Source organism: Micromonospora sp. NPDC005291 (assembly GCF_040607415.1).
In the GTDB taxonomy this organism is placed as follows: Bacteria; Actinomycetota; Actinomycetes; order Mycobacteriales; family Micromonosporaceae; genus Micromonospora.
Genome location: NZ_JBEXGR010000001.1, coordinates 1 through 57,671 on the forward strand (window position 1 = coordinate 1; position 57,671 = coordinate 57,671).

The following is a 57,671-nucleotide window of genomic DNA, read 5'->3' on the forward strand; positions in this document are numbered from 1 at the left end:
ACGTACTGTCGGAAAGCTTGTTCGTCGCGACAGCAGCGCCGAAGTAACGACCCTTCTCGGCCGCCGACGCTCTCAGGGTCGTCCCGGCACTGGCCATGGGGGCCAGCGCCATCGTCATACCCGCGGTGAGGGCGACGGCGAGAGTCACCGTCGCTAGTAGAGCTCTTCTGGGTTTCATGTCGTCCTTCTCAGTGGTTGCATCGGTGGTGGTGATGTGCCACTTCGCTCAGGACAAACCGTCCGGGACGGCGCGCAGTCCGACAGGCTGTCGCCAGCAACTGCCGAGAGTCCTGAGGTGACGTCCGCATGCCCTGGGGGACGTCGTGATCCGAGGTACGACGACCTGCGGGGCTCGCCCGGTGAGCCGTCTGCCGTCGTCCTGCACATCGAGAGTGAGCGATAACATGCCGTTCGTCAAGACGTAACGAACCGTTCACGCCAGTCCCCCGGAACACGTCGTTTCACCCGAGGCGGACCTCGCCCACCACATGCCTCCACCCCGCCGCGCTACCAGCGGGCAAGCCCAGCGACTCGACAGCCGGGGGTGCACATGACGGTGGTCCTGTTATCGCTCACAGCCGGTGGGCGAGGACAGTCGTACCGGCGAGCGGGAGCGCGCGGCCGTCAACCTGCCGACCTGCCCTCAGCGGGGTTCGCCCGACTCGCGTTGGCGCTCACCCCCGCGATGATCTCGGCCGTGGTGTGGGCCTGGATGCCGGGCTCCGCGCCGTCGGTGAAACGCGCGACGACCGCCCGGACGTGTCGTTCGGCGGGTGCGCCGAGGCCGTCGTAGACGGCCTCGAACAACTCCCGTGCCGGCCGCCTGAGCCATCCTTCCGGGAGGAGTTCCACGGGTAACTGAGGATCGAGGACGGGAAAGCGCCGGAAGGTATCCATGATCTCGGTACGAGCCCGCACCGCGGCTGCACCGTCGACCTGTCCGGACACCACCCGGGGCAACAACGGTGTCCAACGCCGGAGGAATGCCTCGTAGCTGCGGCTGATCGCCTCGATGTCCCAGGCCTCGATCGGGGCACGGTGGCTGGTCGAGTCGAGCGCGCTCTGCTGTCCGCGAAACACCGTGACGGCACCGAGGGTGAGCTGGTCGAGCTGCGCCCGAGCCGGAGGGGTCAGCTCGTGCGGCGAGATCCACAGCCCGTCGTACAACGGCGCGTATCCGAGCCACCGGAGCTGAGCGCGCAGGGCCCGTCGCTGCGTGCTCCGGTCCTGGGGCAGCGAGAAGGCGACGATCGTCCAGCACCCGTCCCACCGCGCCGTCGAGGTGGTGGAGACGAGGATCCAGTTGCCCCCGGCGGAGAGGTTGGCGGCGGCGGCGCGGCTGAGCCGGTAGGAACTGCGCCGTCCCAGTCGGCTGCCCTCCAGTACGCCACGGCGGGCCAGCCGGCTGATCGCGGTACGCGCGCCGGCCGTCGTCACCCCGGTCTCCGCCAGCAGGGCGACGATGGCGGCGGACGGGAGGGCGGCACGGGTCCGCAGGGTGTAGTCCGCCAGCAGGGTCACGGCGACGCCCTGGGGCGAGTTGCCGATCTGCCGCCGGGGCAGCCGGAGTGGGTGGTCTCCGTCGTCCGGATATATCTCGTCGATGTCGAACGGGCTTGCCACAAGCGCTCCGTGCTCTTCAGGGACGGTGTGACGACTGTAGACGGACCGCCGACGAGCCGGTCTCGTCGCGGCAGACGACATCGACGGCCAATAGAGTGACATCGATTGACACTTGTCTGGACGGAGGGAACACTAACTGCTACGTGATGCCATCCGGAGCCGGTCAGGGCGAGCCACAGGCAGCGGGCATGGCGCGGTCACAGCGGGAGTCGGGCGCACCCGCGGACGGATCGCGCGGCCAATCCCACCTGCACAGGTAATCGAAGGAGTCGTCCGTTGAGAATCAGAAGGAAACTGCTGCTCGCCCTGGCCGCGTCGCTGGTGGCGGCCGGCCTGGTGGTCCCCGCGTTCCAGCCCGCGTACGCGGCGTCGCTGACCGAGGTGACCAGCTTCGGCGACAACCCGGGCCGGATGCGGATGCACGTCTACGTGCCGGACAACCGCCCGGCCAAGCCGGCGACTGTGGTGGCCATGCACGGTTGCGGCGGGTCGGGCCCCGGCTTCTACTCCGGTAGCGAGTTCGCCAGCCTGGCCGACCGGTATGGATTCATCGTGATCTACCCGTCCGCGACCCAGCAGGCCGGGTTCGGCAACTGCTTCGACGTCTGGTCGGACGCCGCCAAGCGCCGTGGCGGCGGCAGCGACCCCGTGTCGATCGTCTCCATGGTCCAACACGTTCAGCGGCAGTACGCCGCCGACCCCGACCGGGTCTACGCCACCGGCAGTTCCTCCGGCGGCATGATGACCAATCACATGCTCGCGCTCTATCCCGACCTGTTCAAGGCCGGTGCGGCATTCATGGGGGTGCCCTACAACTGCTTCGCAGGCGCGGCGGACTTCCCACCCACCAGCAGCCAGTGCACCGGTGGCAACATGAACCGCACCCCACAGCAGTGGGGCGACGCGGTGCGCCAGGTCAATCCCGGTTACTCCGGCCCCCGTCCACGCGTGCAGTTGTGGCACGGCACCAACGACACGCTCGTGCCGTACTCGTTGTTGCAGGAGTCGATCGAGCAGTGGACCAACGTGTTCGGGCTGAGCCAGACACCCACCTCCACCGACACTCCCCAGGCAAACTGGAACCGGCGCAGGTACGCCGACACCAACGGCACTGTTCAGGTCGAGGCGTACAGCATCCAGGGCGCCGGGCACAGCCTGCCCGGCAGCGGCATGGCCGCGGCCGCCATCCAGTTCTTCGGCCTGTCCAACCCGACGACGCCGCCGCCCAACCCGACCACCCCGCCGCCCAACCCGACCACCCCGCCGCCGAACCCGACGACGCCGCCGCCCAACCCGACCACTCCGCCGCCAAGCACCGGCACCTGCGGCGTGACCATCGCCGTCAACGCCTGGAACACCGGTCTGACCGAGAACATCACCGTCACCAACAACGGCACCGCTGCCATCAACGGCTGGTCCCTGGTCTTCACCCTGCCCTCGGGCCAGACCATCACCTCGGGCTGGAACGCCTCCTACTCTCCGAACTCCGGGCAGGTGACGGCCAGGAACGTCGCCTACAACGCCGGTATCCCCGCCAGAGGATCGGTGACCATCGGCTTCCAGGCCACGCATTCCGGTAACACGGCCAAGCCGAGCTCGTTCGCCCTCAACGGCGTGTCCTGCTCGGTGGCCTGACACCGAGCGGTACTCCGGGGATGGCCACGCCGCACGTACATCCTCGGAGTGCCGGCGCCTGTTGGCCTCGACGAGAGCGTGCGCCGGCCACCACAGGATGGTGGCCGGCGCACGAGGTGTTCAGCCACCGGCCCGGGTCAGCGGTAGCCGGCGGTCACCACGTTGGCCTGCACCGCGTTCTCGACCGCGTCGGACGGATAGCCGGTGACCATGGCCCCCTCGTAGAAGGTGCCGGCGCTCAGGTTCGCGCCACCGTCGGGCTTGCAGCAGTCACCGCCACTGCCCAGGATGATCGCGCCCTGCTTCTTCATCGGGCTGTATCCCGGCGGGAGCGAGCCGTCCCACAGTGTGTAGAGGCTGCCGGACTGGGCGTTGCTGCCCTTGATGGCGAAGCGGCTCGTGCCGTTGTTCTTCAGCGTCGCGGTGACGAACTTGCTGGTGAAGGAGCGCTGGTTCGGGTTCCAGGTCTGGCTGCCGCCGGGGAAGAGGCCCCACTCAAGGTCCGCCTGCACCCAGGGGCCGGAGCCGGAGCAGCCGCCGAACCAGCACTGCGTACCGAAGTTGATGGCGTCCATCGCTCCGGCGGCGTCGGCCTTCCTCGTCGTCTCGCTGTTGCCATAGTCGAAGCAGCAGCCGTTGTTGACGTGGGTGCCGCTGGTGACCATGTACATGCCCTCGGGAGCGGCACCGGTCGGCACTCCGGTGAGGTGCCCGTCCCGCCAGTAGCTGTTACCAGGGTTGATGTAGAGCGAGTACGCCTTCGCGCCTCCCACGGTCAGAGACTCCGACGTCGCTACCGAGGGCCTGCTCTGCGGGCTGCCCGGAACCACGCTCGACCCCTGGTACCAGAGGTCGTTCCCACGCCCGGACTGGTCGAAGACGACCGTGATCACGCAGGTCGTACCGGAGCAGAACGAGTCCTGTGTCGCCGCGTTGGCGGTGCCGCCCGCGCCGGACAGCCCGATGGTGCGGGTCGTGTTGTCCGACGAGCGTCGGACCTGGTAAAGGTTGCCGGCGTACGCCGCATAGAGTGCCCGCGTCGTGCTGTGCGCCGCTATGCACGGAGTGCCGCCGGAGGCGTAGATGTCGCACGGGCGCGTACCGGTCGGCGGCGGGGTGGTCGGCGAGGTCCACTGCTGGTTCGTGCCGCCGTGGCAGGCCCACAGATGGATCTTGGTGCCGTTCGCGGTGCCGTAGGCGCTGGCGTCGAGGCACAGCCCGGAGTGCACACCGGTGATGGTGCCGTTGCTGTTGACGTTCCACTGCTGGTTGGTCTGGCCGTTGCAGTCCCAGATGATCGCCAGCGTGCCGTTGGCGGAGCCCTGGCCGGAGGCGTCCAGGCACTTGTTGCCGTACACCGTGAGCTGCTTGCCCGAGGTCCAGGTCCAGGTCTGGCCGGCGCCACCGTTGCAGTCCCACAGTTGCGTCTGGGTGCCGTTGACGGTGCTGGAGTTGGGGACCTCGAGGCAGCGACCGGATGGCGTACCGACGATCGGGGCGCTCTGCCCCGGCACGATGGCGGCCGCCGACAACGGTGCCGCAGCGGCGGCGGCCTCGGCGGCGGGAGGCGGGGTAGCGGATGCGGCGCCGACGCCGACGAGTACGCCGACCAGCGCGCCAGCCAGGAGGGTCAGACGTCGGACGCGATGGCGTCTCGGGATGAGTTCGCGGGCCATTCCTGGCCCAGTGCGGGACGGAGTTCGCACGAGGTGGCTCCTCGAAGGTGATGTCGATAGATGGGATTGCGGTGGGGAACCTGGTGCGGGCGGTCGGGCGAACGGCCAGCGCCAGGTTCCCTGGTGACGACTAACGCCCCAGGACCCGCCACGTCTGGTTCAACGGGCTGCCCTGGCTGGTCGCGTTGCACGTCCACTGGTGGATCGGGGCACCGGCGGCTGTGGAGATCGTGCTGACGTCGACACACTTGCCGCTGTGCCGGGCGACGAGCTGGTAGTCGTGCGAGTCGTTGCCCCCGTAGGTCACCTTGCGGAGGGTGAACTGCTGGTTGAGGCCGTTGAGGCAGGTCCACTGGTGCACGGCCGCGCCGTCCGCGGTGGACACGCCGTTGACGTCGAGGCACTTGCCGCTCTGCTGGTTGACCACCGTGTACGTGTTGGCCACGCCAGCGACCGGGCGGAAGTTCCAGAGCTGCTGGTCACCGCCGTCGCAGTAGTTCTGCTGTTGGACGTTGCCGTCGGCGGTGCTCAGACCGGCGTTGTTCAGGCACTGCTGGGAGTGCTGGGCCACCGCCACCGACTGGAAGCTGCCGTCCGACGGGGGCAGCAGGGTGACGGTGTAGGTGTCGGTCTGGTTGGTGTACGGCAGGGTCACGGTGACGTTGTTGTTGGACACGTTCACCACGCTGTTCGAGACCGTGATCGGCCCCTGCACGGCGCCGCCGTTGTTGTGCGGGATGCGTTGGGTGAGGACACGGACCTGGTTGTTCTGCACGATGCCGCTGGTCGTGTCCAGGCGTTGCAGGTTGACGGTCAGGTTCCCGGTGGTACGGCCACCACCGACCAGGACCTTCGCCGTGCCGGTCGTCTTCGTGGCGTATGCGTCGTACGACTGGCTGGCGGTCACCGCGGCGATCTGCCCGGTCTGGGAGGCGTAGTAGCGGTAGTTCCACCACTCACCCTTGGGCTGGTGCTGTCCGGCCGAGTTGCGGATCAGCAGATTGCCGAGGTCGTTGTGCAGGCTGCCGCCGCTGGCCCAGTTCGCCCGTAGGCCGTCCGCCCGAGCCCGCTCCAGACGCGCGATGTACCAGGCGCCGTCGGCCGGGTTCTGCTCCTCGGGTGAGCCGTACTCATTGATCTGGTACGGACGCGGGTGGGCGATGCCGCGCGGGTCGAGGGTGGCGTTGGCGGCGGCGACGTTCGCGACCGGGTCACCCGGCAGCGAGTGCCAGCTGATGATGTCCGGCACCGTGTTGGTCGAGCGGACGAAGTCCAGGTACTGGTTCCAGAAGGTGTGCGTGGTCGACGGTACGCAGGCACAGCTCGGGCCGACGATGAGCTGGTTGGGGAACTCCGCCCGGATGCGCTGGTGGGTCCGGCGCCACAGTTCGAGGTACTGGGAGATCGGGCGGTTCCAGAAGATGGTGATGTTGGGTTCGTTCCAGATGTCCCACTGCACCGACAGTCCGGACGCCCGGACGTCGTTGATGAGGCGGGTCAGGAAGTTGTCGTAGTCGGTCCAGTTGCCGTTGTCGCCGGGGAAGCGGGAGATGCCGGCACCGTCCGCGCCCCACAGGTCGTGCGGCAGCAGGATGAACTGACCGCCGAGAGCGGTGGTCCGTCGCGCCTGGGCAAGGGTGGAGTTCCAGCGGCGGTCGTAGCTTCCGCCGACCCAGCCACTCCCCGGGAGCTGCGCCCCGCCGGCGCGCATGTACTGGAACTTGACGTCTCGATAGAAGTGGTCAGCGGGACCGTTGGCGTTCTCGGTCATGCCGTAGATCCAGCCGGAAGCGCGGTAGGTCGGCGTACCGCTGGTCGTGGAGAAGTTGACACTGATCGACTCGTCGGCGGCCTGGGCCGGGGGCGGAACGACGGTTACGGCAGCAGCGGCGGCGAGCAGGCCGACCACGAGTCGGGCGACGAACGCACCGGCTCGTCCTGACCTGCCGCGGGACGGGGTTTTCACGGGCGGCTCCTTGGTGGGGCGTGGGGGACGCTCTCCGGAGGGCTGCGCTTGCGAATCGATTCGCACGGATCTTAGGACCGGACACTGAACCATGTCAATGAAGTGAAGACGCGATGAAGGCGGTGTTTCCCGGCGCCGCTCTCCGCGCATCCGACCATCCCTTGACCCTCGGCCATGGACCGACCTATCTTCGTGCGAACCGGTTCGTCGAATCGATTCGCCTCATGATCGGACTGCTTCCGACCCGCGACGGTCACCCGCACCTCCCACCTGACGATCGACTTGAAGTGAGGCACCACATGACAGGACTCAGCCGTCGGCGGCGCCTGGCCGCCGTCGTCGTGATAGCGCTCGCCGCAGCGGCAGGCAGCGCCTGCTCGTCGTCCGCCGACAGCCCCACCGGTGGCGGCGCCTACCTCGTCTGGGACCCGTATCCCCAGTTCGCCGACGACTCCGAGTGGGTCGCTCTGCTCAAGAAGTGCGGCACCTCCGCAGGGGTGACGGTCGAGCGGACCGGCTACGACACCACCGACCTGACCAACAAGGCGCTGCTCGCCGCCCAGCAGAGCAACTCGCCGGACGTGCTGATCGTCGACAACCCGGTCATCTCGACACTGGCCGAGGCCGGCGCCCTCACCACCACCGACGACAACAAGCTGGACGTCTCGGCCATGGCGCCGAACCTGCTCGGCGCTGGCCAGAGCGAGGGAAAGACGTACGGGGTGCCGATCGGGGCGAACACCCTCGCGCTCTACTACAACAAGGATCTGCTGACCGCCGCCGGCGTCGATCCCGCCGCCGTCAAGGACTGGACGTCACTGACCGCGGCGCTGACCAAGGTCAAGGCCAAGGGAAAGAAGGGCATCACCTTCTCCGCGATCGGCACCGAGGAGGGCAGCTTCCAGTTCCTGCCCTGGTTCTGGGGATCGGGCGCCCAACTGACCAGTCTGGACTCACCGCAGGCGGTGTCCGCGCTGACGCTCTGGACGGACTGGCTCAAGCAGGGCCACGCCCCGAACTCGGTCATCAACAACACCCAGACCACGAGTTGGCAGGAGTTCGCCACCGGCGACTACGCGTTCGCCGAGAACGGCACCTGGCAGCTGGCCAACGCGGAGAAGCTCGGCTTCTCGTACGGCACCATCGCGATCCCGGCCAGCGCGGGCGGTCCGGCCCCGGCACCCACCGGCGGTGAGTTCGTCTCCATTCCGGTGCAGAAGAACACCGGCCGGTACGAAACGTCGCAGAAACTCGTCGCCTGTCTGACCAGTGCCGACAACCTCCTCACCACCGACACCACACTCTCCTACGTCGCACCCGTCGCCGCCGTCCAGGATCGGCAGGCGGCTGCGGACCCCAAGCTTGCGGTCTGGGTCGAGGCGGTCCGGGCAGCGAAGGGCCGCACCGGTGACAACCTCGGCACGAAGTACCCGAAGATTTCCGAATCCCTGTGGACCGCGGTGCAGGCAGCCCTCAGCGGTGGGAAGTCGCCGCGCGAGGCGCTGACCGCCGCGCAGGCCGCGGCCACGACCAGGTAAGGGCGCCGAACCCACACCATGCCCCCCACGAGACAGACCTCCACCGTCGCACAAGACCAGGGTGGGGTGGCCGTCGCCGCCCCACCCGGGCCTCCCCCGTCCCGCGTCCGCCAGCCCAGCCGATGGGTGGCGTGGGGCTTCCTGGCACCGGTGACCGTCTACCTGGCGGCCTTCTACGCCTACCCGCTCTACCGCAATGTCGAGTTGAGCCTGCGCGAGTACACCGTCCGCTCGTTCGTGCAGGGCGGCGCGCCCTTCGCTGGCCTCGACAACTACCGGACGGTCCTGACCGACCCGGCCTTCGGGCCGACGCTGGCGCACACCCTGGTCTTCACCGCCGCGTCACTCGCCTTCCAGTTCACCATCGGCATGGGCCTGGCGCTCTTCTTCCACCAGCACTTCCCGCTGTCGCGCACGCTGCGGGCGTTGATCCTCGTACCGTGGCTGCTGCCACTGATCGTCTCGGCGTCGACCTGGTCGTGGCTGCTCAACAGCGACTCCGGGCTGGTCAACGCCGCGCTCGGCGTCATCGGCATCGGCCAGGTCAACTGGCTCACCTCGCCGGGCTGGTCACTCACCTCGGTGATCATCGCGAACGTCTGGATCGGCATCCCGTTCAACCTGGTGGTGCTGTACAGCGGCCTGCAGGCGATCCCGACCGAGATGTACGAGGCGTCCGCGCTCGACGGCGCGTCGAGCTGGCAACGGTTCTGGTCGATAACGTTTCCGCTGCTGCGCCCCGTCTCGGCGATCACGCTGCTGCTGGGGTTGATCTACACGCTGAAGGTCTTCGACATCATCTGGATCATGACCAGGGGTGGCCCGACCGGCTCCTCTGCCACGCTCGCCACCTGGTCGTACCGCCTCGGCTTCGGCAACCTGCTGCCCGAGTTCGGGCCGGGAGCGGCCGTCGGCAACCTGCTCATCGTGCTGGCCCTGATCGCCGGGCTCGTCTACATCCGGCTCGAACGGAGGCGGCACCTACGATGACCACTCCAACGCCTCGGGCCTGGTGGAAGACCGGTATCGGCCTGGTGCTGACCGGGCTGATGCTCTTCCCCGTCTACTGGATGATCAACGTGTCGTTCACCCGGGACCAGGACATGCGGGCCAGTCCCCCGCACCTGATCCCGACCAACGGCACGTTGGACGGCTACCGGGCGGTGCTCGACCAGCAACTGCCCTACCTCGGCACCAGCTTCCTGGTCGGCCTCGGCACGGTGGCGCTGACCGTGGCGCTGGCCGCCCCCGCCGGATACGCGTTGGCGAAGCTCCGACCGCCCGGCGGCCGGGCGCTCAGCTTCGTGCTGCTGATCGCGCAGATGATCCCGGGGATCATCATGGCGATGGGCTTCTACGCCATCTATCTCCACCTCGGCGTCCTGAACACGCTGCCCGGCCTGATCCTGGCCGACACGACACTGGCGGTGCCGTTCGGCGTGTTGATCTTCACGGCCTTCATGTCGGGAATTCCCGACGAGCTGATCCAGGCTGCCGTGGTCGACGGCGCCGGTCGGCTGCGGACCTTCTGGTCGGTCGTGCTGCCGGTCAGCCGCAACTCGATCGTCACGGTGTCGCTGTTCGCGTTCCTCTGGTCCTGGTCGGACTTCATCTTCGCCTCGACCCTCGCCGGCGGGGGCGACCACCAGCCGATCACCATCGGCATCTACCACTACATCGGCAACAACAACCAGCAGTGGAACGCCATCATGGCCACCGCTGTCGTCGCCTCCATCCCTGCCGCCGTGCTGCTGGTCCTGGCCCAGCGGTACGTCTCGATGGGCGTGACCGCCGGCGCCGTCAAGGACTGACCACCCGCACCGCAGAAAGGCACCCGCCACCCATGACCGTCGCCCCGTCCGGTCCGGAGTTCCCCATCCAGGACATCCCGTTCAGCTACCGCGGATCCTGGTTCAACATCTCCCCGGTGGTAGCCGAGAAGACCTACGCCGACGATCTGCACCTGGTCTCACACCAGACCGGGCTGCACCCCGTACTGCGCCTCGCCCCCGCGGTCGCCGGCACCACGGTCGTCGCCACGCCCGCGCTGCTGACCTGGCGGAGTGGCAACGACCGGATCGAGGCCGTCTACGACGGGCCGGACACTCTGCGGATCCGCGGTCGGCGGCTCGGCCTGCGGGTAGCCGCAGCCGAGAACACCCTCACCCCGTTCAGTGGCACCTACCTGTATCTCGACCCGGCCGACGGGTCACATGTGTTCACCTCGTACGAGACCGGTCGCCGCTACCGGATCACGGTGCTCTCCGGTGCTCTCCAACGGACCGACGGCGTGGAGGCGCTCGGCACCGCTGACCGGTCACTGGACCTCGCCAGCGACCAACCCTGGGAAATCGCGATCGAGGAGTACGCCACCGCCCGCCGCCCGTACCCCGGATCCGCCACCTTCGACCAGTTGTGCCGCGACCGGACCGCCGAGTTCACCGCGTTCGTCGACGCGGTCGCGCCGTGGCGCGGTGCGGACACTCCGGCCGCCGAACTGGCCGCGTACGTCCTGTGGTCAGCCACCGTAGCCCCGGCGGGCTTCGTCACCCGGCCAGCCGTCCTCATGTCCAAGCACTGGATGGACAAGGTGTGGAGCTGGGACCACTGCTTCAACGCGATCGCCCTGGCAGCCGGCGAGCCGGAGCTGGCCTGGCATCAGTTCCAACTCCCCTTCGACCACCAGGACGAGGCCGGTGCCCTACCCGACTCGATCGCGCACTCCGAGGTCCTGCACAACTACGTCAAGCCCCCCATTCACGGCTGGGCCCTCCGGCACCTGCGCCGACGCCTCTCCCAGCCGCCGGACCGGACGGCGCTGGCGCAGACGTACGACCGGCTGGCCCGCTGGACCCGTTTCTGGCTCGACGCGCGCCGAGCGCCCGGCCACGATCTGCCCCATTACCAGCACGGCAACGACAGCGGCTGGGACAACGCGACCACCTTCGACGACGACCGGGTCCTCCAGACGGCCGACCTCGCCGCGTTCCTGGTCTCGCAGCTTCGTTGCCTGGCCGACCTCGCCGGCGAGCTGGGCGAGCCCGCCGACCAGTGGTCCCGGGAGGCCGACCGGATCTGCGGGGCCATGCTCCGGGACCTGTGGGACGGTGAACGTTTCACCGCTCGCAGCCCCCACACCGGGCAGCGGCGGGCGAGCCGAAGCCTGCTCGACCTGATGCCCGTCGCGCTCGGTGCCGACCTGCCCGCCCCGGTCGCCGCCGCACTGGCTCGGGGCGTCGAAACCCACCTGACCACGCACGGGCTGGCCACTGAGCCAACAGACTCGGCCCACTACGTAGCCGACGGCTACTGGCGTGGCCCGATCTGGGCACCCTCGACCGTCCTGGTCGAGGACGGCCTGCGGCGGGCCGGGCAGACCAGGATCGCCGACGACATCAGCCGCCGATTCCTCGCGCTGTGCGAGAAGTCCGGGTTCGCGGAGAACTTCGACGCCGAAACCGGCGCCGGGCTCAGGGATCGCGCGTACACCTGGACTGCCAGCAGCTACCTCATCCTCGCCGCCGCCCAGGAGGAACGGCGAGTCATAAGTGGGTAGACCGGCCTGGGCGGCCCGGCCCGGGTCTCGTTCCGGGCCCTCGCCCGGGTCAGCGGGACCAGACCGGACCGGTGCTGGAGCGCAACGAGATGGGCGGGTTGTACAGCCGGTGGCGGGGCACAGCGCCGGGCTCGGCGATGACCTCCAGCAGCAATGACACCGCCTCGGCGCCCATGTCGACCATCGGAACATCGGCCGCGGTCAACGGCGGGCGGAAATCCTCTGCCCAGTGCTGGGCGGCGACGCCGGTGACGGAGAAGTCGCGGGGCACGGCCAGCCCGGCGCCGGTCAAGGCGCGCTGCATTCCGGGCAGCGCGGCCTCGTTGATGGTGGCCACCGCCGTGACGTCCGGATGTGTCGCGAGCAGCTGTTCCACGCACGCCTCGCCGGAGGCCGTGTCGTCGCCGCAGCAGACCTCCACGCCCGTCAGGCCGCGCTCGGCCGCCGCCGCTCGGAAGCCCGCCAGCGCGCGGTGGCTGGGGCCGTAGCCCGCGGCCACCAACTCCGCGGAGCGGTTCACGAGAGCCACGTGCCGGTGCCCCAGGTCGGCCAGGTGGTGGACGCACCGGGCGATCAGCCCGGCGTAGTCGATGTCGATCCAGCTCATGCCGTGCGGTTCGGCGGTCCGCCCGATGGTGACGAACGGCAGACCGGCCTTGGTCAGCCGAGTCACCCGGTCGTCCTCCAACCGGATCTCCATCAGGACCACACCGTCCACCCGACGGCCGGTGACGATCCGCTCGAACGATCGGTCATGGTCGCCACCGGACGGCGACAGCAGCACATCGAGGTCATGGCGAGCGGCCGCCTCGACGACGCTGGCGACGAAGCCCAACTGCATGTCGGTCAACCGCTGACTCGCGGGAGGGATCACCAGCCCGAGGGTGCGGGTGCGCCCCTCCTTGAGAGCACGGGCGCTGGCATTCGGTCGGTAGTCCAGCTCGTCGATGACCGCCTGGATCCGCTGCCGGGTCGCCTCCGACACGGTCCGCTTACCGCTCAGCACGTAGGACACGGTGCTGCGGGACACCCCCGCCCGGCGGGCGATCTCCCCGATGTTCATGCACCGCCCCCGAATCGATCCTTGCCCCGACAGGGGGACGCGCCATGCTCGTTCACGAGCATAACCGGCCGGAATCTCGTGTCCGGGTCAGCGACGACCCCGCGGCCGTCACTTCCGATCAGGAATCGAGAAGCGCTCCGCGCGCCGCCGGGCCTAGCCTTTTCCCAGGTAGCCGGCAGCACGCCGGGCCTTTGAACGGCGAATAGGAGCCCAAGAATGTCCGCGAAGACCTCCACGACCGTGTCCGACGGCTTCAGTGCCGAGGAGCGCGCCGCGATGAAGGAGCGCACCGCCGAACTGCGCGCCGAGGGCAAGAAGGGCGCCAAGAAGGCCGACGGGTTGCAGGCGCTCCTCGACCGGATCGCGCAGATGGAGCCGGACGATCGCGCGCTCGCCGAGCGGGTGCACGTGACGGTCACCGCCGCCGCCCCAGAGCTGTTGCCGAAGACCTGGTACGGGATGCCCGCGTACACGAACGCCGACGGCAAGATCGTCGTCTTCTTCCAGGACTCCGGCAAGTTCAACTACCGGTACTCGACCCTGGGTTTCCAGGACACGGCCAACCTCGACGACGGAGACCTGTGGCCCGTGGCGTACGCGCTACAGCAGTGGAGCCCCACCGTGGAGAAGAAGGTCGTCGAGTTGGTGAAGGCCGCAATTTCCTGACTGTTGCGGTGACCGACGCGGAATGGCTCCGGTGGCGCAGGCTGGACCAGAGCCTGTCACCCGCAACGGCACTCGGCCGGGCAGCACGGATCGACCCTGAGGGCTACTGTGTGCCGCACCGTGACAGAGGGGGTGGGCCGCGGTGGGTCTCCGGCTGCGGCGCGTCGCGATGATGTTGCTCGGCGCGATACTGCTGGGCACGGTTGGCCTGAGCGTCGGGTCCTGGTACGGCGGACGCGGTGTCACACCACTCGGCGTGAAGCAGGCGCGGAACGTGGCGGCGGAACTGCTCCCGGATGCGGAGCCGTACGACTCGAACCAGATCGTGCATGGTATCCGCTGGGGCGTCGGCGTCGCGGCCGACGACCTTGGCTCGGGTCAGGTCAACTTCTCGTACCTCGACCGTGACGACTGCGCGCTCTCCGAGCGACTACAGCGCAACGCCGCGGCGCAACGGTGGCAGGGCCTCCGCCGCGAGCCGGGCTACCGGTGCGACGGATGGCGGGCCGAGCGGGATGGGCTGACGGTCACGCTCGACAACTTCCCGAGCGGGTCGAGGCTGACCGTCGCACCGGCCCCGCCCGACAGGTTCCTCGCCGTCACGATCGGTGCCACTGTTATGGGCGCCGCTGCCGGGGCGGTGTTGTTCTGGCTGCTGGCACGGCGACGTCCACCCGTACCCCTGTTGGTCGGCACCCTCGTGACGGTCGGCCTGCTTCCCGGCGTCGCCCTGACCTGGTGGGGCCTGGACATCAACCGCCTCACCGAGCCGGTGTGGCCCGTCTGGCCGGCGCTCGCTCCCCTGCTGCTGCCGCTCTGGCTCGTGCTCCTGGCGGTGGGCGTGTTCGCCGTCCCGAGACGACAGCACCGGCCCGAGGCCGGCACCGGCGCTGCCGACGCGAGTGCTGAGGCGGCACCAACGGCGCTGCCGCCTGCTCGCGGCGACACCCGAACCGTCGTGGTCGTCACTGTCGCGTGCGTCCTGATTCCGCTGGTGCTTGTTGTCGCCCTGGTCTTCCTGTTCCTTCGCGCCCAGCCCGATCGTGCGGCACTGCAAGCTCCTGCCTCGGCCCTCATCGTCATGGTCCGCTGACCGTCAGGCGCTGCGGAAGGCACGGCGGTAGGCCTGCGGGCTGGTGCCCGTGACGAGTTTGAAGCGGTCCCGGAAGGCGGTGGTGGAGCCGAACCCGACCTGGGCCGCGACGCGGTCGATGGGATGAGCGGTGGCTTCCAGGAGGCGCTGCGCCTGGTGGACGCGCACGCGGTGCAGCCACTGCAAAGGGGTGGAGCCGATCTGGTCGCGAAAGCGGCGGTTCAGGGTGCGGATGCTCATGCCGGCGTGACGAGCGATGTCGGTGAGGGTCAGCTCGCGGTGGGCGTTGTCACGCATCCACGCCACGAGGGGCTCCAGCGTGGTCCCGTCGGGGGTGGGCGGCTCGTGCACGATGAACTGCGCCTGCCCGCCAGCGCGTTCCAACGGCATGACCGACAGGCGGGCCGCGTCGGCTGCCACCGTGGCGCCGTAGTCGCGTCGGATCATGTGCAGACACAGGTCGAGCCCGGCGGCGGCGCCGGCGGAGGTCAGAAGCTGGCCGTTGTCGACGTAGAGGACGTTCGGGTCGACCTGAATCTGTGGGTACTGGGCGGCGAACTGGTCGGTGGCGATCCAGTGGGTGGTGGCGCGCAGTCCGTCGAGGAGGCCGGCGGCGGCGAGGGTGAACGCGCCGCCGCAGATGGAGGCGATGCGGGTGCCGTTGGCCGCGGCGGTCCGCAGCGCGTCGAGAACCTCGGCGGGGGCTGCCGCGTCGGGGTCGGCGACACCCGGCACGATGATCGTGTCGGCGTCGTCGAGGATGTCCAGTCCCCACGGCACTGCGATGCTGAACGCGCCGGTGGTGACGTTCGGCGTCGCCGCGCAGATCCGGACCCGGTAACCGGCCTGGCCATCGGGCAGACGGGTGCGCTGGAACACCTCCATCGGCGTGGCGAGATCGAACGGGACGACGCTGTCGAGGGCGAGCACGGCCACGGTGTGCATCGCTGAAATCTAGCCAGTTATGCCTCTACGGTGACGGGTGGCGTGGGTCTGCCCGCCTCGGTCGTACGGCGGCGGGTGAGCCGGCGGTACACGTCGCTGATCGACAGCCCGCCCGCGAAGCACCACAGGGCGATGACGGGATCGCAGATGGCGCAGCCGAACGACGAGTCGTGCACCGACGGAATGAGCGGGGTGCCGCGGCGGTGGTGCAGGACGTCCCAGGCGGTGTGCAGCAGCCATCCGATGCCGATGAAGGTGTAGGAGCTGAGCCCGGCGTAACCGACCACCACCAGCACGGCACAGAAGGCCAGCTCCCACAGACCGAATCCGCCGCCGCTGATGTAGGCGGCGCCAGCGCCGGTAACGATGAGCGCGTTCAGACGACGACGGTGCGGCTCGGGAACAAAGGAGTTGAGCCCGACGTAGACCAACCCAATGACGACTGGCATGACATAACGAAGCACGATTTCAGCCCTGTCACCTCTGCGGAAGTGCGGTTTCGAAAGGCAGCCTAAGCAGGGGAAACCCCGGGAGCGAGAGGCGAAAGTGCCACACCCCAACGGATTCCGGCCACGGCAGGCGGAGTCAGGCGATGGGCCGCAGGCGCTGCGCCCATTCCTCGAAGGTCGTGAGCGGGATACCGAGGGCCCGCGCGTACTCCGGGCGGGCGGGTTGCCCGGCGACGTGCATGAATTCGTGGGAGGTGACCGCCCACACCGGCATACCGGCGGCGACGGCCTCCTCCTCGGTCATGTCAGGCGCGGTGAGCGTGGTGCCCAGGGCACGCGAGAGGACTGCGGCGATGTCCGTCATCGTCAGGTAGTCGCTGGCCAGTTCCAGTTCGACTCTGTGGAACCGCCCCGGTGCGGCGATGGCCGCGGCGGCAGCGGTGCCGATGTCGTCGACCGCGACGAGGGAGATCCGGGTCTCGGGCTTCAGCACAGTGGCCAGGCCACCCTCGACGCCACGGGGAAGCAGGTAGGCCATGGAGGGCAGGAAGTTCTCCATGAAGGTGCCCGGCTTGATGATCGTCCAGTGCGTGAAGCCGGCCTCGCGTACCCGGTTCTGGATGCCGGCCTTGGCCCGGTAGTAGGGCTCCAAGGACGCCCAGCGACCTTCGGACCAGCCGGGAGCCTCGCTGTGCTGGCCCGCACCGGAGACGGACGTGTGCACGTACTGGGGCACACCGGCGGCCAGCGCGGCTTCGATCAGGTTGACGGCGTGGGTCAACTCGCCGTCGAAGTTGATTGCATCTTCGCTCATCGCGGGCATCTGCACCGAGAAGACGGCTCGGGCTCCTTCCGCTGCCCTACTCAGGGAGTCACGATCGTTCAGGTCGCCGGTGACCAGTTCGGCGCCGAGCGCCTCGACCGCCTTCGCCCGGTCGCTGCTGGGGTGGCGGACCAACGCCCGGACGGAGACGCCGGTCGCGAGCAGGGCCCGAGCGGTCGCACCGCCCTGCTTCCCGGTGGCGCCGGTGACCAGGACGGGTGCGGAATCGGTCGACATGAGCAGTCTCCTGTGGTGTGCGAGCACTAAACGGCGGGGTCCGCCGTTTTCCTTGAGCTAAGATACGGCGGACCCCGCCACTTAGCAAACTCCGAGGTGACGCCATGCCGGCCCTGCGTGCTGACGCCCAACGCAACTACGCGCGTCTGCTCACGGTCGCCGTGGCGGAGATCGCCGCGCACGGTGCGGACGCATCCCTGGAGCAGATCGCCCGCGCTGCGGGAGTGGGATCGGCAACCGCGCGCCGGCACTTTCCCAGCCGCCGCGCGTTGCTGGAGGCGGTCTTCCGGGAACGAGTCGAGACCCTGTGCGCTCTCGCCCGCGAGCTGACCGGCAGGGCCGACACCCGGGCCGCGCTTCTGGAGTGGCTGAGCGCCGTCACCACGTCCGCGTCGACGATCCGAGGACTGGCTGTCGCACTGAACCGCGACCTGGCGGCCGACGCCGACGCGGCGCAGGGAAGCTGTGCCTCGGCGCAGCTCACCGAGGCGGGCGACCCCCTGGTGCGCCGCGCCGTGCAGGATGGCGCAGTGGCACCGGGCGTGGCCATCACCGACCTGCTCACGCTGATCACCGGCATTGCCCTGGCAACGGAGCACCACCCGAACCCCGCCGCCGAAGCAGATCGACTGCTCGGCCTGACCGTGGCGGGGGTCAGTCCTCGACACGGTTGAGACAGCAGAACGGGCAGGCGGTTCGCATATATAGAATCCGTCTCACCTTCGGGCCGCCCCGGTCCGACTTCTCAGGAGGGTGCGCTGTGTCCGTACCCACCGTCACCGGCCCCCCGACGCTCTCCCCCGCCCGCGACGGCGAGCGGCTCGGCAGACGGGCCTGGACCTCGCTGGTGCTGCTCGGCTTCGTCGGCCAACTGGCCTGGACGGTCGAGAACATGTACCTCAACGTGTTCGTCTACGACACCATCACCGACGATCCCAACGCCATCGCCACCATGGTCGCGGCGAGCGCCCTGGCCGCCACCGTGGCCACGCTGCTCATCGGTGCGATCTCCGACCGGTCCGGCCGCCGCCGGGTCTTCATAGCCGTGGGCTACCTCGTGTGGGGTGTCAGCACCGCGGCGTTCGGCCTGCTCACCGTGGATGGCGTCGCTGCACTGGCACCAGCGGCCGACGCGGTGCTGTTGGCCGTGATCGCCGTGATCGCGCTGGACTGCCTGATGTCGTTTCTCGGCTCCGGCGCCAACGACGCAGGGTTCCAGGCCTGGGTGACGGACGTGACCAGGCCGGCGAACCGGGGCCGGGTGGAGTCGGTGCTGGCCGTGATGCCGCTGCTGGCCATGCTCGCCGTCTTCGGCGGCTTCGACGGTCTCACCCGGGCCGGCCAGTGGCGGACGTTCTTCCTGATCGTCGGCGTGATCATCGCTGCGGTCGGGGTGCTGGCCTGGTTCCTGGTACGCGACGAGCCCGTACCCGTCCGTCGTGGTGAGCGTCTGCTCAGCTCGGTGCTGCACGGACTGCGCCCTGCGGCCGTACGCGCCAACCCGGGGCTGTACCTGGCGCTGACCGCGTGGTCGATCTGGGGTGTGTCGACCCAGGTCTTCCTGCCATACCTGATCATCTACATCCAGCGCTACCTCGACATCGACGGCTATGCCCTCGTGCTCGGCGTGGTGCTGCTCGGCGCCTCCCTGGTGAGCGTCATCGTGGGCAGGTTCATCGACCGGGTGGGCCGGGTCAGCTTCCTCCTGCCCGCCGTCGGCGTGTACGCGGCCGGCCTGCTCGCGATGTACCTGGCGCGCGGCACGGGCCAGGTGATCGCCGCCGGGCTGCTCATGATGTCCGGGTTCATGTTGGTGCTGGCCCCGATCGGGGCGCTGGTACGGGACTTCTCACCACCGGAGCGCGCCGGCCACGTGCAGGGCCTGCGCATGATCTTCGCGATCCTGGTGCCGATGGTCGTCGGGCCCTACCTCGGCGCGGCGGTCATCACCGGCGCCGGTGAGACCTACACCGACCTGGGCGTTGTCAAGCAGGTGCCGACGCCGGGCATCTTCCTGGCCGCGCTGGCGGTGCTCGTCCTCATCCTCGTACCAGTCTTCACGCTGCGCCGCAGGCGGTACGGCTCGGCGGCGCGGACATGACCCGGCCGCTGCTGACCCCGTGGGGCGAGGCGCTCGACCCCGACCGCCCGTTGCCGGAGTATCCACGCCCGCAGATGGTCCGCGACAGCTACCTCAACCTCAACGGCCGCTGGCAGTACGCGATCACCGACAGCGGCCGGCAGCCGGACGGGTACGACGGCGAGATCATCGTGCCGTTCTCGCCGGAGACGCCGCTGTCGGGCGTCGGCCGGCAACTCCAACCAGGCCAGACGCTGTGGTACCAGCGGATGTTGCGACTGCCCGACGGGTTCCGGCCCGATCCGGCGGCGCGGGTGCTGCTGCACTTCGGAGCCGTCGACCAGACCTGCGAGGTTCTTGTCAACGGCATGCTGGTGGGCGGGCACACCGGCGGCTACCTGCCGTTCCACTGCGACATCACCGATGCGCTGCGCGACGGCGACAACATTCTGGTCGTCGCCGTACGGGACGACAGCGACACCGGCCACCACTCGCGCGGCAAACAGCGGCTCCGGCGCGGCGGGATCTGGTACAGCCCGCAGTCCGGGATCTGGCAGACCGTGTGGGTCGAGTGCGTGCCCGCGCTGCACGTACGACGACTCACCCTGACCCCACTGCTCGGCGAGGGTTGCGTCGACGTGACGGTCCACGCCGGCCCCGACGCACCCGACGCGACGGTGACGATCCTGGCCGGCGACGACGTCGTGGGCGTGGCGCAGGCACCTGCCGGACGGCCGGTACGCGTTCCGATCCCCGAAGCGCGGCGGTGGAGCCCCGAGGACCCGTACCTCTACGGTGTGACCGTGGACCTGGGCGGCGACCGGGTCCGCAGCTACGTCGGTATGCGCTCGTTCGGCGTCGGCCCCGGCCCGGACGGCACACCACGGCTGCTGCTCAACGGCGCGCCGTACTTCCACGCCGGCATCCTCGACCAGGGTTACTGGTCCGACGGCTGGTACACGGCTCCCTCCGACGAGGCGATGGTCCACGACATCGCGACCATGAAGCGGCTCGGCTTCACCATGCTCCGCAAGCACATCAAGATCGAACCAGCACGCTGGTACCACCACTGCGATCGCCTCGGCATGCTGGTCTGGCAGGACATGGTGAACGGCGGTGGTCGTTACCGGCCAGCGGTCGTCACCGCACCCGCGGTCAGCCCGCTCCGGCTCAACGACCGCCACCGGCGGTTGTTCGCCCGCGACGACGACGCCGGGCGTGAACAGTTCCGCGCCGAGTTGCACGACACCGTCGAGCACCTACGCAACGTCGTCAGCATCGCGGTGTGGGTGCCGTTCAACGAGGGCTGGGGCCAGTTCGACGCCGCCGCGATCGCCGCCGAACTCACCGCGCTGGATCCGACCCGCAGCGTCGACCACGCCAGCGGCTGGCACGACCAGGGCGGCGGCGACCTTCGCAGCCTGCACGTCTACTTCCGCCGCTTCCGCGTACCGCGGCGCCGCCGTGACCACCGCGTGCTGGTGTTGTCCGAGTACGGCGGCTACAGCCTCGCCGTCGGCGGGCACACCGCGACCGAACGCGAGTTCGGCTACCGCCGTTTCCGCGACGCGGCGTCGCTCGGCGCGGCTTTCCGCCGGCTGCACGCCGAGCAGATCGCCCCGGCGATCGCCAAGGGCTTGAGCGCCACCGTCTACACCCAACTGTCCGACGTCGAGGACGAGGTCAACGGTCTGCTCACCTACGACCGCCGGGTGCTCAAACTACCGGCCGAACTGGTGGTCGAGGTGAACCGCCAGCTCCGTCTCTGACCGTGGCTACCAGCGGTTGCGCGCCTCCTCGGCCCAGCCGACGAGCCCGTCGAGACTCACCTTCGTCCCGTCGTCCGTCTTCGCCCACCCGGAGAAGTGCCCGAAACACTGGTGCGTCTCGTTCGCGACGACACCGAGGTTGGTGCGGGCCACCTTCTCGTGGAACGGCCGGAACTCGGCCTCGACCCGTTCCCCGCTGATCCGCCACGGGCGGAGCCAGTCCGACCGGTCGTAGGTCCAGCGCAACTCCTCGCCGATCTTGTGCAGCCGGCCGTCGACGAACAGGCCGTTCTCGGTGACCCCGGTGCCGTCGGTCCACTGACCGCCGAGCTGGATCGCTCGTCCCGGTGCCGCGCCCGCGGCCCAGTTCCACGTGATCGAGTACGGCCACCTGCCGCGACCGTGGTCCAGCACGGCGAACGCGTCCGGCCCACCAATCTCGTACGTCTGGCCGTGCAGCTCCAGCAAGCCGTGGACAGGGCGGCCGACGTCCTTGACCGTGTACTGGAATCGTGTGCGGCTCCACGGCACCACCACGCCGAGCGACTCGTGCCCGGCCGGCATCGGCATCTCCACCTCCAGCCGTACGCCGGGGGCGGTCGCCGAGATGGCAGTGCCGTCCGGACGCTGAGCGATCCGGATCGCCAGCTCACCGCCCCGCGCCCGCGCCTCACCCACACCGCTGTGCGGCGGTAGCACCGTCCCGCGCGCCAGCGGCACCACCACGTCGGTCTTCGTCTCGACGCCGCTGTCCCGATCGAGTACGTAGACGCCGTGCACACCGGCGTAGTCGATCGACGAGGCGACCAGCCCGACGATGTGCTGTGGCGTGACGATGCCCCAGTACTCCCACCGTTTGGTCCGGCCCCAGCCGCGCAGGTTCGCGGTGTGCAGGGGGCGGCGGGTCCAGCCGACCGCCTCCGGGTTGAGGCGACCGTCCGGTCGGCACAGATCGACAGGTGAGGTCAATTCACGTTCGTGCGTCACGAGGTGCAGGATAGCCCCCGGCTGCGGGTGCGGCCCGCTGCGCACTCGCCAGAGTTCCACCACAGTTGACCGCGATCCCACAGCCGGCCGGCTGGCAGGTCCGCGACCTGGCCGGGTCCCAGACCTGTTCGCCGTTTGGCGTCCGGCTCGGCCTGCCGGCGCACCTTTCGGCTCATCTCGTTCTAAGTGAGCCGTAATCGAGGCTATCTGCGCCAAGTTGCTTGGTCAACGGCAACCATTAGAACCGTTTTCGTCCGTATTAAGGTACGCTGATCCCATGCGGCCGCCTGATGTCCCCGTCCTGCCGAGCCACGGCGCCACCGGCAACGAACGGCTGGTCCTCGCCGCTCTGCGGGGTGGAGCCGTTCTCAGCCGGGCCGAGCTGAGCGCCACGACCGGCCTGCCGAAGACGACGGTGACCGGCATTGCCAATCGCCTCCTGCAACGGGGCATGGTGGTCGAACACACCGCCGACAGCGGAGGGCAGCACCGGGGTCGCGGGCGGCCCGCGAGTGGCCTCACGCTGGCGGACGCCGGCGGCCTCGTCGCCGCCCTCTGCTTCAGCCACACCACGATCCGGGCCGCAGCGGTCGGCTGGGACGGCACGTTTGCCGCCTACCGAACAAGCGACATCGGCGAAGATCGCGACCAACAAAGCGTGATCGACCGAGGGCTCCGCCTGCTCGCAGAGGCGTTCGCCGAGACGGGGTCGACGCCAGAGCAGGCCGACCTTGCCGTCGTGGGCGTTCCGGCAGCCTTCGAGCAGGGGGTGGGGGCGGTGTTCGACCAGCTGCCCGACGCGGCCCGCACGGCCGTACCCGAGATGGCGAAGCTCTTCGGGTGGTTTCGGTCGGACCCGGTACCCATCGTCACCGAACGCCTCGGCATCCCGACGGCGGCGGAGAACTACGCCAACCTCGCAGCGCTGGGCGAGGCGACCGCCGGAGCGGGGCGCGGCATGGACGACATCATCTACATCAAGCTGGTCGAGGGGGTCGGCGCCGGGCTGATCCTCGGTGGCCGGCTGCACCGGGGCGCCCGCGGACTGGCTGGGGAGTTGGCGCACGTGCAGGTGCTCCCCGACGGACGATCGTGCCTGTGCGGGAGTCGCGGTTGCCTCGCGGCCACCTATGGCGGCTTCGTGGAATCGGTCGGCCGCTCGGCCTACCCGGAACCGTTGACCTTCGCCGACATGCGCGAGTTCGCCGCGGCTGGCGACGTGGACACCCGGCGCATGATGGCCGACCTCGGCCGGGGTTTCGGGCGAGCGCTCGCCGACGTCTGCGTCATGCTCAGCCCAGAGGCGATCATCGTGGACGGAATGCTCGGGGCCGCCGCGGAGCCATTCCTCGCCGGCATGCGCGACGCGATCGACCGCCGTATGCCGAGTGTCTTGGCCCAGAGCCTCCAGCTACTTCCCGGCGCGCTCGGAGAGCGGGCCGACATGCTCGGCGCGGTCGCGCTTGCCCGAACGGGACAACTGGCCGCCGCAACCTCCACACGGTAACGGCGAGGTTACGGCCGCAGCGCGTCCGCAACATTCGCGTCCCCTCCGGTTGCGAAGCCCCCTGGTAGCGGATATGTTCTGCCCCACAACAAAGTCTTCCTCCGTCCTCGGCCGGCCGGGGGAAGCGCCAGCGTCGCGACCGTTCCACTCCGGCTCCTTGCCCGGTACTCGCCTGAACCGTCGCCTGGCCTCCTTCGCGGGCCGGTGCATTCGTTGATCCGAATGCGCCTCCCGTTCACCGTGGACTCCCCCCGTCCACGACCAACTGCGGCACCGGACCGGTGCGAGCCGGGGACCTCCCCTGCCGCAAAGATGGAGGTACGACCACCGATGAAAATCCGACCAACCGCTCGATGGGTCGCGGGAATGTCAGCGGCAGCGGCTGTTGCCCTGGCCGTCACCGCAGGCCCACCCGCCATGGCCAACTTCGCCAGCGCCTCGCGCGGTGCCAGCAGCTACCCCGGCCAGTCCCCCGTCGTCCAGACCGACAAGGGTGCGGTCCGGGGCGAGGCCAAGAGCATGGTGACCTCCTTCAAGGGCATCCCCTTCGCCGCGCCGCCGACCGGTGACCTCCGCTGGAAGGCGCCGCAGCCGGCCGCCACGTGGAAGGGCACGAAGGACGCGACACAGTTCGGCGCCTCCTGCGTGCAGGGCACCGGATGGGACCCCGGATATGACAAGCCCACGCTGACGGAGGACTGCCTCTACCTCAACGTGTACCGCCCCAGCACCGTCTCCAAGAAGAACCTTCCGGTCTTCTTCTGGATCCACGGCGGCGGCAACTTCGCCGGCGCCGGGCGCGACACCAACCCGGACAAGTTCGTGACGCGAGAGGACGCCGTCTACGTCACGATCAACTACCGGCTTGGCGCCATGGGCTACCTCGTGAATCCGGCCCTTGAGGCGGACAACCGCGACGGTTCGGCCGGCAACTTCGCGATCCTGGACCAGCAGGCCGCGCTGCGCTGGGTCCAGAAGAACATCAAGGCCTTCGGCGGCAACCCCAACAACGTCACCGTCGCAGGGCAGTCCGCCGGCGCTGGCAACACGGCCGTGCAGCTCGCCTCGCCCTCGGCGCGAGGTCTCTTCGACCGCGCCATCCTCCAGAGCGGAGGCGGCAGCCCTCTGCGGACGTTGCCGGCGGCTCGCCAGAGCGGCGAGCAGTTCAGCGCCGAGCTCGGCTGTCCGACGGGCGCGGGCCAGGTCGACTGCCTTCGCTCGAAGAGCCCCACCGAGATCCTCGCGGCACAGGCCAAGGTCCGTCAGTCGGGCGCTGTCGCCGGCACTCGCGTCGTGCCGACCGACCCGATCGACCTGATGAAGACCGGCAAGCTGACCGATCTGCCGGTCCTGGTCGGTGGCACGTCCGACGAGTCGCAGCAGAGTGTCTTCGCCGCCTACGACTACCTCGGCAAGCCGCTCACCACCGAGCAGCTCAACACCCTGATCTCCACCACGTACCCGGACGGTGTCGACCGGATCCGCGCCACCTACCCGGTGGCGAACTACAAGTCGCCCACCGTGACCTGGGGTGCGATCCAGAGCGACCAGCGTGCGTGCCGGGATCAGACGCTGCGCGAGCGACTGGCGAAGGACACCAGGACCTACGCCTACGAGTTCGCCGAGAAGAACGGCCCGGCCTTCGTCTCGATCTGGCGCCTCAACACCGACTACCCCTTCGGTGCGACCCACGTCAACGACCTCGGCTACCTCTGGGACTACCTCGGCACCGCCCTGCCCTTCAGCAGCGAGCAGGTCGATCTGTCCAACCAGATGATCAGCTACTGGGGCAGCTTCGCCCGTGACGGCAAGCCGAACGCACAGTTCGCGCCGACCTGGCCCCGGTACGCCCCGCAGGGTGACCTCCTGCAGTTCGCTGCCCCCAGCGCCCAGCGGGTCGCCGACGCGACGATCGGCAACTCGCACAACTGCTCCGTGTGGGACGCGGTCAGTCCCGCTGTCTGACGAATTCAACGAGGTCCGCGGTGTGGTGTCTCGGCACCACATCGCGGATCCCGGAAGCGAGCGCAGTGGGCACGTCGTAGCTGCGCGGACCCCTCGAACCAACCGAAAGGGAATGTTAGGTGAGAAGTTTCTCCAAGCGCCGCCTCGCCACGTGGGTTGCGGCCGTGGTTGCTCCCGTACTGCTGCTGGGCGCGGGTGCCAGTGCCGTCGCTCAGGCCAACGGAAAGGGCGACCCACGCGGCGGTGACCCCGTCGTGCAGAGCCAGAGCGGGCTCGTCCGCGGCGTCGCTGCGGGCCAGTTCGACCAGTTCCTCGGGTTGCCGTACGCGGCACCTCCCGTACGCGAGCTGCGGTTCGCCCCTCCGGCCGCACCGGAGTCGTGGCGGGGAACCCGGACGGCCGATCAGCAGGCCCCGGCATGCATCCAGTTCGAGCCGACCGGCATCCGCGAGGAGCAGGCCGTCAGCGAGGACTGCCTCTACCTGGACGTCTACCGGCCGAGCAAGGTCGCGAAGAAGGCCAAGCTGCCGGTCATGCTCTGGTTCCACGGCGGTGGCCACACCCAGGGCACCGGCGTCATCTACGGCGGCGGAACGATGGCCGCCAAGACTGACACGATCATCGTCTCGATCAACTACCGCCTCGGAGCCCTCGGCTTCCTCGCCCACCCCGCGCTCAGCGAGGTCACCGAAGGTGGGTCCGGCAACTACGGCCGGATGGACCAGCTCGCGTCGATGAAGTGGGTTCGGGACAACATCGCCAACTTCGGCGGTGACCGCAACAACGTGACGATCTACGGCCAGTCCGCCGGGGGCCAGGGCGTCTGCGACATGCTGGCCATGCCCGCGGCCAAGGGCCTGTTCCACAAGGCGATCGTGCAGAGCCAGCAGTGCCTGGCCACCCGCAACACGCTCGCGGTCGGCGAGCAGCGGGGTGTCGGATTCGCCGAGTCGGTGGGTTGCACCGATGCCGCCACCGTCGTGAACTGCCTGCGCGCGGCCTGGCCCGGGAAGCTCGTCGCCAACCAGGCGAACTACCTTGGCAACTCGAAGGTGGGCGGCTCGCTGCTGCCCAAGTCGTTCGCCGACGCGTTCGCCGACGGCACCTGGAACAAGGTGCCGGTCATGAGCGGCACCACGCGCTCCGAGAACCGTCTCACCGAGACCGCCCTCGCCGGGATCACCGCGCAGGGCTACGTCGACACGATCAAGCGCGAGTACGGCGCCAAGGCGGACCGCGTCCTGGAGCTGTACCCGCTGAGCAAGTTCAAGAGCCCGTGGGACGCCATCACGCAGGTGCACACCGACGCCGGTCGCGCGTGCCAGACCGAGCAGGCCGCCCGGGTGATCTCGACCAAGACCTCGCTCTACCGCTACGAGTTCAACGACCCGACCTCGCCGACCCTCTACGGGTTCCGCGTCCCCGGTGAGGACGTCTCCAACGGACACAGCGGCGAGCTGGCCTACCTGTTCGACTTCACCCTCGGCGAGCGGCCCCTCACCGCACAGCAGAAGAAGCTGTCGGACCAGATGATGCGGTACTGGGGCGCCTTCGCCCACAACGGGAACCCGAACTACCGGGGTGCCCCGTCGTGGCCGACGTACGGCGGCGACGAGAACGTGATGCAGTTGCGCACCGGCGGAGCGAGCCGAGTGATCAACACCTTCGCGGCGGAGCACAACTGCGGCCTCTGGCTCAGCTGACCTCGCACAGCACGTATCGATAACGGAACAGTGCGGGCCCGCCCCCGAAAGGGGCGGGCCCGTCCGCGTCCGAGCCCCGCCGGAACCTGCGGTGAGCGGCACGGCGTCGCACAGAAGGCCCAGAGGGTGGGTGTCGGAGGACCGGCCACGGCGTCGCTCAGTCGACGCCGAACTCCATCGCGGCGCGGTCGAGTGCCGCATCGTCGGCGGAGGAGACGCCCCGGGAGGCGATGGCTTCCGCACCGCCCTCCGGCATCGCACCGATGAGCCCGGTCGAGGCCGCCTGGGCCGCGCCGACCATCCGTTGCGGGGTCGCGCCGCCGACCATCCCGAGGGTGGCGTACTGCTCCAGCTTGGCCCGCGAGTCAGCGATGTCCAGGTTGCGCATGGTGAGCTGGCCGATCCGGTCCGACGGCCCGAACGCCGAGTCCTCGGTACGCTCCATCGACAGCTTGTCCGGGTGATAGCTGAAGGCCGGGCCGGTGGTGTCCAGGATCGAGTAGTCCTCGCCCCGGCGAAGCCGCACCGTCACCTCGCCGGTGACCGCCGTGCCGACCCAGCGCTGCAGTGACTCGCGCAGCATCAGCGCCTGCGGGTCCAGCCAGCGACCCTCGTACATCAGCCGACCGAGCCGGCGGCCCTCGCTGTGGTAGTTCGCCAGGGTGTCCTCGTTGTGGATGGCGTTCACCAGCCGCTCGTACGCGGCGTGCAGCAGTGCCATGCCGGGCGCCTCGTAGATGCCCCGGCTCTTGGCTTCGATGATCCGGTTCTCGATCTGGTCCGACATGCCCAGGCCGTGCCGGCCGCCGATGGCGTTGGCCTCCAGCACCAGGTCGACGGGGCTGCCGAACTCCTTACCGTTGATCGTCACCGGGCGACCCTGGTCGAAGCCGATGGTGACGTCCTCGGTCGGAATCTCCACCGACGGGTCCCAGAACCGGACTCCCATGATCGGGTTGACCGTCTCGATGCCGGTGTCGAGGTGCTCAAGGGTCTTCGCCTCGTGCGTGGCGCCCCAGATGTTGGCGTCGGTGGAGTACGCCTTCTCGGTGCTGTCCCGGTATGGCAGGCCGCGTTCAAGCAGCCACTCCGACATCTCCTTACGCCCACCCAGTTCGGTGACGAAGTCGGTGTCGAGCCACGGCTTGTAGATGCGCAGTTGCGGGTTGGCCAACAGGCCGTACCGGTAGAACCGCTCGATGTCGTTGCCCTTGAAGGTGGAGCCGTCGCCCCAGATCTGGACGTCGTCGGAGATCATCGCCCGCACCAGCAGCGTTCCGGTCACGGCCCGACCCAGCGGGGTGGTGTTGAAGTAGGCCCGCCCGCCGGAGCGGATGTGGAAGGCCCCGCAGGTCAACGCCGCCAGGCCCTCCTCGACCAGGGCGGCGCGGCAGTCGACCAGTCGGGCGACCTCGGCGCCGTAGCTGAGCGCGCGACCGGGCACCGAGGCGATGTCGGGCTCGTCGTACTGGCCGATGTCGGCGGTGTAGGCGCAGGGAACGGCGCCCTTGTCGCGCATCCACGCGACCGCGACCGAGGTGTCGAGGCCGCCGGAGAAGGCGATGCCGACACGTTCACCGATGGGCAGGGAGGTGAGAACCTTGGACACGAGGAAGAGTATGCACAATCCCGCATGGTCATGCATAGAGAAGTGGCCGACACCACGAGGATTTCCCTCGGAACGTCACGGCTCGCCGTCGGCCGGCACCCCCGATCCGATCCCGCCGGCCGTAGGCTCACCGACATGACGACAGCGCAGGCCCACACTCTCGCCGTGACCGGCGTCGATCTGGTCTACGACGTCCGCGGTCCGCTACCCCCGTCCGGCGGGCGCCCCGCGCTACTCATGATCGGTCAGCCGATGACGGCGGAGGGCTTCGAAGCGCTCGCCCCGCACTTCACGGACCGCACAGTCGTCACCTACGACCCACGCGGCCTGGGTCGCAGCATCCGCACGGACGGCCGGGCCGACCACACGCCGCAGCGTCAGGCGGCCGACCTGCACCTGCTGATCGAGGCGCTCGACGCCGGCCCGGTTGACGTGTTCGCCAGCAGCGGCGGTGCGGTGACCGCGCTCGAACTGGTCGCGACCCACCCCGACGACGTCGTCACACTGGTAGCACACGAGCCGCCGATCAACGCCGTGCTCCCCGACGCCACGGCCGCCGAGCGCGCCCGGGCCGCCTTCTATGAGGCTTACCAGGCGAAGGGCACCGGGGCAGGCATGGCCGCCTTCATCGCGATGACGTCCTGGCAGGGCGAGTTCACCGATGCCTACTTCGCCCAGCCCGCGCCCGACCCGGCGATGTTCGGTCTGTCGACCGACGACGACGGCACTCGCGACGATCCGCTGCTGTCGAAGAGCTCGTGGGCGATCACCGACTACCGCCCCGACGCGAGCGCGCTCACCGCGGCAACGACGCGGATCGTGATCGCGGTCGGCGAGGAGTCGGCGGGAACGTACACCGCGCGTACGGCCCTGGGCGCTGCTGCATTGCTCGGCCAGGAGGCCGTGGTCTTCCCCAGCCACCACGGAGGCTTCCTCGGTGGTCAGTTCGGTTACCCGGGCAAGCCCGAGGAGTTCGCGGCAAGGCTGCGCGACGTGCTGGACGCCGGCTGACCGTCGCAGGCCCGCGCAGCCGACAGGGCTCGGCGCTCAACTCCCGCATCACCTGACGACGTCTCGGTCACAAACGGTCCTGTCGTAACGGCCCGTGCCGATTGACGCGCGGCTCCGACGCGCACTTGACGAAGATATCGATGCATCATACGGTCATAAGACATCGGACATAGGATGTCATAGGATGTGGTGCATGCGGCGGCTTCGGCTGCTCCTGACTCTTTCTCGCCCAATCGGCCTCTCCGCCGCTGCGTCCCTGCCCGCCGGTTCAGCGCGGCGGCCAGGCCGGCCCTCACCTCCGGCCAGGGCACCCTCGCGAACCTGCACAAGACCGGCAGGACTCCCCCGTCATCAGCCGCTTCAGCCCCGCTGGCTGCGTGTGGCCCGACGCTGCCGAACGACGTCGCATGTCCACGACAACGGTGTCCGTGGCCGTCCGGCATCCTCCTGAAGGAAAAGGACCCCATGAAGCTGTCTGCCCTTGGCCGCATCGCTCTGGCCACAGGCATCGCCGTACTGACCACCGGCGTACTCCCCAGCCCGGCGCACGCGGCCGCCGCCCCGGTGAAGAAGAAGATCCTCCCCGTCCTGGTGGAGTTCAGCGACGCATCCTTTCAATACCCGGACAAGGTGAAGGCGTCCACGCCGGACACCTACTTCGGTGCGAAGAAGGACTCGGTCACGTCCTTCCTGTCGGAGGTGTCGCGCGGGCAGTACACGATGGTGCCCGCCGTCAAGGAACAGTTCGTGGGCCCGATCAAGCTGCCCATGAAGGCAGGCGGATGCGACCACGGCCAGATCAACACGCTGACCCGGGCGGAACTCACCAAGCGAGGCCTGGTGGAGGGCAAGGACTACGACAGCCTCTCGATGGTCTTCCCAGCACAGAAGACCGAATGCTTCTGGGCCGGCCTCGCCACCGTGCCCGGCGGCACCACCTGGATCAACCTGTACGGCACTGCCAGTGGACTGGACGTCGTCGGGCACGAACTGGGACACAACCTGGGCTTCGCACACCAGGGACGCCTGGTCTGCACCGGCGGAAAACTGACCGCCTGCAAGTCGGACGGCGGCAGCGCCAAGACCATCATGGGCGGCGGCGGTTGGGTGTCCGGCTTCTCCGCCCCCGAACTGATCAGGGCCGGATGGCTCTCCGGCAGTGCGACGCTCAAGGTCACCAAGTCGGGTGCGTACACGCTGCGTTCCCTGCACGGCGTGGGCAGCGGGACACGTGCCCTGGACATCGCGCTGGGCAAGGACCGGCTCGTCATCGAGTACCGCCACGCGGCCGGCAGCCTGGACGCGAAAATTGAGGGCGTACACGCCTACCGAGTGCCCAAGGGCGCGTACGGTTCCTCCTCGATCATCGACACCACCGTCAAGAACAAGGAAGCAGCCGACGCGGACGCCATCAAGACCCTGACGGACAAGACGAACAAGGTCTCCGTGGCTGTCGTCTCCTCCGGCGGCGGCCAGGCCAGGGTCAAGGTCGCGCTCAACGGCGAGTCCCTCTCTGCCGTCGAGGCAACTCCCACGAAGACCGCGACCCCGAGCCCCAAGGCCACCGGCGCCAGCCCCAGCGCCAGCGCCAGCACCGAGGCCAAGGTGGAGGTCGAAACCGGCGGCTCCGAGCCGGTCACCGAGACCAGCTCCGGGACGGACCTCGCCGCCACCGGCACCCTCTCGAGCACCCTGCCGCTCGCCGCTGGTGGCGGCGCCGCCCTGTTGGCGGCCGGCGCGGGAGTCCTCGTGCTGAGGCGTCGCCGCAAGCGCGCCTGACCGACCCACCCGGCCCCCGGTCGCACGCCCGCAAGGCGGGCGACCGGGGCCGGCCGCACTGTGTTCAACAGGCTGTCCGGCGAACCGCCGGCCCTGCAGGTGCCGTGCGCCTAGGGTAAGAGCCGGGCGACCACCGCGGCCGAATCGCGCTACGGACGGCGCCGCACAAGGCTCTTTCCGTGCTAGCCGGAAGGCGTGCGATGTCCGGGGTCAATTCGCCTTGCCGCGTACGGATGGGCGGCGCGGCGCTCGTTCGACCGGTGCCGACCCGGCCACCTTCACGCTCTGACGCGAGAGCGTCTTCGGCACCGACACAGGCACCGGCAGCGGCGGCAACGGACGACACCGACTCTCGCTGAGATGGACTGGGCTGGATGGGCACTGTTCGGACTGGTCGCCACTGTGGCGCTCACTGCGGTGATGATCACCGCTCAGATGGCCGGGCTCACCCGTCTCGATCTTCCCTTGGTGCTCGGGACCATCGTCACCGAAGATCCCGATCGGGCCCGGGCTGTCGGGTTCTTCATCCACCTCACCGCCGGTCAGGGCTTCGCTCTCGGGTATGCGGCCGTGTTCGCCATGCTGCATCGCGCCAACTGGTGGATCGGGGGGTTGCTCGGTGCGCTCCACGTCGCGATAGCGCTGACCGTGCTCCTGCCCCTGCTGCCCGGTGTCCATCCGCGCATGGCGTCACACCGGGCCGGGCCGGCCAGCACCGCCGTGCTGGAGCCGCCCGGCCTGTTCGCCCTCAACTATGGCGTTCAGACACCGGCGGTCATGGCTGTCGTCCATGTCATCTACGGGGTGGTCCTCGGGCTGCTCCTACAGGCTCGGTGACCTGCACCGGCCGCGGTGAGCGTTCGTGGCTGGCGCGCGGCCGCAACCGGCGCCGGTTGCCGCTCGTCGCTGGAGGTTCTCCATGACCGACGTCCCCATGGCCCATCAGCGGCCTACGGCGCCGATCGGCGACTACGGGCTGCTGAGCGACACCCGCACCGCTGCCCTCGTCGCCAGTGACGGCGGGATCGACTGGCTCTGCGTACCCCGCTTCGACGGTGACCCCCTGTTCGGCCGGCTGGTCGGTGGCCCGGCGGCGGGGACGTTCCGGGTCGGGCCGGCCTGGCCTGCGACAGTCGTCGAGCGGCGTTACCGGCAGCACACCGCCACGCTGGAGACGACCTGGATGGTGGACGGTTGTCGGCTCACCCTCACCGAGTCCATGGTGGCCGAGCTCGCCGGACGTCTGCTGCCCACGACGGTGCTCGTACGCCGCCTGTCGGCTGAGGGAGGTGCTGTTGACGCCGTGGTGGAGTTCGATCCCCGGCTCGGCGCCCAGCACCGCCGACCCCGGGTCCACCACCGAGGCAGGGATCTCGTGTGCGAGTGGGGGGCCCTCGCGGTGTCGCTGGGCTGCGCACCTGGGTTCACCGTCGAACCGGGTGCGCGCACCGCGATCACCGTCCAGCCGGGTATTCCGGTCACCCTCGTGCTGGCCATCGCCCATCGCGAACCACTGATCCACGTCGAGCCAGCCGCGGCCTGGGAACTTCTCGTCGCCGACGAGAACCGTTGGCGGGGCTGGGCCGCAGAGATCGACGCCTCACTGCCGTTCCGGGAGAGCGTCGTACGCAGTCTGCTGACCCTGCGGTTGTTGACCTACTCTCCCTCGCAGGCACCGGTGGCCGCACCGACGACCTCGCTGCCCGAGGATCCCGGCGGGGTGCGCAACTGGGATTACCGCTATGTCTGGCCACGAGACGCCAGTATCAATGTCAACGCGTTCCTCGGCGTGGGCAAACTGGAGGAGGCCAACGGATTCCTCGCGTGGTTGCTGCACGCCAGCCGGCTGCAGCGACCACGCCTGCCGGCGCTGCTCACCTTGGACGGCCGCCACGTACCGCGAGAGCGGGAGCTGCCCGGCTGGGCCGGCTACCTCGACAGCACGCCGGCACGGGTGGGCAATGGCGCAGCCGAGCAGCACCAGCTCGACGGTTACGGCTGGGTGGTCGATGCCGCGTGGGTGCTCGTGCAGGCCGGGCACCGCCTGAACTCGGAGACGTGGCGGGCGGTGCGCGGCTTCGCCGATCTGGTCGCCCGGCGCTGGCCGGAGCCCGATGCCGGCATCTGGGAGGTACGCGAGCCCGTCCAGCACGTGCATTCCAAACTCATGGGCTGGCTCGCCGTCGACCGTGCCCTGCGCATCGCCGCAACTCACCGGGTCTCCGAGCGGCAACGCCGCCGGTGGCAGGAGGCCCGGGAAGCCATCGCCACCGACGTCCGCGCCCGGGCCTTCGACCCGTCGCAGGCAAGCTACGTCCGCAGCTACGGCTCACCGGACCTGGACGCGGCTCTGCTCGTCCTGCCGTTGCTGGGCATGGACGACAGTGGGTCGGATCGCGTACGCGGCACCATCGATGCCATTCGCGACCGGCTCACTGCCGGCGGCCCGCTTCTCTACCGCTACCCGCCGGGACGCGACGGCCTCCCCGGCCCCGAAGGCGCGTTCCTGCCCTGCTCATTCTGGCTCGTGCAGGCCCTCGCGCACACCGGACGATGCACCGAGGCGGTCGAACTGTTCCGGGAACTGCTGGGACGCGCCAGCCCGCTCGGCCTCTACGGCGAAGAGGTGGACCCGACAACCGGCGCTTTTCTCGGCAACTACCCGCAGACGCTGACCCACGCCGCGCTCATCCAGGCCGCACTCGCGATCCGAGACGCCGCGCCTGTTGATCAGGAGAGCGGACGATGACGACGCCCCCGACCCGCGGCTGACGCGGGACCGCCCGACGCCGTACGCCCGCTCATCGGTCGGCGGTCAGTCGAACTCCTCGACGTACTCCTCGGTCGGGCCCAGCTCGGGCCGGTCGCGCAGCTCCAGGACCGTGCCGAGAAAGGTCAACGGCAACCCGTGGACCACCGCGGCGGAGATCTACGCCCTCAACTGACCGGGCATGCCAGGGAGCTTCCGGCATCGCGCCGGGGCTGCTTGCGTACCGGTGGATGGGCTTGGGTTCTGGGCGGCGCTTCGCCGACCGCCTTTCCCTCCGGACTGCTCACGCTGGCGCGGAAGGCGACACCTTGACGACCTTCGCCACCTCGCTCAGGTCATTGTCGAGCTGATGATCGCGCCCCGGAAGCCGGTGCAGCTGTGCCTGCGGGATGACCCGGGCGTACAGGTCAGCATGCGACGGTGGAGCAGTTTCGTCCTGGAGCCCGTGGAACACATGCACCGGCACGTCTTGCGGCAGCCTCGCGCCGAGGTTGGGCAGCACCTCGAAGTCGCCGCCGGGCCAGCCGCCCGCACCGACGAACGGGGCGGCGACAAGCACGATCGCCCTGAGTTCCCGCTTCGGTGGCCGCTCGGCGAGTGCGTTGATGAGGATCGTCCCGCCCACTGAATGGCCCACGACGACCGCCCCGTCGTCCAAAGCCGCGATCTCCCGCTGGATGGCGCCGCTCCATTGGGCGTAGCTCGGGTCGTCCTCGTCGGGCATCCGCGGGTAGCGGACCTCGTACCCGTCCCCGAGCTCCCGCCTCAAGCTGTCGACCAGCTCGTTGTCCCATTCGTCGTGCGCACCGGCGCCGCCGCCCTGAACGAACAAGATCTGCGCGGTTCCTGTCATGACGATCCTCCTGCACACACTCGTGTTGACCGGGTTCGGTTCTCGCTGCCGGCCCCTGCCATCGTCTGGTGGTGGTCGGTCGCGACCGTCGCCACAGGGTCAGCCGAGGTGGCACTCGACGGTGTCGAGGTTGAGGCTCGACGGCGACCAGCGTCTCTTCGACCTGCTCATAGCCTGGGAACCGGACGAGTAGGTACTTCTGGACCATCGGCACCCGACCTCTGAGACGGACCTCCTGATGGAGTACGAGGGCGGCTGGTCTTTAGGACGCCTGGCGGATGTGCATGTCAGCCAGCCAGACGGCGGCCAGGTCGCTGAGGGGGACGTCGAGGGCCTGGCTGAGGCAGACCACGGTGCCGAACGCCGGTGCGGGAAGGCGGCCCGCCTCGATCTTGCGCAGCGTCTCGGGGGAGATGCCGGCTGACAGGGCCACCTCGATGAGGCTACGGCCGGCCCGTGCGGCCCGGAGGGCGGCTCCAAGGCGCTGGCCCGCTGCGATCTGTTCGGTGGTGAGTGGTTGGCGAACCATGGCAGCAGGATAGCCCTTCCGGAGCACCCCCGACCTGGCATGGTATAAAAATAACGGTATAAAAATACCGCATCCGGAGAGGGAGACCGTCGTGATCGAGCTCAAGTCCGCCGAGGAGATCGGCCGGATGGCGGTGACCGGCCAGTTCGTCGGCGAACTGCTCGCCGAGCTGAGCGGTGTGGCGGCAGTCGGCGTCAACCTGATGGATCTCGAACACCACGCCCGCCGCCGGATCAAGGAACGCGGTGCGGAATCCTGCTACTGGGACTACGCCCCTTCGTTCGGCCGCGGCCCGTTCCGCAACGTGCTGTGCCTGTCGGTCAACGACGCGGTGCTGCACGGCCTGCCGCACGACTATGTTCTGCGGGACGGTGACCTGCTCAGCATCGACATGGCGGCCGGCATCGACGGCTGGGTCGCCGACTCCGCGCTCTCCGTCATCGTCGGCACCCCCGACCCGGCCGACCTGAAGCTGATCGAGGCCACCGAGGTCGCACTGGAGGCCGGCATCACCGCCGCCAAGCCCGGCGGCCGGCTCGGCGACATCTCCGCCGCGATCGGCGAGGTCGCCCACTCCTACGGCTACGGCGTCAACGCCGAGTTCGGCGGCCACGGCATCGGCCGCACCATGCACGAGGCCCCGCACGTCTCCAACAACGGACGCGCCCGCCGCGGCATGAAACTCGACCCCGGCCTCACCATCGCCATCGAGCCCTGGTTCTGCCGCTCCACCGACAAGATCAAGTTCGACAAGGACGGCTGGACGATCCGCTCCGCCGACGGCTCCCGCACCGCCCACTCCGAACACACAATCGCCATCACCGCATCCGGCCCCCAGGTTCTGACCCGCCGCCCCACTCACGGCCCCAACTCGGCCGATCCCACCAAAAAGCCCGCCACCGCCCCCTGACCCACTGCCCGCGTGCGCTCCCCTAGACCGCGCGGGCCCGTCGCCGCGCGGCCCGGCCCACCATCAGCGCCGTGTGCACCGCTGGCGGGTTTGGCAAGTGTCAGGGTCACGGGTAGTAGTACCAGCTCCTTGGCGTCAGAACGCGATGAGGACCTTGATGGCCTCGCGGTCGTCCATGGCGCGGTAGCCCTCGGGCACGTCCTCGAGCGAGACGGTCCGGTCGAAGACCTTGCCGGGGTCGACGGTGCCGTCGAGGATGCCGGGCAGCAGCTCGCCGATGTAGGCGCGCACGGGGGCCGGGCCGCCGTTGAGGGTGATGTTGCGGCCGAACAGGCTGGCGAAGCCGACCGGCGCCTCCTCGTACTGAGGCACGCCGACGCGGCTGATGACGCCTCCCGAGCGGACGATGCCGACGGCTTGGTCGTAGGCAGGCCGGTGCCCCACCGCTTCCAGGACCTTGGGCGCCCCACCGCCGGTCAGGTCGCGGACCTTCGCGATGCCTTCCTCACCGCGCTCCGCGACCACGTCGGTGGCACCGAACTCGCGGCCCAGATCCGTACGGACCTTGTGGCGTCCCATCAGGATGATGCGCTGGGCACCCAACTGCTTGGCGGACAGCACGGCGAGCAGCCCGACCGCGCCGTCACCGATGACCGCGACGGTGTCCCCCTCGGCGACGTTCGCGCGCTTGGCGGCGTGGTAGCCGGTGCCGTACACGTCGGCCAGGGTCAACAGCGAGGGCAGCAGTGCGGAGTCGGTGTCGACGGGCAGGGCCACGAGGGTGCCGTCGGCGAGCGGGACGCGGATCAGTTCCGCCTGGGCGGCGCTGAAGAATCCGACGTGTACGCAGGCGGTCTGGAGGCCCGCACGGCAGAACTCGCAGGTGTTGTCCTGGTAGGAGAAGGAGGCGACGACCAGGTCGCCGCGCTTGACGGTGGCGACCTCGGCCCCGATCTGTTCGACGACGCCGATGAACTCGTGGCCCATCTGCATCCCTTGCTCCCGCACGGGCAGGTCGTGGTAGGGGTGCAGGTCACTGCCGCAGACACAGGCACGCACGATGCGCACGATCGCATCCGTGGGGTGCTGGATGGTGGGGTCGGGCATGGACTCGACGCGGACGTCGCCGGCGCCGTACATCAGGGTGGCACGCATGTGATGTTTCCTTCGGGTCGGGCAAGGGGTGGAGGTGCGGTTGTCGTTGAGGATGTCGCGGGCGGGGGTCAGTGCTGGTTCGCCGTCTGGTACAGCTCGTCGGTGACGGCTTCGAGCCACGTGGTGGGGTCCTCGCCGCCGGGCAGGGCCTCGAGTAGCGCCAGGTGGCTCATGAACGTGTCCGCTGCGGCGCCATGCCAGTGCTCCTCGCCGGGCGGGCAGATGACCGTCTCGCCAGCGTGGATGCGCACCACGGATCCGTCGCGAATGCCGACCAAGCCGACACCCTCAGTGACGTGCAATGTCTGGCCCACCGCGTGGGAGTGCCAGTTCGAACGGGCCCCCGGAGTGAAACGCACCAGCGCCACGATCATCCGCGACGGCTCCGTCCCGTTGAAGATCGGGGTCAGGTAGACGTCGCCGGTGAACCACGAAGCGGGCGTCTTCACGGTCGGGCTGACGGGCTTGAGTTCCATGTCGTGCTCCTCGGTTTCGGACATTGGGCCAGGTTGGGCGCATCATCGCTCCAGCCAGCGGCAGCAGTGGCCGAGCAGCGAAACGCTCGCCGTCGCGGCTCACGTCATCCATGGAACCTGCCCCAGGCTGCCCGTGGGAGGGGTTGTCGAAACAGGTAATGACAGAACCCCTCTGCCGTACGGCGGGGGTCGTAGCGTGGCAGACATGGAAAACCAGGACGACGTCCGCGAGTTCCTGGCTTCCCGACGCGCCAGGATCACCCCCGAACAGGCCGGCCTGCCGTCCTTCGGCGGCACGCGCCGCGTCGCCGGGCTACGCCGAGCCGAAGTCGCCATGCTCGCCGGAGTCAGCCCCGACTACTACACCCGGCTGGAGCGCGGCAACCTCTCCGGCGCCTCCGACAGCGTCCTGGACGCCATCGCCCGTGCCTTGCGACTCGACGAAGCCGAACGCTCCCACCTGTACGACCTCGCCCGCACCGCCAACACCCCGCGCATTCGGCGTCGGCAGGTCAAGCAGCAGATCCGGCCCGGCGTGCAGAGCCTGCTCGACGCCATGACGGAGGCCCCCGCCTTCGTCCGCAACGGCCGCCTCGACATCCTCGCCGCCAACCGGCTCGGCCAGGCCCTGTACGCACCCGCTTTCGACAACCCGGACCGTCCGGTCAACCTGGCGCGGTTCTGCTTCCTGGATCGCCGTGCCGACGACCTCTACCCACACTGGGACGACGCGGCCAACACCACCGTCGCGCTGCTGCGCACCGAAGCCGGCCGGGACCCGTACGACAAAGCCCTCAGCGACCTGGTCGGCGAGCTCGCCACTCGCAGCGACGAATTCCGCACCCGGTGGGCGGCCCACAACGTGCGTCTGCACCACACCGGCGTCAAACACTTCCAGCACCCGGTTGCCGGCCGGCTCGACCTGGCATTCGAGGCCATGCCTCTTCCGGCCGACCCCGGACTGACCCTCACCGCCTACAGCGCGGCAGCCGGCACACCCTCCGGCGACGCGCTGCGTCTGCTGGCCAGTTGGGCCGCGACCAGCACGCCGGTCGACACCTCAGCCGACCAGCGCTGAGCAGCACGCCGGGTCGTCGATCCAGTCCGGAACGACGGGTCAGCAGCCGATCCGACTGGACCCGATCGCGACGTCGTCGTACCAGAGGGTGTCGGCCCCGCCGCCGTAGCTTTCCCAGCCCAGCTTCAGGTCGGTGAGCTGCGGCCTCCAGGTGCGGTTGTACCACTGGCCGTCGATGTCGTGCGTCGGTACGCCGTCCGCGGTCAGCCCGGTGATGGCGGTGCCGTCCAGCCAGGTACGGAGCTGACCGGCTGACCCGTCCACCATGAACTCCACGCAGGCCCACCGATTGGTGGGTAGCGGCACGCTCTGCGCCACCCCGGCCGGGCTCTGCTCGGGCAGGGTCGCGTCGTCGGAGGCGCGGTTCCACTGCATGGCACCGTTCTGGCCGCCCATCCGCAGGTCCTTGTTGCCGTCTGCGGCATCGGTCATCGCCATCATCGTGGTGTGATCGGTGGGCTGGGCGGTGGTGTGCCGCACCCAGATCCGGCCGTACCGGACACTGCCCACGCTGCTGAGGTTCTTCGTGGACCTGATGAAGACGTGGTTGCAGTACCCGGCCGCGCCGTTGATCCGGACCGCTCGGCCGCCGCTGTGCGTGACGGCCGTGTCGATGGTGGCTGTGCCGGCGCCGGAACAGTCCGGATTCACCACGGTCCAGTCGCCGGACGGCGTCGAGCCGGTCTGGTTCTCGAAGCCGTCGCAGAGCACCGCCCCGGCGCACCCGGTCGGCGGGGGCGTGGTGGGCGGGGCGCTGGTCGGCGGGGCGCTGGTCGGCGGCGCGGTGGTCGGCGGCGCGGTGGTCGGCACCATCGTGGTGGGCGCGCTGGTCGGGGTCGGCCCGGCGCCGTTGCACGGTACGCCGTTCAGGCTGAACCCGGTCGGCGCGCCGCCGCTGGAGCCGAACGTGCCCTGCACGCCGAACTCGGTGGAGCCGCCGGCCGGGATGCTGCCGTTGTATGACATGTTGCGGGCGGTCACCGTCGATCCGGACTGGCTGACCGTGGCGTTCCAACCGTTCGTGACGCGCTCGTCCGCGGCGTACGTCCAGGTGACGGTCCAACTGGAGACGGCGGTGTCGCCGGGGGCGACCTTGATGTTGGCGGTGAATCCGCCGGGCCACTGGTTGGGCGTGTAGTCGACCCGGCAGCCCTGGGCGGCGGCGGCCGAGCCGGTGAGCAGGACCGTTCCGGTCGCGGTCACGGCGGCGGCCAGCGCGGCGACGACCGCCAGGGTCGGGACGGGGCGGGCGCGGAGAATCGTCATGAGAGGTCCTTCTGCCATCGAGCTGGACGGAGGCGGCGCGGCGGCGCGCGTCCTGGACGGACGCGGCGCGACAACGCGCCCTGGGTGCGGCGCGGCGGCGCGCCACAGCGACCGGTCGGTGCGTACGACCGAAGTGCCCGGCTCGGGGTGGACCTGTCAATCGCCGACGGCCCGGTCGCCCGGACCCCGGCGGTGCCCGACCTCAATCTATTGACAGATTCCGATCCAATCAAGCGTCAGTGTTCCCGGTGGGATCAGATACCGGGCCGCCGGACCGGCTGAGCGTTATTTCGGTGGACCGGCCAGCCCCGGCCGTGCCAGCCTGACCCGGAGCGGAACCCGGTTTGACCGAATTCCGCCGGGTGAGCGCCATGACGGGATCGAACCGACCGAGGGAGTACGGCGATGCGAGGACTCGAAACCTTCCCGCCCATCCGGACGCGAGCTTTCGAGGACCCGTCAGCCCATGAAGACCGTCAACCTTGGCATTCTCGCCCACGTCGACGCCGGTAAGACCAGCCTGACCGAACGCCTGCTGCACGCCACCGGCGTCATCGACGGGCTCGGCAGCGTCGACGCGGGCACCACCCAGACCGACACCGGCGAGATCGAGCGCCGCCGGGGCATCACCATCCGCAGCGCCGTCGCCGCGTTCCCCATAAGCGACTGCCAGGTCAACCTGCTCGACACCCCCGGGCACAGCGACTTCGTGGCCGAGGTCGAACGCGCGCTCGGGGTCCTGGACGCGGCAATCCTGGTGCTGTCGGCCGTCGAGGGGGTACAACCGCACAGCCGGCGGATCATGCGGATTCTCCGGTCGCTCCGGCTACCCACGCTGATCTTCGTGAACAAGATCGACCGGGTGGGCGCCCGCGCTGACGAGCTGGTCGCGGACGTGCGCCGGCTGCTCACCCCGGCCGTCGCCCCGCTGGGCACGGTCCGCGCGCCCGGCACCCCCGAGGCCGCCTTCCGGCTTTACGATCCGCGGTACGACCCGAGCGGCGCCGACCGGCTCGCCGAGGCCCTCGCCGAACACGACGACGAGCTGCTGGCCGCCCTGGTGGACGACCTGCCGCCCGACCCGGACCGGATCGACAAGGCGCTCCGGGTGCAGACCGCGGCCGGGCAGGTCCACCCGCTGCTGTTCGGCTCGGCGCTGTCCGGCGCCGGCGTACCGGAACTGCTGAACGCCATCGCAGCCTTGCTCCCGGCATCGCCGCCGGCGGAGCTCGAGCCTCGGGCCCGGGTCTTCGCCATCGAGCGCGACCCCGCCGGCGAGCGGGTGGCGTACCTGCGGTCGTACGGCGGGCAGCTCCGGGCGCGGCAGCGGGTCATCGCGTACCGCCGGGAGCCGGACGGACGGATCACCGCGACCCGCGCCCGGATCACCCGGCTCGACGTGATCGGCGCGGGCACCGACCACGCCGACCCGACCGGGCGGGACCAGGGGCCGGCCGCGCTGACCGCCGGGTACATCGCCCGGGTCGCCGGCCTGACCGGGGTACGCCTCGGCGACCAGCTCGGCAGCCCAGTCGGCCTCGACGGGCGATCGTACTTTCCGGCGCCGACCCTGGAGGCGGTGGTTCGACCCCGCGACCCGGCCCGGACGCTGGCGCTGCACGCCGCGCTGCTGGACATCGCGGACGCCGACCCGTTCATCCGGACCCGGGTGGCCCCGGACGGCGGCACGAGTGTGCTGCTCTACGGCGAGGTGCAGCGCGAGGTGCTGGCCGCCACGCTGGCCGAGGCGTACGGGATCGAGGCGGAGTTCGGGCCGGGCCGGCTCATGCACGTCGAGCGGCCGACCGGCACCGGCAGGGCGGTGGAGATCATCGGGCACGGCTTCTTCGGCACGGTCGGGTTCCGGGTCGAACCCGGCTCCGGGGTGGACTACCGACTGGAGGTCGAACTCGGCTCGCTGCCGCTGTCGTTCCACAAGGCCATCGAGGAGGCCACCCGGGCCGCTCTCGACCAGGGTTGTTTCGGCTGGCCGGTCACCGACATCCGGGTCACCCTCACCAACAGCGGCTACTGGTCGCCGATCACCACAGCCGGGCACTTCCGGGACCTGGCGCCGTACGTCCTCATGCAGGCGCTCGCCGAGGCCGGCACCCGGGTCTTCGAGCCGTGCCGCCGGTTCGAAGCGGAGGTACCGGCCGACCGGCTCGGCTCGGTCACGTCGTACCTGGGCCGGCTCGGCGCCCGGATCGACGGCACCGACGAAATCGCGGCCGGCTGGCGGATCGGCGGGGTGCTGCCGGCGCGGCTCGAGCCGGAGGCGCAGCGGCGGCTGCCGGACCTGTCCAGCGGGGAAGGGTTGTGGTCGTCGGTGCCCGGCGGCGACCGCCTGATCGCCGGTGACGCGCCGCGCCGGCCCCGCACCGACGGCAACCCGTTCGACCGGGTGGAGTACCTGCGCTTCCTCGCCCAGCCAAGGAACCGATCCTGAAACTTCGCTGGTGCGGGCACCGGCGCCGCACCCGCTTCAACCCCTCTTCACCTGGCGGGAACGTCATCCAGGTGCAGCTGGTACCAGTGCTCGTTGGTGACCAGGTGCAGCACCGGCCCGCGGCCGACAGCCGTCACACGGGTCGGAAGCGGGCCGCCGTCGGGCAGGACGAGCCCGTACTCGTCGGCGACACGCAGCGCATCGCCGTCCAGTTCCCCGACGACGAGCCGGTCCTTGTTCGGCCCGTACCCGCCCAGCAATCCGATCCGGGTGCCGCTGACAGCCAGGGCTCTGGCTCCATCGATCGAGTTGCGCCAACCGGTGACCTCGCCACCTCGGACCCGCACGATCGGGAAGTCGGTGTAGTAGCAGGTCCAGACCGCGTCGTCGGTGACGTTGAGGGCGTAGCAGTCACTGATCGCGCCCACGGTCCCATCCACATGGGACGCGAACCGCCACACCGGCCGCAGCTCGGGTGAGAAGCGGATCAACCCCCTGTCGCCGACCGGCGGCGGGGCGTTCCCGCCACCCCAGCCGTAGTTGCCGTACACGCCCTCATCGAAGTACCCCACCCACACCTCGCCCGAGGTCGTGGTCAAGACATGCTCGATGCCGTCGCCGAGAGTTGCCGAGACCTCGACGTGTCCGTCGCTGTCGTAGATCACCGCGTTGCGGTCCGGGCCGTCCGGACGCCACCGGCACCGCGCTCCGACCACCAGCAACCGTCCCTGCGGCAGGGGCTGCACCGATGGATAGGCCACCGTCATCCCCTGCAACGACGTGACGTGGACGCTGTCGCCGGCCTGCCTACTTACCCGCACCGTGACGGGACGGTCGGTGGTCGGGTCAGGGAATGTCGCCCCACCCGCTTGGGTAGTGACCGACCCCATCGCCGCGCCGTCGGCCGCGTTGGCCCACAGCGCGAAAAGGTCGCCGGCCGGTCCGATCGACACCGACACCAACACGTCGTCGCGATAAGGCCGCACCACCGGCGAACCTGGCGCGAGCGTCCACGTCGGCCGCCCATGGGCAGTCTGATTCACGCTGGGAACTATAAGGTGGCCGTGGTCTTTCCCAGGATGCTGGCGAGTGCGCCGTAGTCGACGTCCTGCCCTTCTGTGATGTCGACAGTCTTGCGTTCACCGTTGCCCATGGCCCGGAGGAATCCCTTGACCTCGGGGATGTCCGTCGCGTTGAAGACCATGAACGAGACCTTGGACTTGGCTACCGCGATGACTGCCGCGTAGTGGCCGTTCTTCAGGTAGTGCGGCTTGCCGTACTGAAGCCGTTCCTCGACACCTGGGATGGTCTGGTCGACCATCGCACGTAGTTTTTCACATACGTCGATCTGCCACGGCTGCGTCTTGTTGATGTACTGGGTGACATCGTCGTTCACGGTCTCCTCCTTCATCGCTGTTCACTGGGAAGCGCGGGTCAGCCCGGTAGAGCCTGCTGCACGGGGGGCGGGACGGGCATCGGCGGCGATCACCCATTCCACCACTCATTGGACTACGCACTACTGATCCAGCGTCGAGCATGATGGGGCGATGGAGGTCACGCATCCCGCCGGAGCGTCGAAGCGAGAGCTCGAGGTGCTCGTCATGCTCGGCGCGCGCCTGCCGAACGCCGACATCGCCGGCAGGCTGCACATCTCCGTGCGGACCGTGGAGAATCACGTCTCCTCGCTGCTGCGCAAGTACGGCGTCGCCGACCGGAGGGCGCTCGGCGAGCTTGCCGTACAGATGCAGGCGGGGGCACCGGTGCCTGGCCGGCTGGCCGGCCTGCCATCGGCGCTCACCACTTTCGTCGGACGGAGCGCCGAGCGCGAGCACCTGATGGAGACGCTGCGCGGCGCTCGACTCGTGACCGTGGTGGGGCCAGGCGGGATGGGGAAGACCCGGCTGGCGGCCCAGATCGCCGGGGCGGCGGGGCCCTCCTTTCCCGCTGGCGGCGCGTTCGTCGACCTCGTCCCGGCCCGCGGCGGGTACGTCGCACAGGCGGTGGCCACCGCGCTCGGCGTCAGCGAGCGCCCCCAGCAGTCGCTGGAGGACGCTGTGGTGGAGCGGCTCGGAGAGAGCCGATCGCTGCTGGTGCTGGACAACTGCGAGCATGTGATCGACGTGGTGGCACCGTTCGCGGAGCGGGTGCTGGCCGCCTGCCCGCGTACCCACATCCTCGCCACCAGCCGGGAACGCCTCGGCATACGAGGTGAGCGTGTCGTACCGCTGGGCCCGCTGCCGCTGGAGTCCGACGCCGAGCGACTCTTCATCGACCGCGCTACCGCCGCGGACCCCGGGTTCGGGGCGGACCCGGTGGTGGTCGGCAAGCTGTGCGCGCGACTGGACGGTATGCCGCTGGCGATCGAGTTGGCTGCGGCCCGCAGTGCCACCCTGGGCGAGAACGGGTTGTTGGCGGCGCTCGATGATCAGCTACGGCTGGTGGCCGGCGGTAGGGGTGTGGACGAGAGGCACCACTCGCTGCGTGCGGTCATCGACTGGAGCCACGACCTGCTCGATGACGAGGAACAGGCACTGTTCCGGCGGCTCGCCGTCTTCGCCGGGGCGTTCGACCTCACCGCCGTCGCCGGGGTGAGCCCTGCCGGGTGCACCCGCGGTGCGGTTGCCGACGTGCTTGGCAGGCTGGCGGACAAGAGCCTGGTCAGCGTGCACCGCCGGGGCGGAGCGGCCCGGTGGCGACTGCTGCAGACGGTGCGCGCGTTCGCCATCGAACAGCTGGACGTGTCGGGCGAGCGGCCGGAGGTCCAGGACCGGCACCTGCGCTGGGCGGCGGACGTCGCCACCGAGCTGGAGACCAGGCTGGACGGCGACGAGTGGTACGAAGAGTTCGACGGAGCCGCCGACGATCTGAGAGCCGCCCTCGCCGTCGCCCCCGAAGGCCCGGGTGAGCTGCCGCACCGGCTTGCCCAGGCACTGGCACACCTCGCCTACACGCGGCGGTTCCTGATGGAATCGCTCTGCCACTACCGGACCGCCGCCGAACGGGCCCCCGCTCCGGGCGAGGCCGCGACGAACCTGCACGCGGCCTCCGCCGTTTCCCACGCGATCGGCGACGACGGTCAGCGGCCCTTCGACCTGCTGCTGGCCGCCGCGCAGCGGGCCCGTGCGGCCGGGGATCGTGAGGCCACGGCCATCGCGCTGGCGCAGGCGGTCACCACCGCGCGGCGGCACCCGGCAGGGTTCGCCGCCCAGGTTCCCTACGAGCGTTTGCGTGACCTCCTCGACGAGGCGATGTCGGCAGCCGACGGGGCGAGCGACGCCGTGGTGGTGGCCCGCCTCGCCGAGGCGGCGGCCTGGGCCGCAACCTCCGACAGGTACGAGGCCGACCCGGCGCTCGCCGAGGCCGCCGTGGCAGCCGCCCGGGCCACCGGCGATCCGGTGCTGATCAGCGCGGCTCTGGACGCGGTGGCCACCGCCGACATCGTGGCGGGGCGGGGCGCGGACGTTCGCCGGATCATGGACGAACGGTTGACCCTGCTGCCTGCGATGTCCCGGCACGACCCGGGCGCCGCCCCGGAGATCGTCGACACGTACCGGATGGCCCACCTGGCTGCCCTCGGCGTCGGTGACCTGCCAGCCGCCCTGTCGATCGGCCAGCGGACAGTGGACGACGACCTCGCCGGCAGCTCCTACTACTCGGCCGCCCTCCTGATCACGCCGCTGGTGCTCAGCGGACGCTTCGACGAGGCGCTGCGGATGGCGGGCACCGCGTGGGAGGGTTGGCGGCGGGCCGGCCGCCCGCGCACCGGCACGATGTCGCCGCCGATGGCCGCGGTCGCCCTCGTTCACGGGCTGCGCGGCGACGACGAGGGGCGCGCGCTGTGGCGTTCCCGCGCGATCGAGGTCATCGGGGAGCCACCCCCGCACTCCACGTTCGTGTCGATGGTCGACGCGCGGCTCGCCGTACACACCGGACGCGTCGAGGACGCCGCCGCGCTTGTCCGCCTGACGTTCAACGGCACCCGCAGCTGGTCTCCGCCCTACTCGCGGGCGGTGGGCGCCGAACTGGCCGTCGTCGCCGAACTCCCCGACGCACCGGACCTGCTATCGGCCGCCGAGCGGCACGAGAGCGCGTGGGCCGCCGCCTGCACCGCCCGCGCCCGAGGCCGCCTGTACGGCGACACCGCCGCTCTCACCGCCTCTGTGGCGGGATGGGAACGCATCGGCGCCCGGTTCGAACGAGCCTGCACTCTCCTGCTGTTACCCGACCGTGCCGCTGAGGGCCGGCGAGACCTCGCCGCCCTCGGTGTCGGGGTCTCGGCTCAGGGCTTCGAACCCCTAACGACAGGGGATCAATAGTGGTGTGTTGATGTGACCGGCATGGCGGCTTGCGTCGAACAACGCCATTTCGATCCGGCCCGTTCCGCGAGCGAGGCCGTAAAGCGGATGCTGGCGGCGCTAGCGGCGGTCAGATCTCGACACCAGTGCTGTTACTCGGCGGCCGGGCGCAGTCGTACCCGGCGCAGGAGTTGGGCGTTGAGCGCGACCACGATGGTGGACGCGGACATGAGCACCGCTCCGATCGCCGGACTGAGTGTGACGCCGGCCCAGGCGAGGACACCGGCTGCCAGGGGCAGGGCGATCACGTTGTAACCGGCGGCCCAGGCCAGGTTCTGGATCATCTTGCGGTAGGAGGCCCGGGACAGCCGGATCACCGCGGTGACGGCGCGGGGGTCGGATGAGGCCAGGACCACTCCGGCGGATTCGATGGCGACGTCGGTGCCAGCGCCGATGGCGATACCGACGTCGGCGCGGGCCAGGGCGGGGGCGTCGTTGACGCCGTCGCCGACCATCGCCACCCGCAGGCCCCGCTGCTGAAGGGCGGCGACGACCTCGTCCTTGTCGGCGGGCAGCACTTCGGCGAACACCTCGTCCTCCCCCGGGCGGAACCCGAGGTCGGCGGCGACGGCCTCGGCGACGGACCGGGCGTCCCCGGTGATCATCGCGATCTTGCGGATGCCCTGTTGGCGCAGTTCCGTGATGGCCTGCCGTGCCTCGGGACGCACCTGGTCCTCGAGTGCCAGGGCGCCGACGACGCTGGCCCGGTCGCCGTCGTGCAGGCGCAGCAGGTGCAGCACGGCGGCACCGCGCCGCGCCCAGTCGTCCTGGTGTTGCCGCAGGGCCTCGGGAACGGTTGCCCGCAGTTCGCGTAGCAGGGCGGGTCCGCCGACGGCAAAGGCGGCGGCGTCGACGTCGGCGCGTACGCCCCGTCCGGTCAGCGATTGGAAGTTGGAGCCGCGGCGGGTAAGGCCACGGTCAGCGGCCGCGGCGACGATGGCCCGGGCCAGCGGATGTTCGCTGTCGGCTTCCACGGCGGCGGCGATGGCCAGGACGTCGTCGTCGCTGGTGTCGGCGGTGGCGGCTACGCCGGTGAGGACGTGTTCGCCGCGCGTGAGGGTGCCGGTCTTGTCGAACAGCACCGCGTCGACGGTGCGCATCCGCTCCAGCGCGAGGCGGTCCTTGACCAGGATGCCGCCCTTCGCCGCGACCGCGGTGGACAGGGCGATAACCAGCGGGATGGCCAGGCCGAGAGCGTGGGGGCAGGCGATCACCAGGACGGTGACGGTTCGCACGACAGCCTGGTCGAGGTTGCCGATCAGCGTCCAGACCAGCATGGTCAGCACGGCGGTGGCAGTGGCGATGTAGAACAGCCACGCGGCGAACCGGTCGGCCAGAACCTGCGCCCGGCCGCTGGACTGCTGCGCCTGCGCCACGAGCCGCTGGATGCCGGCCAGGGCGGTGTCCGCGCCGACGGCGTCAACGCGGACCCGGATCGCCGCGTCCGTGGCGATGGTGCCGGCGACGACCCGCCCACCCGAGGTGCGCGACACCGGCCGGGACTCACCGGTGATCATGGACTCGTCCATCTCTGCGTCGCCGTCGATGATCGTGCCGTCGGCCGGCACCCGTGCGCCCGGGCGTACGAGGACCAGGTCCCCGACCGTCAGGTCGGCCAGGCTCACCCGCTGCGGCTGGCCGTGCGGGTCGAGGCGTTCGGTGTCGTCGGGCAGCAGTGCGGCCAGGGCCGACAGGGCGCCCTGGGCCTGCCCGATGGCCTTCATCTCCTGCCAGTGCCCCAGCAGCATGATGGTGACCAGGGCGGCCAGTTCCCACCAGAAATCCAGGTCGAACGCGCCGGCCGCGGTGGCAAGCGACGCCGCGTACGCCACGGTGATCGCCATCGCGATCAGCAGCATCATCCCCGGCGCCCGGTCGAGGACCTCCCGTACCGCGCCCTGCAGGAACGGCCACCCTCCCCAGGCGAACACCACCGTGCCCAGCACCGGCCCGACCCAACCGATGCCGGGGAAGTCCAGCCGGTAGTCGAACCAGTCCATCACCATGTGACTGGTTGCCACGATCGGCACCGTCAGCACCAGGCTCAGCCAGAACCTGCGCCGAAACATCTCCGGGTCATGCCCGGCGTGCTTGTCATGCCCACCCTGCCCGCCGTGTCCCTCGTGACCAGGGCTGGCAGGAGAGGCTGCCGCGCCGCGCTCCCCGTGTCGATGGCTGCCCGTCGGCACCATCGGCGTGCTGTCGTGTTCGTGCGACATCGTCATCGCCTCCCTGACCGACGACTATACCCCCCACGGGTATCGCCTTCCCGGCGTATCGCACCCGGACGTTCACCTTCGTCGCCGGTATCGAGCCGGCCATGACGCTCGTTCGCGCCCGGTCATGAGCGACCGGGCGCGGACCGCCGAGTGATGCAGCCGGGGGCGAGGCCAACGTGCCTCTCCCCTCGACTCAGACCCTGGGCGAACCGGTTGCGCCGGGCGATCAGCGCGTCGGGTGGGACGGTCGCCTGGGACGCGAACCAATGAGTTGCCGGAGTAGTCCTTCAGGAGGATCGCATCCAGGTACCGGACCGGGACGCGAACGTGAACGGTGATCTTGTTGTTGCGGTCGCAGGAAACGCAGGCAGGCAGGGGAAGGCCCGTGCGCTGAAGAGTCCAGGACAGCACGATATGAGGACGCGTAGACATGATCCCTCTTAAGATCTGACGAAAGGCATGGGAATGAGCCGACGGCGACGTCGGCGACCGATGCGCGGAAAGGTGTCAGGTCTAAAGAGCAGGCGGCGTCACGCGGGGTGAAGTCCTCTCGTGAACGGGTCGGAGAAGAACGATCCAGCTGCAAGGTAGGGCGGGGCCGCTGTCGAGGCCACCGATTTTTGTCCTGGTGCGAGGACGGAGGTGGGGATTCGGCCGCTTCTCCCCCGCGCTCGACAGTCGCGACTCGCGCAGGGCCGGTATGGCCATGGTGTCGTTGACGACGGCCTCCTCGACCCAGCAACACCGTTGCAGCACAGTCACCTCGGACGCGTCGTCGGGGGCCAACCGTCTCGCGTAGGACCCTGGCTGGTGCGTAGTGTTTCGGTATGGCACAGCGACTCGTCAGCGTATGGCAACCGTTCTTCCTTGGTAGCGCGAGTCAGGGCGCGGCCATCGATGCCGCGACCGAGTTGGAGGAGCTCGGCTATTCACGGCTCTGGTTCTCGGGCGGTTTCGAGGAGAACGTCGCCCCACGCTTCCGGGAGATCCTGGACGGGACCAAGCGCATCGGGGTCGCGTCAGGGATTGTGAGCATCTGGCACTCGTCGCCCCCTGAGGCGGCGGCGTTCGCCCAGGACGCGGAGCGCGCCCATCCCGGCCGGTTCCTGCTCGGTCTCGGCGCCAGCCACGCGGTGCTGCTGGAAGGCAGCGGCACCACCTACCGCAAGCCGTACTCGAAGATGGTGGAGTACCTCGACGGTCTCGACGCGGCCGGGCTCCCTCCCGAGCGGCGGATCCTGGCCGCACTCGGCCCGCGGATGCTTGAGCTCTCCCGCGACCGTTCGACCGGCGCGCACCCGTACTTCGTCCCTGCCGAGCACACCGCCGAGGCCCGGGCGGCACTCGGGTCTGACCGGCTGCTCGCTCCCGAGGTCGCGGTGGTCCTCGAACCGGACGCCGCCATCGCGCGTGCCACCGCACGGCAGTACACGAGCGGATACCTCGCCCTACCGAACTACACCAACAACCTGCGGCGATTCGGCTGGACCGACGAAGACTTCGCCGGAGGCGGCAGCGACCGACTCGTCGACGCCCTGATTCCCTGGGGCACCGCCGAAAAGGTCGCGGCCGGGCTGGACAAGCACTACCAGGCCGGGGCGGACGAGGTGGCGGTCCAGGTACTCAACGGCGGCGACGCCACCACATTCCCCGCCGACGCGTTCCGCGCTCTCGCCGCAGTTCTGATCTGACTCGGCGACGGCCCGGTCAGCGACCAACCCACCGGTACGGCAGCTACCCACGGACGGAGTGCACCCGAAGTTACGTCGAGCGGTACCTGACCGAGAGAGCCACAACGCCGGCCGGCGCGAGCTGTCCGCCCGTCCCGGTCTGACGCACCGAAGTCGTCGCGGCGACGCCCCAGCTCACACGGCAGGTAGCCGGCCCGATCCAACGGGGCTCGTGGCCGATGCGTTGGACCGGATAGATCGCGGGGTTTCGCCGGCTGTCGCTTCCGGGTAGCGGATGGCTCATGAACCGCAATCTCGTGAAGGCTCTGCAGGTTGCGTGGGGGCTGCCGGAGTTCCGCAACGGAGTGCGCCACCTCATCGATCTCGACGAGGTGGCGGTCCTGCTGGCCACGCTGTCCGTCGCGGATCATGATCGCGAGGTTGAGATCAGCCTGCTGAGCCTGCTGCGATCCGGCCTGGACACGATCGAGATTCGGGAGGCGGTCTTGCTGATGCTGGAGCAGGACGAGGTGCGCCGGCCGCTCGTCGCAGCGGTGGTGGAGCCGCTTGCGGACCGGCCGGGTCAGGCTGCCGCCATCGCTTCGGCGGCCGAGGATCCTGCGGTGCGGCGGGAGGTACGGGCGGTGCTGGACAGCGCCAAGGTGCGCGAGCTGATCTGGCAGGCTGTTGACAACCAGGTGAGCGACAACCGGTTCGGCTTGATCCGCCGGGTGGCGGTGTTGTTCGTGCGGCACCCGAGCGTCCGGCGCCTCGTGTGGACCGCGCGCCGGCACGGAGTGTTGCGTGAACTACGCCGCAAGGCGTGATCTTCAACGGTCGTGTGACGCTAGCCGCAGCGCACGAACGGCGGCAGCGGAGTGCGTTCTTCGGGGCCAGCCCAGTGGGCGCGGATCGCGTACCTTGCAGGCATGCCAGTGGCATCCGCCGACTCGCGGCACGTTGCGGTCGCTATCCCACCAGATCGTCGCCTCGCGATGAGTCCATTCACCCTGGCGCTGGTCGCAGTAGGGCTGGTCGGCGGCTTCGGAGCTGGCAGGACGTAAGCGGGAAACTGCACCACGACGGCACCTATCCAACCTGCACCGAGACATGCTCCTCTGCCCGATGCTCACCTCGCTCGACGGCTACGTCGAGGCGGCGGAGGGCGACCTCGGCGCAGGGGCGACCAAGGACCAGGAGGTGTATCCGTCCTGATGCGCTCGACGACGGTCCTGCTGGAGCGCCTGTTGCGGGCCGGGATGCGCGAGGTCGTCACGGTGGAGCCGGTGACGGGTGGGGTCGCGGCGCTCGCGGGCATCGCCACCCGCCGGGACGCACCGTCGGTGTTCGTCAAGGCCTTCGCCGAAGCCCCGGCCGACGACGTCTTCGTCGCGGAGGCCGCGGGGCTGGCCGCCCTACGCGAGCTCGGCGGGGTGGCGACACCCGAGGTGATCCTGGCGAACCGGGAACTGCTCGTGTTGTCGGTGCTGCGGCCGAGGCCGCACGGCGAGATCTTCTGGGAGCAGTTCGCGCACGTGCTCGCCCGCATGCACATGAACACGATCCATCCTCGCTTCGGCTGGCACCACGACAACTGGCTGGGTCGCCGCCGCCAGATCAATACGTGGAATGACGACGGCTTCGTATTCTTCGCAGAGCACCGGCTGCTTCGGTGGCTCGGGCAGCCTCGCGTTGAGGCGGCACTGGATGCCGGAGACCGGGCGGCGCTGGAACGGTTGTGTCACCGGCTGCCCGACCTGCTGCCGGACCAGCCGGCATGCCTGACACACGGCGACCTGTGGGTACAGAACATCTTGGCCACTCCGGACGGGCGGCCCGCGCTGATCGATCCGGCCGTGTCGTACATGTGGGCCGAGGTCGACCTCGCGCATGTGTGGTCCACCTCGCCCCCGCCCGAGGCGCGACGAATGTTCGAGGTCTACGCGGACCTGACCTCGCTCGACGGCGACTGGCGGGCTCGCATGCCGATTGTCCAGCTGCGGCAACACCTCGCCGTGCTGGCCCAGTTCGACGACGACTGGGGCGCAGGTGACCAGATCCGTTCCGTCCTTGCCCCGTTCCGGACGCGATCCTGACCAAGTGTGACCTTGGCGCCGCACTGGCAAGTGGTGCGACGTCAGCCAGCTACCTGGTTACCGATTGCGCCGCGTTGGTGTTCTCCGTTGGCGCGAGCGAGCAGGATCCCGGTCTGGACGCCCGGCGGCCGGACGACGACCCACCGCTTTGGGTCGACCGTCATTGGCTAGCACGGTCGTGGTTTGCGGTGGTGCTGCAAGACGAAGGCGGGGCCCACTCTTGCCATTGTCGGCGCCCTCCGAACCGCCCCCTGTCAACGCGCAGGCTGGCTGCGAGACCGATCCCGGTCACAACATTGTCGGTGCGTCAGTGGTCTTCGGTGTAGTAGGAATGCACGGCGGGTTGTCCGGTGTAGTTGGCACCAGCGCGATCGTCGGCGCCCAGGTACCGGTACGGGAGGCGGACGTCACGTCGGCCGACGCAGCTGATCCGGCGGCGACGGGGGTCGTAGGAGAAGCCGGCGGCGCGGAGCCGGGCGGTGAGGCGCCGCCCAGCGAGTCGCCCGTCAGGAAGCCGGATGCTGGACAGGTCCAGATCGGCCACGAGCCGGCCGGTGGGAGTCAGCCAGCCCGCCGTCCGGGTCAGGACGGCGAGCTTGTCTCCGACGTAGTGCAGTCCGTGCAGACAGGTGATCAAGTCGAACGTCCGCGTTGGCGCCCAGTTGGCGACGGAGGCGCAGATCAGCTCCAGGTTCAGCGGTGGTGCCGGTACGGGATCGAAGGCGTCCACCAGGTCCACCCCGACGATAGCTGTCCGCTCAGCCAGCCCTGCCAGGCGCAGCTCCTCAGCAGCCTGAATCAGCGCCCGACCAGTGCCGCAGCACAAATCCAACCAAGCGGCTGCCAACGGTTCAGCCCTGCCGGTGCCGACAAGGCCGGCGGCAAGAACGTCCAAAGGGTTGAACCTCAACTCCCGGGTGTAGCTGTTGACCCCGGACAGCTGCCGTTCGCGGTTCATGGCGCAGTTGGCCACCACCGCCGACACTGCTCCAAGGCATCGTTACGAAGCAGGTCGAACTTGGCGCGCTGGTCAACCACGGCACCATCATCCCAGGGACAGCTCCTCAGACCGAACCCTCGACCAGCCGTGGGCTCCTGCAGGTGACCGACCCGCTGCTCGCCGCTCAACATTTGAACTATCTAATTTTGTCAGTCCCCGCGAACGAGGCTATGTTCTCGACCCGAGACAAGCCATACAGCCGCCGGCAACTACAGCGCTACGCAGACGAGGCGGTCCGTGTTTTCATGGCCGCCTACGAACGTCGGTAAAGACTCGTCGAGACGTACACCTTGGGTGGTCGCGGCGCCGGCGGTGCGGACGAGTCGTCTGATCGATTAGTCATTGCGGTCTTCGATTCCAGCGGGCGGGATACCCTACCCGCGGTGCCTCGAACCGCGTGACCGGAGGAGTCGATGCTGGGATGACGGCAGGGCGACCGATACCCACACAGGACGACGTGCTCGGGTATTTCGACACGCTGTCGAACTGGGGACGGTGGGGCGACGAGGACGAGCTCGGAACTCTTAACCACATCACCGACGACGTCCGGCTGGCGGCGGCGCGGGCCGTGCGCCACGGCAGGAGCGTGTCCTGCGCGTGGGAGGTTGCCGTGCCGGAGGACATGGAGCGGTCGACGACGACGTGCCCGTGCGCCGCCGACATGCCGGGTGCCGAGAACATTCCGGTGCCCGGCTTCCACGCCGACCGGCGCTGGGGCTTTTCGTCCGAGCGGATCGGCATCACGTTCCACGGCAACACCCTCACCCACGTCGACTCGCCGTGCCACATCTTCTGGGACGGCACGATGTACAACGGGCGGTCGCACTCGTTGGTCGACGCCGCAACGGGATCGGCGTGGGCGGCCGTCACGGCGGCGGCGAACGGAATCATCACGCGTGGTGTCCTGCTGGACATTGCGAGGGCCCGCGGTGTGCCGTGGCTGGAACCGGGGCAGGGTGTGTTTCCCGACGATCTCGAGGAGGCCGAGCGTCGCCAGGGTGTACGGGTGCGACCCGGCGATGCGGTACTCCTGCGGACCGGCTACGGCCGCGTCCGGCACGAGGCCGGTGAGGCCAGCGGTTTCACGCAGGCCGGCTGGCACGCGTCCTGCCTGCCGTGGCTACATGAACGCGGCGTCGCGCTGATCGGCGCAGACACCCCCCAGGACGTTCAGCCGTCGGGGTACGAAGACGTGTTGATGCCGGTTCACGCCGTGAGTCTCGTCGCGATGGGTCTGTGGCTGCTCGACAACTGCGACCTGGAGGCGTGCGCGGCAACGGCTGTCGAGCTCGGCCAGTGGGACTTCCAGCTCGCGGTCGCGCCGGTCCGTTTCGCCGGGACGTCCGGCAGCCCGGTCAACCCGATCGCCACATTCTGACCGCGGTTCCCTGGTCGCGATCAAGACGGTCGGGTCACCGCGCCGGCCCGGTCGGGGCTGGGAGCTGATGCCGGCGGATCAGCCGCTGCCCGATGAAGGTCCGCCAGACCCGGTCGGCGACGGTCGGTTCGACGATCCAGAGCCGACGCTGCGCCTCGGCGAGGGTGAGCGGCGCGGTGAAGAGATCCAGGAACAGCCGGCTGCTGCGGTTGAGCGCGAACACCTGACCGTCGACCCGGCGGAACAGGTGCCGGTCCACAGGCAGGTCGCCGGGGACGCCGTCCTGCTCGTCCGACCGGATCCGCCGGTACGCGTCCCAGACCTGCTCGTCGTCGCGGTCCACGAAGGAGCCGTTGGCGAGGAACTCGGTCTGGTCGTCGGTGTCGTGCCGGACCCGGTCGTGGGCGAGTACGCCGCGCACCGCGGTGCCGTAGCGGTCGTGGTAGAAGAACGTGTGCGGGGTGTCGGTGCTGCCCAGCCACGGCCGGTGGTAGTGCCCGGGGTTCAGGCCGGCCTTGGCCTGGGCGACCTCGGCCTGCACCGCCTCGGTCACCGGCTCGTCGTACTGGAGCACCCGGACGATGTCTGAGCCTTCCACCGGCCGCACGTTGGTGATGCCGAACCGCTCCGGCTCCTTGGCGACGATGGCGCCCGGGGTCAGCATGAAGTCGCCGAGCCCGCCGAGGGTCCACAGGTCCGGGTTGTCGCGCAGGAATGCGATGCTGTCCAGCGCCTCTTCGCGGGTCTCGGTGGGGAAACCGGTGAAGCCCATCATCTGCACGCCGATGTTGGCCTTGGTCATCGCGGTCATGGTGCGCCGTGCCTGCTCCGGCTTGGTGCCCTTGTCGATCAGGTCGAGGATGCGCTGGTTACCGGACTCGAAGCCGACCGAGATGGCCACGCAGCCGCTGCGCCGCAACAGCTCGCAACGCTCGTCCGACCAGTACTTCTCCAGCCGGATCTCGGCACCCCAGCGGAAGTCCAGCCCCCGCTCGACGACCTGCTCGGCGAAGCGCAGGATGGTCGCGGGAGCGAGCACGTCGACCGAGAAGTAGATGAACTTGGCGAACTTCGACAGCTCGGTGACGTCCGCGATCATCGTGTCCACCGTGTTCTGCCGCCACGGGCTGGTGGGACCGTCGGTGTTCAGGCCGTAGTCGCAGAAAGTGCACTTGTTCCAGTAGCAGCCTCGGGTCGGCGAATAGTAGACGAACCGCTCCGGGCTGAGATAGAGGTCCCAGGGCAGGCCGGAGAAGTCCGGGACCGGCACCTGCGCCAGGCGTTCGTAGCGCAGGGGCAGCTGACGCTGGCGGCCGTACTTCGGGTGCAGCCGGACGTTGGGGTGCCCGGCCGGCAGGGTGCCGGCCTCCACCGCGTCCAGGATCTCCGTGTACGCGGTCTCCCCCTCCCCGACCACGATCGCGTCGAAGTCGGCCAGCACCTGGAAGACGTACTCGGGTTTGCTGGCGCACTTCCAGACGTCGGAGATTTCCGTGCCACCCGCGATGAGGAAGACGTCCGGGCAGGCCCGCCGGACGAGTCGGGCGATCCAGAGCGCGAACGGGAGCTGCCACTGGTAGGTGGCGCTGATCCCGATCACCTGGTGCCCGCCGGCGGCCAGCCGCGGGATCAGCACGTCCTCGTAGTACGGCAGGAAGGGCCGGTTGAGCCGAGCGAGGAGCGCCTCGTCGGTCAGCGCGGCCACCGAGCCGATCGAGATCATCGGCGGCGGGTGGAGCCGGAAGCCGGCGTGGAACTGCCCAGGGAATCCGACCGTGCCGAGCGCG

The 57,671-nt window shown here is 69.5% G+C and carries 45 protein-coding genes and 2 pseudogenes (1 of these 47 running past the window's edge); 26 read left to right on the plus strand and 21 right to left on the minus strand.

Features of this window, described 5'->3' with window-relative positions; translation table 11 throughout:
- Positions 1-624 precede the first annotated feature (624 nt).
- A complete protein-coding gene (locus ABZT18_RS00005; RefSeq protein ID WP_354993580.1) occupies positions 625-1,623 on the minus strand; it encodes a PaaX family transcriptional regulator C-terminal domain-containing protein in 999 nt (332 codons plus the stop codon).
- Between the two features lie 276 nt (positions 1,624-1,899).
- Between ABZT18_RS00005 and ABZT18_RS00010 the strand changes: the two genes are divergently transcribed.
- Positions 1,900-3,258 (plus strand): PHB depolymerase family esterase, encoded by a 1,359-nt coding sequence (locus tag ABZT18_RS00010; RefSeq protein WP_354993579.1) that lies wholly within the window; start codon positions 1,900-1,902, stop codon positions 3,256-3,258.
- 137 nt (positions 3,259-3,395) lie between these two features.
- Here the strand turns inward: ABZT18_RS00010 and ABZT18_RS00015 are convergent, their stop codons facing one another.
- Both ABZT18_RS00015 and ABZT18_RS00020 read right to left on the minus strand, forming a co-directional pair.
- Positions 3,396-4,964: an arabinofuranosidase catalytic domain-containing protein gene (locus tag ABZT18_RS00015; RefSeq protein ID WP_354993578.1), complete on the minus strand. Its 1,569-nt coding sequence runs from the start codon at positions 4,962-4,964 to the stop codon at positions 3,396-3,398.
- A gap of 100 nt (positions 4,965-5,064) precedes the next feature.
- A complete protein-coding gene (locus tag ABZT18_RS00020) occupies positions 5,065-6,900 on the minus strand; it encodes an RICIN domain-containing protein (RefSeq protein WP_354993577.1) in 1,836 nt (611 codons plus the stop codon).
- A 299-nt stretch (positions 6,901-7,199) separates the two neighbouring features.
- Between ABZT18_RS00020 and ABZT18_RS00025 the strand changes: the two genes are divergently transcribed.
- The 4 genes from ABZT18_RS00025 to ABZT18_RS00040 are packed head-to-tail and all read left to right on the plus strand — an operon-like array spanning position 7,200 to position 11,994.
- Positions 7,200-8,438, plus strand: a complete 1,239-nt coding sequence (locus ABZT18_RS00025; RefSeq protein ID WP_354993576.1) for an extracellular solute-binding protein — start codon at positions 7,200-7,202, stop codon at positions 8,436-8,438.
- Between the two features lie 18 nt (positions 8,439-8,456).
- Entirely contained in the window at positions 8,457-9,428 is a 972-nt protein-coding gene (locus tag ABZT18_RS00030) for a sugar ABC transporter permease (RefSeq protein ID WP_354993575.1), read from the plus strand.
- The gene (locus ABZT18_RS00035; protein ID WP_354993574.1) at positions 9,425-10,249 is read left to right on the plus strand and encodes a carbohydrate ABC transporter permease; all 825 of its coding nucleotides are present in this window, start codon (positions 9,425-9,427) and stop codon (positions 10,247-10,249) included. The genes ABZT18_RS00030 and ABZT18_RS00035 overlap by 4 nt, the downstream gene beginning before the upstream one ends.
- A 32-nt stretch (positions 10,250-10,281) precedes the next feature.
- Positions 10,282-11,994 (plus strand): trehalase family glycosidase, encoded by a 1,713-nt coding sequence (locus tag ABZT18_RS00040; RefSeq protein ID WP_354993573.1) that lies wholly within the window; start codon positions 10,282-10,284, stop codon positions 11,992-11,994.
- 49 nt (positions 11,995-12,043) lie between these two features.
- Here ABZT18_RS00040 and ABZT18_RS00045 read toward each other — a convergent pair whose 3' ends face one another.
- Positions 12,044-13,057: a LacI family DNA-binding transcriptional regulator gene (locus ABZT18_RS00045; RefSeq protein ID WP_354993572.1), complete on the minus strand. Its 1,014-nt coding sequence runs from the start codon at positions 13,055-13,057 to the stop codon at positions 12,044-12,046.
- Between the two features lie 216 nt (positions 13,058-13,273).
- Here ABZT18_RS00045 and ABZT18_RS00050 point away from each other — a divergent pair, with 216 nt between their 5' ends.
- Together ABZT18_RS00050 and ABZT18_RS00055 are read left to right on the plus strand one after the other, a co-directional pair.
- Positions 13,274-13,723, plus strand: a complete 450-nt coding sequence (locus tag ABZT18_RS00050; RefSeq protein ID WP_354993571.1) for a hypothetical protein — start codon at positions 13,274-13,276, stop codon at positions 13,721-13,723.
- A 142-nt stretch (positions 13,724-13,865) separates the two neighbouring features.
- Entirely contained in the window at positions 13,866-14,816 is a 951-nt protein-coding gene (locus ABZT18_RS00055) for a hypothetical protein (RefSeq protein WP_354993570.1), read from the plus strand.
- A 3-nt stretch (positions 14,817-14,819) separates the two neighbouring features.
- On the opposite strand, the gene ABZT18_RS00060 is transcribed toward ABZT18_RS00055, so the two are convergent.
- The 3 genes from ABZT18_RS00060 to ABZT18_RS00070 form a co-directional block, all read right to left on the minus strand.
- Positions 14,820-15,761: a helix-turn-helix domain-containing protein gene (locus tag ABZT18_RS00060; RefSeq protein ID WP_354993569.1), complete on the minus strand. Its 942-nt coding sequence runs from the start codon at positions 15,759-15,761 to the stop codon at positions 14,820-14,822.
- Between the two features lie 17 nt (positions 15,762-15,778).
- On the minus strand, positions 15,779-16,210 hold the full coding sequence (locus ABZT18_RS00065) for a DUF6010 family protein (protein ID WP_354993568.1): 432 nt from the start codon (positions 16,208-16,210) through the stop codon (positions 15,779-15,781).
- A 136-nt stretch (positions 16,211-16,346) separates the two neighbouring features.
- A complete protein-coding gene (locus tag ABZT18_RS00070; protein ID WP_354993567.1) occupies positions 16,347-17,270 on the minus strand; it encodes an NmrA/HSCARG family protein in 924 nt (307 codons plus the stop codon).
- A gap of 104 nt (positions 17,271-17,374) precedes the next feature.
- Here ABZT18_RS00070 and ABZT18_RS00075 point away from each other — a divergent pair, with 104 nt between their 5' ends.
- The 3 genes from ABZT18_RS00075 (at position 17,375) to ABZT18_RS00085 (ending at position 21,119) form a co-directional block, all read left to right on the plus strand.
- Positions 17,375-17,944 carry a TetR/AcrR family transcriptional regulator gene (locus ABZT18_RS00075; protein WP_354993566.1) on the plus strand — a complete coding sequence of 190 codons (570 nt, stop codon included), beginning with the start codon at positions 17,375-17,377 and terminating at the stop codon, positions 17,942-17,944.
- An 86-nt stretch (positions 17,945-18,030) separates the two neighbouring features.
- Positions 18,031-19,371 (plus strand): MFS transporter, encoded by a 1,341-nt coding sequence (locus ABZT18_RS00080; protein WP_354993565.1) that lies wholly within the window; start codon positions 18,031-18,033, stop codon positions 19,369-19,371.
- Complete coding sequence (locus ABZT18_RS00085; RefSeq protein ID WP_354993564.1) at positions 19,368-21,119, plus strand: sugar-binding domain-containing protein; 1,752 nt, start codon at positions 19,368-19,370, stop codon at positions 21,117-21,119. Before ABZT18_RS00080 ends, ABZT18_RS00085 begins: the two co-directional genes overlap by 4 nt.
- A 6-nt stretch (positions 21,120-21,125) precedes the next feature.
- Here the strand turns inward: ABZT18_RS00085 and ABZT18_RS00090 are convergent, their stop codons facing one another.
- A complete protein-coding gene (locus tag ABZT18_RS00090) occupies positions 21,126-22,106 on the minus strand; it encodes a DUF2804 domain-containing protein (RefSeq protein ID WP_354993563.1) in 981 nt (326 codons plus the stop codon).
- A 277-nt stretch (positions 22,107-22,383) separates the two neighbouring features.
- Here ABZT18_RS00090 and ABZT18_RS00095 point away from each other — a divergent pair, with 277 nt between their 5' ends.
- The 3 genes from ABZT18_RS00095 (at position 22,384) to ABZT18_RS00105 (ending at position 27,281) form a co-directional block, all read left to right on the plus strand.
- Positions 22,384-23,613: an ROK family transcriptional regulator gene (locus tag ABZT18_RS00095; protein WP_354993562.1), complete on the plus strand. Its 1,230-nt coding sequence runs from the start codon at positions 22,384-22,386 to the stop codon at positions 23,611-23,613.
- Between the two features lie 366 nt (positions 23,614-23,979).
- Positions 23,980-25,578, plus strand: coding sequence for a carboxylesterase family protein (locus ABZT18_RS00100; protein ID WP_354993561.1), 1,599 nt, complete (start codon positions 23,980-23,982; stop codon positions 25,576-25,578).
- A 119-nt stretch (positions 25,579-25,697) separates the two neighbouring features.
- A complete protein-coding gene (locus ABZT18_RS00105) occupies positions 25,698-27,281 on the plus strand; it encodes a carboxylesterase family protein (RefSeq protein WP_354993560.1) in 1,584 nt (527 codons plus the stop codon).
- A gap of 157 nt (positions 27,282-27,438) precedes the next feature.
- Here the strand turns inward: ABZT18_RS00105 and argG are convergent, their stop codons facing one another.
- Positions 27,439-28,890: an argininosuccinate synthase gene (gene argG, locus ABZT18_RS00110; protein ID WP_354993559.1), complete on the minus strand. Its 1,452-nt coding sequence runs from the start codon at positions 28,888-28,890 to the stop codon at positions 27,439-27,441.
- Between the two features lie 135 nt (positions 28,891-29,025).
- Between argG and ABZT18_RS00115 the strand changes: the two genes are divergently transcribed.
- From ABZT18_RS00115 to ABZT18_RS00130, 4 genes are all read left to right on the plus strand, one after another.
- Complete coding sequence (locus ABZT18_RS00115; RefSeq protein ID WP_354993558.1) at positions 29,026-29,901, plus strand: alpha/beta hydrolase; 876 nt, start codon at positions 29,026-29,028, stop codon at positions 29,899-29,901.
- Between the two features lie 465 nt (positions 29,902-30,366).
- Positions 30,367-31,680 (plus strand): LPXTG cell wall anchor domain-containing protein, encoded by a 1,314-nt coding sequence (locus ABZT18_RS00120; protein ID WP_355250023.1) that lies wholly within the window; start codon positions 30,367-30,369, stop codon positions 31,678-31,680.
- 360 nt (positions 31,681-32,040) lie between these two features.
- Entirely contained in the window at positions 32,041-32,517 is a 477-nt protein-coding gene (locus ABZT18_RS00125; protein WP_354993556.1) for a hypothetical protein, read from the plus strand.
- Between the two features lie 82 nt (positions 32,518-32,599).
- The gene (locus ABZT18_RS00130; RefSeq protein WP_354993555.1) at positions 32,600-34,429 is read left to right on the plus strand and encodes a glycoside hydrolase family 15 protein; all 1,830 of its coding nucleotides are present in this window, start codon (positions 32,600-32,602) and stop codon (positions 34,427-34,429) included.
- A 304-nt stretch (positions 34,430-34,733) separates the two neighbouring features.
- On the opposite strand, the gene ABZT18_RS00135 is transcribed toward ABZT18_RS00130, so the two are convergent.
- Together ABZT18_RS00135 and ABZT18_RS00140 are read right to left on the minus strand one after the other, a co-directional pair.
- Positions 34,734-35,303, minus strand: coding sequence for an alpha/beta fold hydrolase (locus ABZT18_RS00135; RefSeq protein WP_354993554.1), 570 nt, complete (start codon positions 35,301-35,303; stop codon positions 34,734-34,736).
- Between the two features lie 262 nt (positions 35,304-35,565).
- Positions 35,566-35,832 carry a helix-turn-helix transcriptional regulator gene (locus tag ABZT18_RS00140; protein ID WP_354993553.1) on the minus strand — a complete coding sequence of 89 codons (267 nt, stop codon included), beginning with the start codon at positions 35,830-35,832 and terminating at the stop codon, positions 35,566-35,568.
- Positions 35,833-35,923: 91 nt separating this feature from the next.
- On the opposite strand from ABZT18_RS00140, the gene map reads away from it, so the two are divergent.
- The gene (gene map, locus ABZT18_RS00145) at positions 35,924-36,742 is read left to right on the plus strand and encodes a type I methionyl aminopeptidase (RefSeq protein WP_354993552.1); all 819 of its coding nucleotides are present in this window, start codon (positions 35,924-35,926) and stop codon (positions 36,740-36,742) included.
- A gap of 135 nt (positions 36,743-36,877) precedes the next feature.
- Here the strand turns inward: map and ABZT18_RS00150 are convergent, their stop codons facing one another.
- Positions 36,878-37,897: an alcohol dehydrogenase catalytic domain-containing protein gene (locus tag ABZT18_RS00150; RefSeq protein WP_354993551.1), complete on the minus strand. Its 1,020-nt coding sequence runs from the start codon at positions 37,895-37,897 to the stop codon at positions 36,878-36,880.
- A gap of 68 nt (positions 37,898-37,965) precedes the next feature.
- The gene (locus ABZT18_RS00155) at positions 37,966-38,397 is read right to left on the minus strand and encodes a cupin domain-containing protein (protein WP_354993550.1); all 432 of its coding nucleotides are present in this window, start codon (positions 38,395-38,397) and stop codon (positions 37,966-37,968) included.
- Between the two features lie 181 nt (positions 38,398-38,578).
- Between ABZT18_RS00155 and ABZT18_RS00160 the strand changes: the two genes are divergently transcribed.
- Entirely contained in the window at positions 38,579-39,451 is an 873-nt protein-coding gene (locus ABZT18_RS00160) for a helix-turn-helix transcriptional regulator (RefSeq protein ID WP_354993549.1), read from the plus strand.
- A gap of 39 nt (positions 39,452-39,490) precedes the next feature.
- Here the strand turns inward: ABZT18_RS00160 and ABZT18_RS00165 are convergent, their stop codons facing one another.
- Entirely contained in the window at positions 39,491-40,717 is a 1,227-nt protein-coding gene (locus ABZT18_RS00165) for a cellulose-binding domain-containing protein (protein ID WP_355250026.1), read from the minus strand.
- Positions 40,718-41,183: 466 nt separating this feature from the next.
- Here ABZT18_RS00165 and ABZT18_RS00170 point away from each other — a divergent pair, with 466 nt between their 5' ends.
- Positions 41,184-43,166, plus strand: a complete 1,983-nt coding sequence (locus tag ABZT18_RS00170) for a GTP-binding protein (protein ID WP_354993547.1) — start codon at positions 41,184-41,186, stop codon at positions 43,164-43,166.
- Between the two features lie 47 nt (positions 43,167-43,213).
- Here the strand turns inward: ABZT18_RS00170 and ABZT18_RS00175 are convergent, their stop codons facing one another.
- Together ABZT18_RS00175 and ABZT18_RS00180 are read right to left on the minus strand one after the other, a co-directional pair.
- Positions 43,214-44,155, minus strand: coding sequence for a hypothetical protein (locus tag ABZT18_RS00175; RefSeq protein ID WP_354993546.1), 942 nt, complete (start codon positions 44,153-44,155; stop codon positions 43,214-43,216).
- Between the two features lie 62 nt (positions 44,156-44,217).
- Entirely contained in the window at positions 44,218-44,562 is a 345-nt protein-coding gene (locus ABZT18_RS00180) for a DUF1801 domain-containing protein (RefSeq protein WP_354993545.1), read from the minus strand.
- A 151-nt stretch (positions 44,563-44,713) separates the two neighbouring features.
- Here ABZT18_RS00180 and ABZT18_RS00185 point away from each other — a divergent pair, with 151 nt between their 5' ends.
- Entirely contained in the window at positions 44,714-47,482 is a 2,769-nt protein-coding gene (locus ABZT18_RS00185) for a LuxR C-terminal-related transcriptional regulator (protein WP_354993544.1), read from the plus strand.
- A 131-nt stretch (positions 47,483-47,613) separates the two neighbouring features.
- Here ABZT18_RS00185 and ABZT18_RS00190 read toward each other — a convergent pair whose 3' ends face one another.
- Positions 47,614-49,590, minus strand: a complete 1,977-nt coding sequence (locus ABZT18_RS00190; protein WP_354993613.1) for a heavy metal translocating P-type ATPase — start codon at positions 49,588-49,590, stop codon at positions 47,614-47,616.
- An 831-nt stretch (positions 49,591-50,421) separates the two neighbouring features.
- Positions 50,422-50,547 (minus strand): annotated as a pseudogene (locus ABZT18_RS00195) (FMN reductase); the annotation flags it as partial.
- A gap of 20 nt (positions 50,548-50,567) precedes the next feature.
- Between ABZT18_RS00195 and ABZT18_RS00200 the strand changes: the two are divergent.
- The 3 genes from ABZT18_RS00200 to ABZT18_RS00210 all read left to right on the plus strand — a co-directional run bounded on the left by ABZT18_RS00200 (position 50,568) and on the right by ABZT18_RS00210 (position 53,506).
- Positions 50,568-51,431 carry an LLM class F420-dependent oxidoreductase gene (locus tag ABZT18_RS00200; RefSeq protein WP_354993543.1) on the plus strand — a complete coding sequence of 288 codons (864 nt, stop codon included), beginning with the start codon at positions 50,568-50,570 and terminating at the stop codon, positions 51,429-51,431.
- Positions 51,432-51,712: 281 nt separating this feature from the next.
- Positions 51,713-52,237 (plus strand): hypothetical protein, encoded by a 525-nt coding sequence (locus ABZT18_RS00205; RefSeq protein ID WP_354993542.1) that lies wholly within the window; start codon positions 51,713-51,715, stop codon positions 52,235-52,237.
- A gap of 387 nt (positions 52,238-52,624) precedes the next feature.
- Positions 52,625-53,506, plus strand: coding sequence for a fructosamine kinase family protein (locus ABZT18_RS00210; protein WP_354993541.1), 882 nt, complete (start codon positions 52,625-52,627; stop codon positions 53,504-53,506).
- A gap of 44 nt (positions 53,507-53,550) precedes the next feature.
- On the opposite strand, the pseudogene ABZT18_RS00215 reads toward ABZT18_RS00210, so the two are convergent.
- A pseudogene (locus ABZT18_RS00215) lies at positions 53,551-53,658 on the minus strand (VOC family protein); the annotation flags it as partial.
- 155 nt (positions 53,659-53,813) lie between these two features.
- Complete coding sequence (locus tag ABZT18_RS00220) at positions 53,814-54,491, minus strand: class I SAM-dependent methyltransferase (RefSeq protein WP_354993540.1); 678 nt, start codon at positions 54,489-54,491, stop codon at positions 53,814-53,816.
- A gap of 62 nt (positions 54,492-54,553) precedes the next feature.
- Here ABZT18_RS00220 and ABZT18_RS00225 point away from each other — a divergent pair, with 62 nt between their 5' ends.
- On the plus strand, positions 54,554-54,775 hold the full coding sequence (locus ABZT18_RS00225) for a TetR/AcrR family transcriptional regulator C-terminal domain-containing protein (protein WP_355250185.1): 222 nt from the start codon (positions 54,554-54,556) through the stop codon (positions 54,773-54,775).
- Positions 54,776-54,927: 152 nt separating this feature from the next.
- Positions 54,928-55,884 (plus strand): cyclase family protein, encoded by a 957-nt coding sequence (locus ABZT18_RS00230; protein ID WP_355250029.1) that lies wholly within the window; start codon positions 54,928-54,930, stop codon positions 55,882-55,884.
- A 34-nt stretch (positions 55,885-55,918) separates the two neighbouring features.
- On the opposite strand, the gene ABZT18_RS00235 is transcribed toward ABZT18_RS00230, so the two are convergent.
- Positions 55,919-57,671 carry the 3' portion of a radical SAM protein gene (locus tag ABZT18_RS00235; protein WP_354993538.1) on the minus strand. 380 nt of this gene lie beyond the right edge of the window, so 1,753 of the gene's 2,133 nt are visible here — the last part of the coding sequence; its start codon lies beyond the right edge, outside the window; its stop codon occupies positions 55,919-55,921.

Bases quoted from the DNA above. Each gene is read 5' to 3' on its own strand.
- ABZT18_RS00095 (WP_354993562.1), top strand. From the start codon at position 22,384: ATGCGGCCGCCTGATGTCCCCGTCCTGCCGAGCCACGGCGCCACCGGC.
- ABZT18_RS00205 (WP_354993542.1), top strand. From the start codon at position 51,713: ATGAACCGCAATCTCGTGAAGGCTCTGCAGGTTGCGTGGGGGCTGCCG.
- ABZT18_RS00085 (WP_354993564.1), top strand. From the start codon at position 19,368: ATGACCCGGCCGCTGCTGACCCCGTGGGGCGAGGCGCTCGACCCCGAC.
- ABZT18_RS00130 (WP_354993555.1), top strand. From the start codon at position 32,600: ATGACCGACGTCCCCATGGCCCATCAGCGGCCTACGGCGCCGATCGGC.
- ABZT18_RS00120 (WP_355250023.1), top strand. From the start codon at position 30,367: ATGAAGCTGTCTGCCCTTGGCCGCATCGCTCTGGCCACAGGCATCGCC.
- ABZT18_RS00190 (WP_354993613.1), bottom strand. From the start codon at position 49,590: ATGTTTCGGCGCAGGTTCTGGCTGAGCCTGGTGCTGACGGTGCCGATC.
- ABZT18_RS00155 (WP_354993550.1), bottom strand. From the start codon at position 38,397: ATGTCCGAAACCGAGGAGCACGACATGGAACTCAAGCCCGTCAGCCCG.
- ABZT18_RS00075 (WP_354993566.1), top strand. From the start codon at position 17,375: ATGCCGGCCCTGCGTGCTGACGCCCAACGCAACTACGCGCGTCTGCTC.
- ABZT18_RS00135 (WP_354993554.1), bottom strand. From the start codon at position 35,303: ATGACAGGAACCGCGCAGATCTTGTTCGTTCAGGGCGGCGGCGCCGGT.
- ABZT18_RS00210 (WP_354993541.1), top strand. From the start codon at position 52,625: ATGCGCTCGACGACGGTCCTGCTGGAGCGCCTGTTGCGGGCCGGGATG.
- ABZT18_RS00035 (WP_354993574.1), top strand. From the start codon at position 9,425: ATGACCACTCCAACGCCTCGGGCCTGGTGGAAGACCGGTATCGGCCTG.
- ABZT18_RS00230 (WP_355250029.1), top strand. From the start codon at position 54,928: ATGACGGCAGGGCGACCGATACCCACACAGGACGACGTGCTCGGGTAT.
- ABZT18_RS00040 (WP_354993573.1), top strand. From the start codon at position 10,282: ATGACCGTCGCCCCGTCCGGTCCGGAGTTCCCCATCCAGGACATCCCG.
- ABZT18_RS00100 (WP_354993561.1), top strand. From the start codon at position 23,980: ATGTCAGCGGCAGCGGCTGTTGCCCTGGCCGTCACCGCAGGCCCACCC.
- ABZT18_RS00050 (WP_354993571.1), top strand. From the start codon at position 13,274: ATGTCCGCGAAGACCTCCACGACCGTGTCCGACGGCTTCAGTGCCGAG.
- ABZT18_RS00045 (WP_354993572.1), bottom strand. From the start codon at position 13,057: ATGAACATCGGGGAGATCGCCCGCCGGGCGGGGGTGTCCCGCAGCACC.
- ABZT18_RS00115 (WP_354993558.1), top strand. From the start codon at position 29,026: ATGACGACAGCGCAGGCCCACACTCTCGCCGTGACCGGCGTCGATCTG.
- ABZT18_RS00065 (WP_354993568.1), bottom strand. From the start codon at position 16,210: ATGCCAGTCGTCATTGGGTTGGTCTACGTCGGGCTCAACTCCTTTGTT.
- ABZT18_RS00150 (WP_354993551.1), bottom strand. From the start codon at position 37,897: ATGCGTGCCACCCTGATGTACGGCGCCGGCGACGTCCGCGTCGAGTCC.
- ABZT18_RS00160 (WP_354993549.1), top strand. From the start codon at position 38,579: ATGGAAAACCAGGACGACGTCCGCGAGTTCCTGGCTTCCCGACGCGCC.
- ABZT18_RS00030 (WP_354993575.1), top strand. From the start codon at position 8,457: ATGCCCCCCACGAGACAGACCTCCACCGTCGCACAAGACCAGGGTGGG.
- ABZT18_RS00185 (WP_354993544.1), top strand. From the start codon at position 44,714: ATGGAGGTCACGCATCCCGCCGGAGCGTCGAAGCGAGAGCTCGAGGTG.
- ABZT18_RS00070 (WP_354993567.1), bottom strand. From the start codon at position 17,270: ATGTCGACCGATTCCGCACCCGTCCTGGTCACCGGCGCCACCGGGAAG.
- ABZT18_RS00025 (WP_354993576.1), top strand. From the start codon at position 7,200: ATGACAGGACTCAGCCGTCGGCGGCGCCTGGCCGCCGTCGTCGTGATA.
- ABZT18_RS00060 (WP_354993569.1), bottom strand. From the start codon at position 15,761: ATGCACACCGTGGCCGTGCTCGCCCTCGACAGCGTCGTCCCGTTCGAT.
- ABZT18_RS00165 (WP_355250026.1), bottom strand. From the start codon at position 40,717: ATGACGATTCTCCGCGCCCGCCCCGTCCCGACCCTGGCGGTCGTCGCC.
- ABZT18_RS00140 (WP_354993553.1), bottom strand. From the start codon at position 35,832: ATGGTTCGCCAACCACTCACCACCGAACAGATCGCAGCGGGCCAGCGC.
- ABZT18_RS00200 (WP_354993543.1), top strand. From the start codon at position 50,568: ATGGCACAGCGACTCGTCAGCGTATGGCAACCGTTCTTCCTTGGTAGC.
- ABZT18_RS00125 (WP_354993556.1), top strand. From the start codon at position 32,041: ATGGACTGGGCTGGATGGGCACTGTTCGGACTGGTCGCCACTGTGGCG.
- ABZT18_RS00170 (WP_354993547.1), top strand. From the start codon at position 41,184: ATGAAGACCGTCAACCTTGGCATTCTCGCCCACGTCGACGCCGGTAAG.